The following is a 45570-nucleotide window of genomic DNA, read 5'->3' as shown; positions in this document are numbered from 1 at the left end:
GGTGCGGTGCGCGCGGAGCGCCGCCGCCCGCCGCGCCGGCCGCGCTGCCCGGCAGGCCGTAAGCTCGGCGGTGGCCCGCTTCCCGGCGAGCGCAGCTGCCGGGCGCGGCTGCCCGGCACGGCCGGCGCAGCGGGCCGCCCGGAGAACGGCAGCACCACACCGGCAGCACGCCCGGGAGCACAGCACCGCCAGCACCGAGGAGCACGTCCCATGACCGCCACGTCCGGCGTCCGCCTGGCCGACCACACCACTCTCGGACTCGGCGGACCGGCCGCGCGCTACGTCGCGGCCGAGACCACCGAGGAGTTCGTGGCCGCCGTCGCAGCGGCCGACCAGCGCGGCGAACCGGTGCTCGTGCTCGGCGGCGGCAGCAATCTCGTAGTCGCCGACACCGGCTTCGACGGCACTGCGGTGCACGTTGCCACGTCCGGTTTCGCGACCGCACCCGGGCCGCGGCCCGGGACCGCCGCGGTGCGCGCCGAGGCCGGCATGGAGTGGGACCTGTTTGTCGAGCGCTGCGTCACCGAGGGGCTGAGCGGCGTCGAGTGCCTCTCCGGCATCCCCGGCCGCGTCGGCGCCACACCGATCCAGAACGTCGGCGCCTACGGCCAGGAGGTCGCGCAGACCATCGCGTCGGTCACCGCTTACGACCGCGCCGAGGGCCGCACCCGCACGCTGGCCGCCGAGGAGTGCGCGTTCTCCTACCGGGACAGCCTCTTCAAGCGCACCCCCGGCCGGCATGCGGTCCTCGCGGTCGACTTCGTCCTGGAGTGCGCCGCGGAGAGCGCTCCGGTGCGCTACGCCGAACTGGCCCGCTCACTCGGGGTCGAGCAGGGCGACCGGGTGCCCGCCGTCCGCGCCCGCCAGGCAGTGCTGGACCTGCGGCGCGGCAAGGGCATGGTGGTCGACGCCGACGACCCGGACTCGCGCAGCGCCGGCTCGTTCTTCACCAATCCGATCCTCTCCGAGGCCGACTTCGCCGACCTGCGCAAGCGGGCCGCGGAACGGCTCGGCCCGGACGCCGAGCCGCCTGCGTTCCCGGCCGGCCCCGGCCTGGTGAAGACGTCGGCCGCCTGGCTGATCGACCGGGCCGGGTTCGCCAAGGGCTACCGGGGCGCCGCCGGCGGGCCGGCCCGCATCTCCACCAAGCACACGCTCGCGCTGACCAACCCGGGCGGCGCGACGACCGAGGACCTGCTCGCCCTGGCCCGCGAAGTGCGGGACGGCGTCGCGGCGGCCTTCGGCGTGGTCCTCGTCAACGAGCCGGTCATGGTCGGGACCCGCCTGTAGGGCGTCGTGGCCGCACCACTGCCGTGCTGCGTCTCGCCCTGCACGCCCCTCGCGGTGTTCTCCTCCGTCGGAGGGCCGGGTCGGAGAAGCGGGCCCGCCCCGACCCCCTCGGCCTCGCGGCGAGTGCCCCGGCACACTTCTCGCGGGAGCGCCCGCACCGCGCACGCCCCAGCGCGGGTCGCGTCCCCCGGCCCGCCTGTTCCGCCCCCCCCCGCGGCCCCAGCGGCGTCCCGGAGCGCCGCTGCGCGCCCGGCCCGCCGCGCGCCGGCGCGCCATTCTCCGAAAAAGTGAGTTCGGTGGGGCGAACACTTTGGTTCGGCAATTCGCGGCGATCGGCGAAGCCTTTATCAAGAATTGCATGAGGAATTTCGCTGGTGCTAGCGTCCTCGGTGTCGAAGGGGAGTAGTCCCCGATTCCGCGATCGACAGACTGGCGGCGCTCCGACGGTGCTGCCCGGTCGCGGAGGCCCGCAGGCCGGTGCCCCGTGCGCCGGCGGCCCGGGCGGACGAGACCTTCGGCCCGGCCGGGCGGCCTGCCGGTCGCCGCAGCGCAGTGCAGCAGTGCACCGCAGTGCGGCGGCGCGCAGCCGCAGCGCTGCCGGGCCGAGGTGCCGCTTCCGGGCGCCCGGCCCGGTCTACGCGCCGGACGGAAGGCACCGCGCCCCCCGGCGCCGCCGAACGAATGGGCCGAAACGCATGGAATTCCTGATCGCACTCGCCGCGGGCACCGGAGTGGTGTTCCTCGCGGAAATGGGCGACAAGACGCAATTGGTCGCCATGTCCCTGGCGACCCGCTACCGGGTCCGCACCGTCCTGCTCGGCATCGTCCTGGCCACCGTCGTGGTGCACGGGCTGAGCGTCCTGATCGCCGAAGTCCTCGGCTTCGCGATCCCCACCGACTGGGTCACCCTCATCGCCGGCATCGCCTTCCTCGGCTTCGGCGCCTGGACCCTCCGCGGCGATGAGCTCACCGAGACCGACGAGAAGCGCGCCTCCTCTCGCACGATCCGCTCCGGCCTGCTCACCGTGGCCACCGTCTTCTTCATCGCCGAGCTCGGCGACAAGACGATGCTCGCGACCATCACCGTCGGCACCCAGTACCACTGGCTGCCGATCTGGATCGGCTCCACGGTCGGCATGGTGGCGGCCGATGCCCTCGCCATCGCGGTGGGTGCGCTGCTCGGCAAGCGGCTCCCCGAACGGGCGGTGCAGATCGGAGCGGCCGTGCTCTTCTTCCTGGTCGGCGCTGTGATGACGGTGCAGGGCATCCTCATGCTGACCGGCTAGGGCGTGCTCTGGAGAGCGGAGCGCCGCGCCCGCACCGGGTGCGGCGCTCCGCTGCACTCGGGATGCCGCCCGACCGCTCTCACGGTGCGGCGGCGAGCCACTCGTCGACGCCGGCGAGCATGTCCTTGCGCAGCCACTCCGGAGCCCCCGACCCGCGGATCGACATCCGCGCCAGCTCGGCCAGCTCCGGGTCGGAGAACCCGAACACCTCGCGCGCGATCCGGTACTGCTCGGCCAGCCGCGGGCCGAACAGCAGCGGGTCGTCGGCGCCGAGCGCGATCGGTGCCCCGCCGTCGAACAAGCGCCGGAGCGGAACCCGCTCCAGCTCGGCCGCGACCCCGAGGCTCACGTTCGAGGTGGGGCACACCTCCAGCGTCACGCCCTGCGTGGCGATCCGCTCCACCAGGTAGGGGTCGTCCACCGCCCGCACACCGTGCCCGACCCGGTCCGCACCGAGTTCGTCCAGGCACTCCCGGACGCTGCGCGCGCCGCCCAGTTCGCCGCCGTGCGGTGCCGAGATCAGCCCGGCCCGGCGGGCGATCCGGAACGCGCCCTCGAAGTCCAGCGCCCGGCCGCGCCGCTCGTCGTTGTTGAGGCCGAACGCCACCACCCCGCGGTCGGCGTACTGCTTGGCCAGGCGTGCGAGCGCCTTCGCGTCGAGCGGGTGCCGGGTGCGGTTGGCCGCCACCATGACGCCGACGTGCACCCCGGTCGCGGCCTCCGCGGCGCGCGCCGCATCGAGGGTGAGCTCCAGGGTGGCGGTGAGCCCGTCGAACTTGGACGCGTATCCACTCGGGTCGACCTGGATCTCCAGCCAGCGCGACCCGGCTGCCCGGTCGTCCTCGGCCGCCTCCCGCAGCAGCCGGTACAGGTCCTCGGGACGGGTGAGCACCGAGCGGGCGATGTCGTAGAGCCGCTGGAACCGGAACCAGCCGCGCTCGTCGGCCGCGCTCAGCTGCGGCGGCCACTCCGCGGCCAGTGACGCCGGTAGCTGCACCCCGCGCTGCTCGGCCAGTTCCACCAGGGTGGTGTGCCGCATGGCCCCGGTGAAGTGCAGGTGCAGGTGGGCCTTGGGAAGCGTGGAGATCGGGCGTTCCATGACCCAATGGTGCCGTATGGCGGCGCAGTGTGGGCCGGCTCCCTGAGGGTCCGCACCCGCAGAGTAGAAACACGGGGGCCCGGTCCGCTGCGCGGACCGGGCTGGTGCCTCCGGGCGGGGTGACGACCCCCCCGCGCCCCCCGAAACCCGCGCTCGCCTGCCGTTGCGTTTGGCCTGACAGTGAAACGAGGGCCCGGTCCGCCGCGGACCGGGCCCTCGTTAAACGCCAGCTCTACGAGCTGAGAAGCTTCTGGATGCGGCCGACGCCTTCGGCGAGGTCGGCGTCGCCCAGTGCGTAGGAGAGGCGCAGGTAGCCCGGGGTGCCGAACGCCTCGCCCGGAACCACGGCCACCTCGGCCTGGTCGAGGATGACCTCGGCCAGCTCAGCGGAGGTCTGCGGGGTGCGGCCGCCGATCTCGCGGCCGAGTACGCCCTTGACCGACGGGTAGGCGTAGAACGCCCCCTGCGGCTCGGGGCAGACGAAGCCGGGGATCTCGTTGAGCATCCCGACGATGGTGCGGCGGCGCCGGTCGAAGGCGGTGCGCATCTCGGCGACGGCCTCTAGGCCGCCGGAGACCGCGGCGAGCGCGGCGGCCTGGGACACGTTGGCGACGTTGGAGGTGGCGTGCGACTGCAGGTTGCCGGCCGCCTTCACGACGTCGGCCGGGCCGGCGATCCACCCCACGCGCCAGCCGGTCATCGCGTAGGTCTTGGCGACGCCGTTGACGACGACGGTCCGGTCGGCGAGCTCGGGCACCTGCACCGGCAGGGAGCTGAACTCCGCGTCGCCGTAGACCAGGTGCTCGTAGATCTCGTCGGTGAGCACCCACAGGCCGCTGGCGGCGGCCCACTGGCCGATCGCGCGCACCTGGTCCGGGGTGTAGACCGCGCCCGTGGGGTTGGAGGGCGACACGAAGAGCAGGACCTTGGTCTTGTCCGTGCGCGCCTCCTCCAGCTGCGCCACGGTCGCCAGGTACCCGGTGGTCTCATCGGTCACCACATAGCGCGGCACGCCGCCGGCCAGCTTGATCGACTCCGGGTAGGTCGTCCAGTAGGGGGCGATCACGATGACCTCGTCGCCCGGGTCCAGGAGCGTGGCGAACGCCTCGTAGATCGCCTGCTTGCCGCCGTTGGTGACGAGGATCTGCTTCGGCTCCACGGCGTAGCCGGAGTCGCGCAGCGTCTTGGCGGCCAGCGCCTCCTTCAGCTCGGGCAGGCCGCCGGCGGGGGTGTAGCGGTGGAAGCGCGGCTCCCGGCACGCCTTGACCGCGGCCTCGACGATGTAGTCGGGTGTGGGGAAGTCCGGCTCGCCGGCGCCGAAGCCGATGACGGGGCGGCCCTCGGCCTTCATCGCCTTCGCCTTGGCGTCGACGGCCAGGGTCGCCGACTCGGAGATGCCGCCGATGCGTGCGGAGATACGGGGTCGGTCACTCATGCCCCCATCGTTTCACGAGGTGCGCCGGACCGCCCGGTGAGATATCGGGTTGGCCCGAGTACGCGGGAGGCCCTACACTCGTCAGAGCCCGTCCGGGGCGCATGCGGAGCGAACGGCCCGCAGAGCAGCTAGGGTGGGACTACGCGGAAACGCGAAGGGCAGTGGCGCAATTGGCAGCGCACCGGTCTCCAAAACCGGCGGTTGTGGGTTCGAGTCCCTCCTGCCCTGCAGATTCAGGCTCATCAGGCGTGCTGGCCGGATGGTCGGCGCGCGGCAAGGCCGTTCGCCCCGACTGTTAAGGACCTCCGGTGACGCAGACTGACGCCGACGCGAAGCCCGACAAGGAGCCGACGCGTCGTACCGGTCCGGTGACCTTCACCAAGCAGGTCGTCGGTGAGCTCCGCAAGGTCCGCTGGCCTACCCGCCGCGAGCTGATCACCTACACGATCGTCGTCATGATCTTCGTGACCATCATGGTCGCCTACACCTGGCTGCTCGACCTCGGCTTCGGCGAGGCCGTCACCTGGCTCTACGGCACCGTCGGCGGGGCCGACGCCGGCGCTGGCGCCGGTGCGCCCCCCGGCACCGGGGCGCCCTTCTAGCGCCGCCCCGGGAGCAACGGCAGAGGGCCGCGGCTTCCGCCGGACCGCCTCCGCAGGACAGGTCCTGGCCTCCCCACCGCGTTCCGGGCGATCGCGTGCCGCGGCCGCACCGGCGGGCAACCGCAGGTTGCGCAGGCCGCGGAGGCAGGTAAGAGCGGCTTGCGGGGGGCGCGGGGGCGGCCACCCCACCCGGAGGCTCGCTGCGCAATGGTCCCATCGTGCCCGCTGAGAACGTAAGCTGGCACGACCGGCGCGGTGCCCTCGTCCGGTCCTGCCCATCGCGGCGCGGAGCCGAGGCCGCCGGGCGGAGAAGCCGGAGTCAACGACGAGAGAAAGAGCTGCCGTGTCCGAGTCCCCACTGTCCTCTGACGGCCTTCCCGACACCACCCCGGGGCAGGCGTCGGAGGAAGAGGCCGGCCGGAGCGCCGAGGCGGAGCAGGCTCCCGGCGCGGCCGGCGGCGCCGAGTCCGGCGCGACCGACGCGACCGCCCCGGAAGGGGAGGGCGCTGACACCGCCGCCGAGACCGCCGAGAGCACCGGAGCCGCGGACGACGCCGACGGCGATGCCGAGACCGACGCCGACGGCGGCGCCGAGCCTGCGGAGGCCGCCGAGCCGGCGCTGCCCGCGCTCGACCCGGTCGAGGAGTTCAAGATCGAGCTCCGCCTACTGCCCGGCGACTGGTACGTCGTGCACACCTACGCCGGCTACGAGAACCGGGTCAAGGCCAACGTCGAGAGCCGTACCCAGTCGCTCAACATGGAGGACTACATCTTCCAGGTCGAGGTGCCCACCCAGGAGGTCACCGAGGTCAAGGGCGGCAAGCGGCAGCTGGTCACCGAGAAGGTGCTGCCCAGCTATGTCCTGGTGCGCATGGAGCTGACCGACGAGTCCTGGTCGGCGATCCGGAACACCCCGGGCGTCACCGGCTTTGTCGGCCTGTCCAACAAGCCCGCGCCGCTCAGCATCCAGGAGGTCGCCGACCTGCTGGCGCCCGCGCCGGAGAAGGAGCCGGAGCAGGCCGCCAAGGGCGGCGAGAAGGCCGAGGTCCGCAGTGACGTGGCCTACGAGGTCGGCGAGTCCGTCACCGTGATGGAGGGCCCGTTCGCGACCCTGCCCGCCACGGTCAGCGAGATCAACGCCGACACCCAGAAGCTCAAGGTGCTCGTCTCCATCTTCGGCCGCGAGACCCCGGTCGAGCTGGGGTTCAATCAGGTCTCCAAGATCTGAGCGGCTTCCCCGGCTGATCCCGCCGTCCGGGCCGGGCAGCCCGGACGAGCACGTAGACTTGGTGGGTCCGCCCTCGGGCGGGCCCACCGTGTGCGTACCGCGGCACCGCCGCGGGAGCGCACCGCCCCGGCCTCCGCTTCCGCCTTGCGCCGCCGTGCCCGCGTGCGGCGCTGACCGGGAGCGCAGCGGCCGCCGCCGCCCGCGGGGCGACGCCCGCACGGCGCGGCCGCAGGGCCACCGACCAACGCAGATCAGGCAAAGGACCCGATATGCCTCCGAAGAAGAAGATCGCGGCGCTCGTCAAGGTGCAGCTGCCCGCCGGCCAGGCCACCCCGGCCCCGCCCGTCGGTACGGCGCTCGGCCCGCACGGCGTCAACATCATGGACTTCTGCAAGCAGTACAACGCTGCTACCGAAGCCCAGCGCGGCAACGTCATCCCCGTAGAGATCACCATCTACGAGGACCGCTCCTTCACCTTCGTCACGAAGACCCCGCCGGCGCCGAAGCTGATCCTCAAGGCCGCCGGTGTGGAGAAGGGTGCGGCCGACCCGGGCCGCTCCACCGCCGCGTCCATCTCCAGCGACCAGGTTCGCGAGATCGCGCAGACCAAGCTGCCGGACCTCAACACCGCCGACCTCGACGAGGCCGCCAAGATCGTGGCCGGCACCGCCCGCTCGATGGGCATCGAGGTCAAGTAGCGCGCCGCACCGGCCGGACCGCTCCGGCCGCGCGCACCGCGCCCCCCCCCGACGCAGCAGACGAAGACCACCGTGGCAGGGCCCTGCGCCGGCCCGATCACCACAGATCCCGCAAGGAGATCCCGTGAAGCGCAGCAAGAACCACCGCCAGGCGAGCCAGATCGTCGACCGCGACCAGCAGTACTCGCTCGACGAGGCGGTCCAGCTGGCGAAGCAGACGTCCAAGTCGAAGTTCGACGCCACCGTGGAGGTCGCCCTCCGCCTCGGCGTCGACCCCCGCAAGGCGGACCAGATGGTCCGCGGCACCGTCAACCTTCCGCACGGCACCGGCAAGACCGCACGGGTCCTGGTCTTCGCCACCGGTGAGAAGGCAGAGGCCGCGATCGCGGCCGGCGCCGACGTCGTCGGCGACGACGAGCTCGTCGAGCGGGTCCAGAAGGGCTTCCTCGACTTCGACGCCGTCGTGGCCACCCCCGACCTCATGGGCAAGGTCGGCCGGCTCGGCCGGGTGCTCGGCCCGCGCGGCCTCATGCCGAACCCGAAGACCGGCACGGTGACCCCGGACGTGGCCAAGGCGGTCACCGACATCAAGGGCGGCAAGATCGAGTTCCGCGTCGACCGGCACTCGAACCTGCACTTCATCATCGGCAAGACCTCCTTCACCGACGCCCAGCTCGCGGAGAACTACGCCGCCGCGCTGGACGAGGTGCAGCGCCTCAAGCCGTCCGCCGCCAAGGGCCGCTACATCAAGAAGGCCACCATGACCACCACGATGGGCCCCGGCATCCCGGTGGACCCGAGCAGCACCCGCGCCGGCGCCGCTGCCTGACGCCTGCGCCGATCCCTGCGCTTCCCGCGCTGCGAGGGCGCCCCGGACCGCACCGCGGTCCGGGGCGCCGCTGCTTTCCCGGCGCGGGTGTGCGGGGTCACGGCCGCGGGCGCGGAAACCGGTCCGGGCGCCCGCGGGGATGCACTAGCATGGTCACTGCCGAAGACCGCCGGTCGCCGCCTTCTCGGGCGGCTCAAGGTCCCATCTGGAATGGGCGGCCTGCGCAGGTGTGATGTGAGCTCTCCTTTGCGGCGCGTTCAGCGCGTCCGATCGCCGAGCCCCGCGCGCCCTGCGCCGGGGCTTTTTGCATGCTCCGCCGCCTCCCCTGCGGGCCCCTGGGATGCACCGGCGTTCACTGTTGGAAGGAGTCCCATGGCGAGGCCGGACAAGGCAGCCGCGGTCGCCGAGCTCAAGGATGAATTCGAGAGCTCGACCGGCGCCGTGCTGACCGAATACCGGGGGCTCAGTGTTGCTCAGCTCAAGGAGCTGCGCGGCAACCTCGGTCAGAACGCGCGTTTCCGCGTTGTGAAGAACACGCTCGGCAAGATCGCGGCCAAGGAGGCCGACCTCGACGAGAAGGTCATCGACCTTTTCGAGGGCCCCTCCGCCATCGCCTTCGTCCGCGGGGACGTTGTCGAGGCCGCGAAGGGCCTGCGTGACTTCGCGAAGGCGAACTCGCCCCTGGTGATCAAGGGCGGGGTCATCGACGGCAAGGCGATGAGCCCCGAAGAGATCACCAAGCTGGCCGACCTCGAGTCCCGCGAGGTTCTCCTCGCAAAGATGGCCGGCGCCCTCAAGGCCAAGCAGGGCCAGGCCGCCGCCACGTTCCAGGCGCTTCCCGTCAAGCTCGCGCGGCTCGCTCAGGCGCTGCACGAGAAGAAGTCGGACGACGCCTAAGAGTCCAGGACCGCACCGGGTGCCGAAGGCGCCGGTGCCACGGTCCGGCACTCCGCCGCCCGGCGGGTGCCCCGCGGACCGTGCTGCTGAAGAAAGAGAGATCGCATCATGGCGAAGCTCAGCAACGAAGACCTGCTCGGCGCCTTCGAGGAGATGACCCTTCTCGAGCTCTCCGAGTTCGTCAAGCTGTTCGAGGACAAGTTCGACGTCGAGGCTGCCGCTCCGGCCGCCGTCGTCGCCGCTGCCCCGGGTGGCGGCGGTGCCGCCGAGGAGGCGGAGGAGCAGAGCGAGTTCGACGTCGTCCTCGAGTCGGCCGGCGACAAGAAGATCCAGGTCATCAAGGAGGTCCGCGGCCTGACCTCGCTCGGCCTCAAGGAGGCCAAGGACCTGGTCGACAACGCCCCCAAGCCGCTGCTCGAGGGCGTCAACAAGGAGACCGCGGACAAGGCCAAGGAGGCCCTCGAGGGCGCCGGCGCCACGATCTCCCTCAAGTAGGACGCGTCTGCGGCGGTCCGGGCCTCTCCGGCACCGCCCGCGCCGCGCTGCGGCCGCCCCGGAGCACCGGGGCGGCCGCCGCCGCTTTCCGGACCGCTTCCGCTGGAGCGCGCCCCGGGGCCCGCAGGGCGCCCGGGAGCGCCGTCCCGCGGGCGCGGCCCCGCCGACCCCCCGCTGTCCATCCTTCCGCGCGCCGCCCGCGGCGGTTTCCGGCCTGGTCGGGCGCAAGCGGAGTAAAAGAGCCTTCCCCGGTGTCAGGCTGCTCACACCCGCCCGGGCCTGTGGGACCTCTCACGGGGCCCGCATCCCCCGTCCCGGCCGCTCCGGGCTTGACGGATCCGCCTGTGGGAGCGATGCTGCGGGGTGTCGTGCTGAACTCCGGGGGATGCGGTTGGACAGCGGTGTAGTATTCGGCTACACTGCCCTTTTGCGCTGCCCTTTGACGATCCCTGCTTCGGTGTCCGTGCATTCCGTGTCCCGACCCTCTGCGGTCGCGGCCCTGCCCAGCACGAACCCCACCACAGGCGAAGCCTCCGCGTCCCGGAGGCTCGCCGCCGGTCATCTCGGGTCGTCCGGCGTGCGCGCGCATCAACCGCCACAAGCCTTCGGAAGGACCCCTGTTGGCAGCCTCGCGCAACGCCTCCGCTAACGCCCTTGGTCCGAACCGCGTTTCTTTCGCTCGCATTCAGGAACCGCTGGAAGTCCCTGATCTTCTCGCACTGCAGACCGAGTCCTTCGACTGGCTGCTCGGCAACGAGAAGTGGCGGTCCCGCCTCGACGCCGCCGTCGAGGCCGGACGCAAGGACGTCACGGAGCAGTCCGGCCTCGAGGAGATCTTCGAAGAGATCAGTCCGATCGAGGACTTCTCGGGCACCATGTCCCTGTCGTTCCGCGATCACCGGTTCGAGCCGCCCAAGTACTCCGAAGAGGAGTGCAAGGACAAGGACATGACGTACTCCGCGCCGATGTTCGTCACCGCGGAGTTCATCAACAACGACACCGGCGAGATCAAGAGCCAGACCGTCTTCATGGGCGACTTCCCGCTCATGACGGTCAAGGGCACCTTCATCATCAACGGGACCGAGCGCGTCGTCGTGTCGCAGCTCGTCCGCTCGCCGGGCGTCTACTTCGACCGCCAGGTCGACAAGTCCTCCGACAAGGACCTCTACGGCTGCAAGGTCATTCCGTCCCGCGGCGCCTGGCTCGAGTTCGAGGTGGACAAGCGCGACTTCGTCGGCGTCCGCATCGACCGCAAGCGCAAGCAGGGCGTGACCGTCCTCCTCAAGGCGCTGGGCTGGACCACCGACCAGATCCTGGAGCGGTTCGGCCAGTACGAGTCGATCCGCAACACCCTCGAGAAGGACCCGACGTCGGGCACCGACGACGCCCTCCTCGACATCTACCGGAAGCTCCGCCCGGGCGAGCCGCCCACGAAGGAGTCCGCGCAGGCGCTGCTGGAGAACCTCTACTTCAACCCGAAGCGCTACGACCTCGCCAAGGTCGGCCGGTACAAGATCAACAAGAAGCTCGGCCTGGAGACCGCCTTCAGCCAGGGCACCCTCACCGAAGAGGACATCGTCGCCACCATCGACTACCTGGTCCGGCTGCACGCCGGCGAGGAGTCGATGGAGACCGCCATCGGCGAGCGGCCGGTGGAGACCGACGACATCGACCACTTCGGCAACCGCCGCCTGCGCACGGTCGGCGAGCTGATCCAGAACCAGGTCCGCCTGGGCCTGGCCCGGATGGAGCGCGTCGTCCGCGAGCGGATGACGACGCAGGACGTCGAGGCGATCACGCCGCAGACGCTGATCAACATCCGGCCGGTCGTCGCCTCCATCAAGGAGTTCTTCGGCACGTCCCAGCTGTCCCAGTTCATGGACCAGACCAACCCGCTGGCCGGGCTGACGCACAAGCGCCGCCTGTCCGCGCTGGGTCCGGGCGGCCTCTCCCGTGAGCGCGCCGGCTTCGAGGTCCGCGACGTCCACCCGTCGCACTACGGCCGCATGTGCCCGATCGAGACGCCGGAAGGCCCCAACATCGGCCTGATCGGCTCGCTCGCCGGGTACGGCCGGGTGAACTCGTTCGGCTTCGTGGAGACGCCCTACCGCAAGGTCGTCGACGGCGCTGTCACCGACAAGGTCGAGTACCTGACCGCCGACGAAGAGGACCGCTTCGTCATCGCGCAGGCCAACACTCCGGTCGAGGCCGACGGCCAGTTCTCCGAGGACCGGGTGCTCGTCCGCACCAAGGGCGGCGAGTTCGAGGCCGTGCTGGCCGACTCCGTGGACTACATGGACGTCTCGCCGCGGCAGATGGTCTCCGTCGCGACCGCGATGATCCCGTTCCTGGAGCACGACGACGCCAACCGCGCGCTGATGGGCTCCAACATGCAGCGCCAGGCGGTGCCGCTGCTGCGCGCCGAGTCGCCGATCGTCGGAACCGGCATGGAGTACCGCGCCGCCACCGACGCGGGCGACGTCGTGCTGGCCGACGCGGCCGGCGTGGTCGAGGACGTGACCGCCGACTACATCACGGTCATGGCCGACGACGGCAGCCGCAAGACCTACCGGCTCGGCAAGTTCCGCCGCAGCAACCAGGGCACCTGCTTCAACCAGCGCCCGGTGGTCGACGAGGGTGCGCGCGTCGAGGCCGGCACCGTGCTGGCCGACGGCCCCTCGACCGACCGGGGCGAGATGTCGCTGGGCAAGAACCTGCTCGTGGCGTACATGTCCTGGGAGGGCCACAACTACGAGGACGCCATCGTGCTGTCCCAGCGGCTCGTCCAGGACGACGTCCTCTCCTCGATCCACATCGAGGAGCACGAGGTCGACGCGCGCGACACCAAGCTGGGCCCGGAGGAGATCACCCGCGAGATCCCCAACGTCAGCGAGGAGGTCCTCGCCGACCTGGACGACCGCGGCATCATCCGGATCGGCGCCGAGGTGATCGACGGCGACATCCTGGTCGGCAAGGTCACCCCCAAGGGCGAGACCGAGCTGACCCCGGAGGAGCGCCTGCTCCGCGCCATCTTCGGTGAGAAGGCCCGCGAGGTCCGCGACACCTCGCTGAAGGTGCCGCACGGCGAGTCCGGCAAGGTCATCGGCGTGCGCGTGTTCAGCCGCGACGAGGGCGACGAGCTGCCGCCCGGCGTCAACGAGCTGGTCCGCGTCTACGTCGCGCAGAAGCGCAAGATCACCGACGGCGACAAGCTCGCCGGCCGCCACGGCAACAAGGGCGTCATCTCCAAGATCCTCCCGCAGGAGGACATGCCGTTCATGGAGGACGGCACGCCGGTCGACATCGTGCTGAACCCGCTGGGCGTGCCCGGCCGCATGAACGTCGGCCAGATCATGGAGATCCACCTGGGCTGGCTGGCCGCCAACGGCTGGCAGGTCGGGGACGGCCCGGAGCCGTGGAAGGAGCGGCTGCGCGCGATCGGCGCCGGCGAGGTGGACGGCGGCTCGAAGGTCGCCACCCCGGTCTTCGACGGTCTGCGCGAGGACGAGATCAACGGCCTCCTCGGTGCGGTCCGCCCGAACGAGGACGGCCAGGTCCTGGTCAACGACGACGGCAAGGCCAAGCTCTACGACGGCCGCACCGGCGAGCCGTTCGACGAGCCGATCGCGGTGGGCTACACCTACTTCCTCAAGCTGCACCACCTGGTGGACGACAAGATCCACGCGCGCTCCACCGGCCCGTACTCGATGATCACCCAGCAGCCGCTGGGCGGTAAGGCGCAGTTCGGCGGCCAGCGGTTCGGCGAGATGGAGGTCTGGGCCCTGGAGGCGTACGGCGCCGCCTACGCGCTGCAGGAACTGCTCACCATCAAGTCCGACGACGTCCTGGGCCGCGTGAAGGTGTACGAGGCCATCGTCAAGGGCGAGAACATCCCGGAGCCCGGCATCCCCGAGTCCTTCAAGGTGCTCATCAAGGAGATGCAGTCGCTCTGTCTGAACGTGGAGGTGCTGTCCAGTGACGGTATGTCCATCGAGATGCGGGACACCGACGAGGACGTCTTCCGTGCTGCGGAGGAACTGGGAATCGACCTGGGACGGCGCGAGCCGAGCAGCGTCGAAGAGGTCTGACTTCCGCAAGCTTCGAGAGCAGGGGACGAATTAAGTGCTCGACGTCAATTTCTTCGACGAGCTGCGCATCGGCCTGGCCACGGCCGACGACATCCGCCAGTGGTCGCACGGCGAGGTCAAGAAGCCGGAGACCATCAACTACCGCACCCTCAAGCCGGAGAAGGACGGCCTCTTCTGCGAGAAGATCTTCGGTCCGACCCGGGACTGGGAGTGCTACTGCGGTAAGTACAAGCGCGTCCGCTTCAAGGGCATCATCTGCGAGCGCTGCGGCGTCGAGGTGACCCGCGCCAAGGTGCGCCGCGAGCGGATGGGCCACATCGAGCTGGCCGCGCCGGTCACCCACATCTGGTACTTCAAGGGCGTTCCCAGCCGCCTGGGCTACCTGCTCGACCTGGCGCCCAAGGACCTCGAGAAGATCATCTACTTCGCCGCCTACATGGTGACGTGGGTGGACACCGAGGCCCGCGAGCGCGACCTGGCCTCGCTGGAGGCGCACGTCTCCGTCGAGCGCCAGCACCTCGAGCAGCGCCGCGACTCCTCGGTGGAGGAGCGGCACAAGAAGCTCGAGGCCGACCTGGCCGAGCTGGAGGAGCAGGGCGCCAAGGGCGACGCGCGGCGCAAGGTCCGCGAGTCGGCCGAGCGCGAGATGCGCCAGATCCGGGACCGCGTGCAGCGCGAGATCGACCGCCTCGAAGAGGTCTGGAACCGGTTCAAGAACCTCAAGGTCCAGGACCTCGAGGGCGACGAGATGCTCTACCGCGAGATGCGGGACCGCTTCGGGAAGTACTTCCGCGGCGGCATGGGCGCGCAGGCCATCCAGGAGCGCCTGGCCAACTTCGACCTCGACGCCGAGGCCGAGCGGCTGCGCGAGACCATCCGCAGCGGCAAGGGCCAGAAGAAGGCCCGCGCCCTGAAGCGGCTCAAGGTCGTGTCCGCGTTCCTGAACACCCGGAACAGCCCGATGGGCATGGTGCTGGACTGCGTCCCGGTCATCCCGCCGGACCTGCGTCCGATGGTGCAGCTGGACGGCGGCCGCTTCGCGACCTCCGACCTGAACGACCTGTACCGCCGCGTCATCAACCGGAACAACCGGCTCAAGCGCCTGCTCGACCTGGGTGCGCCGGAGATCATCGTCAACAACGAGAAGCGGATGCTGCAGGAGGCCGTCGACGCGCTGTTCGACAACGGCCGCCGCGGCCGGCCGGTCACCGGCCCGGGCAACCGCCCGCTCAAGTCGCTCTCCGACATGCTCAAGGGCAAGCAGGGCCGGTTCCGGCAGAACCTGCTGGGCAAGCGCGTCGACTACTCCGGCCGCTCGGTCATCGTCGTCGGCCCGACGCTCAAGCTGCACCAGTGCGGCCTGCCCAAGCAGATGGCGCTGGAGCTGTTCAAGCCGTTCGTGATGAAGCGCCTGGTCGACCTGAACCACGCGCAGAACATCAAGAGCGCCAAGCGCATGGTCGAGCGGTCCCGCCCGGTCGTGTGGGACGTCCTCGAAGAGGTCATCACCGAGCACCCGGTCCTGCTGAACCGCGCCCCGACGCTGCACCGCCTGGGCATCCAGGCGTTCGAGCCGCAGCTGGTCGAGGGCAAGGCGATCCAGATCCACCCGCTGGTGTGCACCGCCTTCAACGCCGACTTCGACGGCGACCAGATGGCCGTCCACCTGCCGCTGTCCGCTGAGGCCCAGGCCGAGGCGCGGCTGCTGATGCTGGCGACCAACAACATCCTCAAGCCGTCCGACGGCAAGCCGGTCACCATGCCCACCCAGGACATGATCATCGGCCTGTACTACCTGACCACCCACAAGCCGGGTGCCCAGGGCGAGGGCCACGCCTACCGGGACGTCGCCGAGGCCATCATGGCCTACGACTCCGGTGAGCTGGACCTGCAGGCGACCATCCGGCTGCGGGTGGCGGGGGACACCGTGCCGCCGCGCGACTGGGAAGAGCCCGAGGGCCACGTCGAGAACGAGCCGTTCGTCCTGGAGACGACCCTGGGCCGGTACCTCTTCAACGAGACCACCCCGATGGACTACCCGTTCGTCAACTACCAGGTGGGCAAGAAGCAGGTCTCGGCGCTGGTCAACGAGCTCGCGGAGAACTACCCGAAGGTGCAGGTCGCCACCACGCTGGACGCCCTCAAGGACGCCGGCTACAAGTGGGCGACCCGGTCCGGGCTGACCATCGGCATCGCCGACGTGCTCACCCCGCCGCGCAAGGGCGAGATCCTGGAGTCCTACGAGAAGCAGGCCGACAAGATCCAGCGGGAGTACGACCGCGGTCTGATCACCGACGACGAGCGCCGGCAGGAGCTCACGGAGATCTGGACCAAGGCGACCAACGACGTCGCCAAGGAGATGGAGGACAACTTCCCCGCCGACAACCCGGTGTGGATGATGGTCCAGTCGGGTGCCCGAGGCAACCCGATGCAGGTCCGCCAGATCGCCGGTATCCGCGGCCTGGTCTCCAACACCAAGGGCGAGACGATCCCGCGGCCGATCAAGGCGTCCTACCGCGAGGGCCTGTCGGTGCTGGAGTACTTCATCTCCACCCACGGCCAGCGGAAGGGTCTCGCCGACACGGCGCTGCGGACCGCCGACTCCGGGTACCTCACCCGGCGCCTGGTGGACGTCGCCCAGGACGTCATCGTCCGGGAGATCGACTGCGCCACCGACCGGTCGCTGTGGCACGAGATCGGTGAGAAGAACGCCGCAGGCAAGGTCGTGCGCAAGCACAACGTCGAGAACACCGGCTTCGGCCGCACCATCGCCGAGGACGTCGTCGTCGGCGGCGAGGTGGTCATGCCGGCCGGATCGGACACCTCCGAGGGCGTCATCGACCAGCTGGTCGAGGCCGGTGTGGAGCGCGTCCGCGTCCGGTCCTCGCTCACCTGCGAGGCCAAGATCGGCGTGTGCAGCACCTGCTACGGCCGCTCGATGGCCACCGGCAAGCCGGTGGACGTCGGTGAGGCGATCGGCATCATCGCGGCGCAGTCCATCGGTGAGCCCGGCACCCAGCTGACCATGCGGACCTTCCACATGGGCGGCTCGGCCGGCCAGGACATCACCCACGGCCTGCCGCGTGTCACCGAGCTCTTCGAGGCCCGCATCCCCAAGGGTGTGGCCCCGATCTCCGAGCTTGACGGCCGCATCCGCATCGAGGAGACCGAGAAGAGCCGGAAGATCATCCTGATCCCGGACGACGGCTCCGATGAGATCGCCTACCCGGTGCCGATGCGCGCCCAGCTCCTCGTCGAGGAGGGCTCGCACGTCACCGTCGGCCAGCAGCTGATCGGCGGTGCGATCAACCCGCACGAGGTGCTCCGCATCCAGGGTCCGCGCGCCGTCCAGCAGCACCTGGTCAACGAGGTGCAGGAGGTCTACAAGTCGCAGGGTGTCTCGATCCACGACAAGCACATCGAGATCATCGTGCGGCAGATGCTCAAGCGGGTGAACATCCTGGAGTCGGGCGACACCGCCCTGCTGCCGGGCGAGATGGTGGAGCGGCCGAAGTTCGAGTCGAACAACCGCGAGGTGGTGGCCGAAGGCGGCCAGCCCGCGGCCGGCCGTCCAGTGCTCCTCGGCATCACGAAGGCGTCGCTGGCCACCGAGTCGTGGCTGTCGGCGGCCTCCTTCCAGGAGACCACCCGGGTGCTCACCGAGAACGCGATCCACGGCAAGAGCGACCCGCTCCTCGGCCTCAAGGAGAACGTCATCATCGGTAAGCTCATCCCGGCCGGTACCGGAATGCCGCAGTACCGCAACGTCCGGGTGGAGCCGACGGAGGAGGCGAAGGCCTCCATGTACTCCGTCTCGGGCTACGAAGAGCCGAGCGAGTACACCTTCGGCCAGGGCACCGGCGAGGCGGTTCCGCTGGAGGAGTACGACTTCGGGCCTTACAACCGGTAGCGATACCGGTTGGCGATCCGGTGACGGCGGCGGTCCGCTCCGCAGGGGGCGGGCTGCCGCCGTTCGCTTTGGCGCCGCCGCTGCGGCGGGGCGCCGGCGAGGCGGGCGCGCCGCAGCAGGCGCGTCCGGGACAGGGTCCGGACGGCAGAGAACAAGCGCTCAGGCGCGGTCTGGAGATCGAGAGCAGTGACGGAAAACGGGGGAGAGCGGCACCGAGCGGACGGGGAGGGTCCGGAGCCGGCGGCCGACGCCGACTCATGGTTCCGTCCTAGCGGTGACCGCTTCCGCACGCAGTCCGAATACGACGACCCCTTCGGCGCTCCGCCCGGCGGCGCACCCGGGCCGGGCGGCCCGGAGGCTCCGCACGGCGCGCCGCCCGGCGGCGCGCCCCGCTACCCCGACACCGGGGGCTACCCGGGGATGGGGGCCGCGCGCCCGGGCATGGCTGAGCCGTACCCGTCGGCGCTGGGCGATGCGCCCGCACCGGTCGGCCGCCCCTACGCGCCGCCGGCCGCATCCGAGCCGGGCCACGGCAGCGTTCCGGGCGGAGCGGGGGCACCCGGTGCTCCCGGCAGCTTCGGCGGCGATCCGTTCGCCGGCCCCGCCGGCGCACCGCCGCCCGGGCGGCCGCCGTTCGATCCGCAGCAGCCCGCACCGCCGCCCGGACCGCCGCAGCCCGACCCCTACGGCGGCGACCCGCTCGGCTCCGGCCACTACGAGTCGGGGCGGTTCGGCTCCGGACCGGCCGAGCCCGGTCCGGAGTACGGCAGCGAATACACCCCGGACTTCGGCTCGGGCCCCGCCGGCCCCGGGCAGCAGCCGCTCGGCGGTACGCCCTACGGGTCCGCTGCGGCTTCCGGCCCGCAGGGTCCGGCCGGGGGCGAGTACCCGCCCGGCGGGTACGGTGCCGGCCCCGGCCGCCCGGAGGAGCCCGGTCGGTACGGCTCCGACTCCTACGGCGGCGACCGATACGGTTCCGACGCCCACGGCGGCGACCGGTACGCTTCCGGGTCCTACGGCGACGACCCGCTCGCCGATCCGCTGGGCGGGCCGCGCTACGGCGCCGGCGGCGCGCAGTCCCCGGCCGCCCCGCCGACCGGTGGCCAGCGTCCCTATTCCGGCGGGTCCGACGATCCGCTCGGCGCCGGCGGCGGTACGCCGTACTCCCCCCGCCCCGAGGCGGGCGGCTCCGCCGCCCCGGCCGGGAGCGCATCGGACTACGGAACCCCCGCTGCCCCGCCCGCCCCGCCGGCTTCGGAGAGCGGCGCGGGGGAGAGCATCGGCACCGGTAGCGGCAACACCTGGGCGTTCAGCCGGGACGACTACAACCTCCCGGAGAGCGTGCGGGAGGCCGGCATCCGCGCTGAAGAGCGGCGCCGCTCCGAGCGTGCCGCCGAAACGCCGCCCGCCTGGGCCGACCCGCTCGGCGATCGCGCTCCGGGGGCCGGCCCCGGCTCCGGCGGCGGTGCGGACCAGGGCGGCTCCGCCGAGCCGCCGCCGTACGGCGGCGACCCGCTCTCCGGGCCGCGCCCGGCACCGTTCGGCCAGTCCGGCGATCCGCTGTCCGACCCGCTGTCCGGGCCCCGTCCGGACCCCTCCTACGACCCGCTGTCGGGTCCGCGCCCCGACGCGTCGGCCGATCCGCTCGGTGCGCCGTCCGGAGCGCAGCGTCCGGCACCGTACACGCCGGCCAGCGACCCGCTCGGCGATCCGCTCGCGGACCCGCTCAGCGGGCCGCGCCCCGGTGCGGCGCAGGGCCCGGACTCCGGGCCGCCGCCCTGGCCCGGCCAGGGCGAGGCAGCCGGCCCGGCCGAGTCCGGTGCGCCCGGCGATCCGCTGGGCGCCCTCGGCTCGATCGCCGCGCAGCAGGCCGGCGCGCGCGATGCCGGTCCGGATGCCGGTTCCGCCGACGGGCCGTCTGCCGGCGAGGGCCCGCAGCGCCCCGGCGCGTGGGGTCCGGACGAAGCGCGCGGACCGTCGTTCGAAGGCACGCAGGCCATGCCGGCCTACCGCGGCGGGGCGGACGGCGGTGCGCCGCGCGGCGACCGAACCGGCGCGGGGACCCAGGCCATGCCGGCTCTGGGCGACGTACCGATCGGCGGGCAGCTGCCGCAGGACGCCGCCGACGGGCCCGGGGACGCCTTCGACGGCGCCCGCGGCGCGGACCCCTACGGTGCGACCGGGGACGACCGCTACGGCGCCGGCCCCGGCGGCCGGTCCGCGGGCGGCTACGGCGGCGACCGCTACGGCGACGACGCCTACGGCGACGATGCCTACGGCCCGGACGCCGACGGCCCCTATGGCGACGAGGGGTACGGCGACGACCGCGGCCGGAACGGGCGGTCCCGCCGCTCCCGGCGCGACCCGGTGGAGGACTTCCCCGGGTTCGACAGCCGCGCGCCCGGCGAAGTCGACGACGCCTACCCCGGCTACGACACGGTCGACGAGGAGTGGGGCGAGACCGACGCCGGCGCGACCCGCGCGCTCTGGTTCGGCATCATCGGCCTGGTGCCGGTGATCGGCCTGATCACGTCGATCCTCGCGCTGGTCACGGCCCCCGGCGCGATCCGCCGGATCCAGGCCGCCGAGGGCGAGCTCGAAGGCGAGGGCCTGGCCCGCACCGGCATGATCCTCGGCTATGTCGGTATCGGCCTGTTCGTCTGCGAGGCGCTGGTCATGCTCATCCTGTAGGCGCTCGCCACTGGAGCGCCGCGCGTGCACCGCCCCGCCGCTGTCCGACCGGACGGCGGCGGGGCAGTCTGCGTCAGGGGAGAGGGAAGGTACCGGCGCCGCCGGATGCGGCGGCGGGGGAGTGCGGGCGGCGCGGGCGGGCAGCGCCGGACCGCAGGCGGGTGCAGTGCAGCCGCCGTGCCGCCCGCGTGCAGGGTGACCTCCGACGCTTTTCGGCCCATTTGCTGCACCCGGTCCCGTGGCCACCCGGCGTGTCGCGCACATCCGGGGCCGTGTGCGGCATAATCGCGCGCGACCACCGCCAGAAGGCCGTACACTGGTATGCGGCCTACGGGAGTACACGGTTCACGCCGAGGTGCCGAGGGCGACGGCCCCGTTTTGACCGGGTAACCGCGCTTCGGTACCCTTGAATTTCGTGCCCGTGAGCCAGCGGGTCACACGCGCGCGCCCAGTTATCGCCGCCGGTTCACCGGAGCGGTCGCGGCGCAGCGTACTGTGCATCCTCCCCTCCTGACGAACGGCCGTGAGGCCGAGCGCATCTGGACGTCCGCCATTCTCGGAATGGAGCGCGACACGCCCGGATGCGTGGGCCGGGGGGACGGGAAACACCACCAGGTCGATAGCGACAACGGCTAAAGAACCGGCGTAGGTCACGAGGAAGACGGAGACGCGGTGCCCACCATCCAGCAGCTGGTCCGCAAGGGCCGACAGGACAAGGTCGCAAAGAACAAGACCCCGGCGCTGAAGGGGAGTCCGCAGCGTCGTGGTGTGTGCACGCGTGTCTACACCACTACGCCGAAGAAGCCGAACTCCGCCCTGCGCAAGGTCGCCCGCGTGAAGCTGAGCAGCGGGATCGAGGTCACGGCCTACATTCCCGGCATCGGCCACAACCTGCAGGAGCACTCCATCGTGCTCGTGCGCGGCGGCCGCGTGAAGGACCTCCCCGGTGTCCGGTACCGGATCGTCCGGGGCTCCCTCGACACCCAGGGCGTCCGCAACCGCAAGCAGGCCCGCAGCCGCTACGGCGCCAAGAAGGAGAAGTAAGCATGCCGCGCAAGGGTCCGGCGCCGAAGCGCCAGCTCATCACTGACCCGGTCTACGGATCGCCGCTCGTCACCGCGCTCATCAACAAGGTGCTGCTGGACGGCAAGCGCTCGATCGCGCAGGGCATCGTCTACGGAGCGCTCGAAGGCGCCCGCGAGAAGACCGGTCAGGACCCTCTGGTCGTGCTGAAGCGCGCACTGGACAACGTGAAGCCGTCCCTGGAGGTCCGCAGCCGCCGCGTCGGTGGCGCGACCTACCAGGTCCCGGTCGAGGTTCGCGCCTCCCGGAGCACCACGCTCGCCCTGCGCTGGCTGGTCAGCTACTCGCGCCAGCGCCGCGAGAAGACCATGACCGAGCGGCTGCTCAACGAGCTGGTGGACGCGAGCAACGGGCTCGGTGCCAGTGTCAAGCGCCGCGAGGACACGCACAAGATGGCGGAGTCCAACAAGGCTTTCGCTCACTACCGCTGGTAACCCCCGCGGGCGAATCGATACCTGATACCGAGAGAAGACGAGCCACATGGCCACCACTGCTCTTGACCTTGCCAAGGTCCGCAATATCGGGATCATGGCTCACATCGACGCGGGCAAGACCACGACGACTGAGCGGATCCTCTTCTACACGGGTGTCAACTACAAGCTCGGCGAGACGCACGACGGCGCCTCGACGATGGACTGGATGAAGGAAGAGCAGGAGCGGGGGATCACGATCACCTCTGCTGCTATTACCGCCCAGTGGGACGACACCACCATCAACATCATCGACACGCCCGGCCACGTGGACTTCACCATCGAGGTCGAGCGGTCGCTGCGCGTCCTTGACGGCGCGGTCGCGGTCTTCGACGCCAAGGAAGGCGTCGAGCCGCAGTCGGAGCAGGTGTGGCGTCAGGCCGACCGGTACAACGTGCCGCGGATCTGCTTCATCAACAAGATGGACAAGATCGGCGCCGAGTTCCAGCGCTGTGTCGACATGTTCCGGGAGCGACTGGGCGCGAACCCGCTCGCCATCCAGCTGCCGATCGGCGCCGAGTCCGACTTCAAGGGCGTCATCGACCTGGTCCGGATGCAGGCCTACATCTGGACCCCGGAAGCCAAGCTCGGCGAGTCCTACGAGACCGCTGAGATCCCGGAGACGCACGCCGACGCGGCCCGCGAGGCGCGCGAGAAGATGATCGAGGCGCTGGCCGAGGCCGACGACGAGATCATGGAGCTCTACCTGGAGGGCAACGAGCCCACCGTGGAGCAGCTCGTGCCCGCGATCCGCCGCGCGTGCATCGCCGGTACCGCGGTTCCGGTCGTCGGCGGCACCGCCTTCAAGAACAAGGGCGTGCAGCCGCTGCTGGACGCGGTCGTCGCCTACCTCCCCTCGCCGCTGGACGTCGACGCGATCGAGGGCCACGACCCCAAGGACGAGAGCGAGGAGACCAAGCTGGAGCGCAAGCCCAGCACGGAGGAGCCGCTCTCGGCCCTGGTCTTCAAGATCGCCAGCGACCCGCACCTGGGCAAGCTGTCCTACGTCCGCATCTACTCGGGCGTGATGAAGGCCGGCTCGCAGATCCTGAACAGCGTGAAGGGCCGCAAGGAGCGCATCGGCAAGATCTACCGGATGCACTCCAACAAGCGCGAGGAGATCGACAGCGTCGGCGCCGGCGACATCGTCGCCGTGATGGGCCTCAAGGACACCAGCACGGGCGAGACGCTGTGCGAGCCCTCGTCGCCGATCGTGCTCGAGTCCATGACCTTCCCGGCTCCGGTCATCGAGGTCGCCATCGAGCCGAAGACCAAGAGCGACCAGGAGAAGCTCTCCATCGCGATCCAGCGGCTCGCCGACGAGGACCCCTCCTTCCAGGTGTCCTCCTCCGAGGAGACCGGTCAGACGGTCATCTCGGGTATGGGCGAGCTGCACCTTGAGGTGCTCGTCAACCGCATGCGGGACGAGTTCAAGGTCGAGGCGAACATCGGCAAGCCGCAGGTGGCCTACCGCGAGACCATTCGCAAGAAGGTCGAGAAGGTCGAGTACACCCACAAGAAGCAGACGGGTGGCTCCGGCCAGTTCGGCCGCGTCATCATCGACCTGGAGCCGCTCGCGGCCGACGACGATGGCGACAGTGCCGGTTACGAGTTCGTCAACAGCATCACGGGCGGCCGCATCCCCCGGGAGTACATCCCCTCGGTGGACGCCGGCTGCCAGGAGGCCGCTGAGTTCGGCGTCCTCGCCGGGTACCCGATCGTCGGGGTCAAGGTGACCCTGCAGGACGGCGCCTACCACGACGTGGACTCCTCCGAGCTCGCCTTCAAGGTCGCCGGTTCCATGGCCTTCAAGGATGCCGCTCGCAAGGCGAAGCCGGTCATCCTCGAGCCGGTCATGGCGGTCGAGGTCACGACGCCCGAGGAGTACATGGGCGACGTGATCGGTGACCTGAACAGCCGCCGGGGCCAGGTCCAGTCGATGGACGAGCGCGCCGGTGTGCGGGTCGTCAAGGCCCAGGTGCCCCTGTCGGAGATGTTCGGCTACGTGGGGGACCTGCGGAGCCGCACGCAGGGCCGGGCCAACTACACCATGGTCTTCGACTCCTACGCGGAGGTTCCCTCCAGCGTCCAGGAGGAGATCGTGGCGAAGGTCCGCGGCGAGTGACCACCGCGAACGCGTGACCAGTCAGCGAGAAACTCTGTACGTCTAGGAGAATTCCAGTGGCCAAGGCCAAGTTCGAGCGGACCAAGCCGCACGTCAACATCGGCACCGTCGGGCACATCGACCACGGTAAGACCACCCTTACCGCCGCGATCACCAAGGTGCTGCACGACGCGTACCCGGAGCTGAACCCGTTCACCCCGTTCGAGGACATCGACAACGCTCCTGAGGAGCGCCAGCGCGGCATCACCATCTCCGTCGCGCACGTCGAGTACCAGACCGAGGCGCGTCACTACGCCCACGTCGACTGCCCCGGCCACGCCGACTACGTGAAGAACATGATCACGGGTGCGGCGCAGATGGACGGCGCCATCCTCGTGGTCGCCGCCACCGACGGCCCGATGCCGCAGACCAAGGAGCACGTGCTCCTGGCCCGCCAGGTCGGCGTGCCCTACCTCGTGGTGGCCCTGAACAAGGCCGACATGGTGGACGACGACGAGATCTTCGAGCTCGTCGAGCTTGAGGTGCGCGAGCTCCTCAACGAGTACGAGTTCCCGGGCGACGAGGTTCCGGTCGTCAAGGTCTCCGCGCTCAAGGCCCTCGAGGGCGACGAGAAGTGGGCCAACGCCATTCTCGAGCTCATGACCGCGGTCGACGAGAAGATCCCGAACCCGGAGCGCGACACCGACAAGCCGTTCCTGATGCCGATCGAGGACGTCTTCTCGATCACCGGCCGCGGCACCGTCGTGACCGGCCGCATCGAGCAGGGTGTCGTCAACGTCAACGAGACCGTTGACATCGTCGGCATCAAGGAAGAGAAGCAGACCACGACGGTCACCGGCGTGGAGATGTTCCGCAAGCTGCTCGACCAGGGCGTCGCCGGCGACAACGTCGGCCTGCTCCTCCGCGGCACCAAGCGCGAGGACGTGGAGCGCGGCCAGGTCGTCATCAAGCCGGGCACCACCACCCCGCACACCGAGTTCGAGGGCCAGGTCGTCATCCTGTCCAAGGACGAGGGCGGCCGCCACACGCCGTTCTTCAACAACTACCGGCCCCAGTTCTACTTCCGGACCACCGACGTCACCGGCGTCGTGACCCTTCCGGAGGGCACTGAGATGGTCATGCCGGGCGACAACACCGCCATGTCCGTCCAGCTGATCCAGCCGGTCGCCATGGACGAGGGCCTCAAGTTCGCCATCCGCGAGGGTGGCCGGACCGTCGGCGCCGGTCGCGTCACCAAGATCATCAAGTAGCACGACCGCTGGGGGCGGCCGGCCGACCGCCAGGCCGGTCCGGCCGCCCCACCATGAACGACGTCATCGGGCTCTGTAGCGGTGATGCACCTCAGGGGAAAGCCCTGCAGCGGTTTCTCAGGTGAATAGAGCCAGTACGCAGGGACCCCCTGGAGGGGCAGGGACCGGGAACGGTTCCCCGCCTACGGACACTGAAGCGAAGGACGAAAAGGCCACCATGGCGGGACAGAAGATCCGCATTCGGCTCAAGGCCTATGACCACGAGGTCATCGACAGCTCGGCTCGCAAGATCGTCGAGACCGTGACGCGGACCGGCGCGCAGGTCGCTGGCCCGGTGCCGTTGCCGACGGAAAAGAACGTGTACTGCGTCATCCGCTCTCCGCACAAGTACAAGGACTCGCGGGAGCACTTCGAGATGCGGACGCACAAGCGGCTGATCGACATCATCGACCCGACGCCGAAGACCGTCGACTCGCTCATGCGGCTCGACCTCCCGGCCGGCGTCGACATCGAGATCAAGCTTTAAGGGACGCACAGACATGGCCACCAAGCAGATCAAGGGAGTCCTGGGCGAGAAGCTCGGCATGACCCAGGTCTTCGACGACGCGGGCCGCATCGTGCCCGTCACCGTCCTGAAGGCCGGCCCGTGCGTCGTGACGCGCGTCCGGACTCCGGAGACCGACGGCTACTCCGCCGTGCAGCTCGGCTACGGGCAGATCAACCCGCGCAAGGTCAACAAGCCGCTCGGCGACTACCTGCGCAAGCACGAGCTGACGCCGCGCCGCCACTACGTCGAGGTCCGCACCGCCGACTCCGGCGAGTACGAGCTCGGCCAGGAGCTGGCTGCCGACACCTTCGAGCAGGGTCAGCAGGTCGACGTGACCGGCAAGACCAAGGGCAAGGGCTTCGCGGGCGTCATGAAGCGCCACGGCTTCGCCGGCATGAAGGCATCGCACGGTGCGCACAAGGTGCACCGCAAGCCCGGTTCCATCGGCGGTTGCGCCACGCCCGGCCGCGTGTTCAAGGGCATGCGCATGGCGGGCCGCATGGGCAACGTCCGCAAGACCGTGCAGAACCTGACGGTCCACGCCGTGGACGCCGACAAGGGCCTCATCCTGGTCAAGGGTGCGGTGCCCGGCCCCAACGGCGGACTGGTGCTCGTTCGCACCGCCGTGAAGGGGGAGAACTGACAATGGCTTCCATCGAGGTGAAGAGCCCCGAGGGTGCCGCCGGCCGGAGCGTTGAGCTCCCGGAGGCGATCTTCGACCAGAAGGTGAACATCGCTCTGATGCACCAGGTCGTGAACGCCCAGGAGGCCGCCGGGCGCCAGGGCACGCACGCCACCAAGACCCGCGGCATGGTCCGCGGCGGTGGCAAGAAGCCGTACCGCCAGAAGGGGACCGGCCGCGCCCGCCAGGGCTCGATCCGCGCCCCGCAGTACGCCGGCGGCGGCACCGTGCACGGCCCCCAGCCGCGCGACTACGCCCAGCGCACCCCGAAGAAGATGAAGGCCGCCGCGCTCCGCGGCGCCCTGTCCGACCGGGCGCGCCACGGCCGGGTGCACGTCATCAGCGAGTTCATCGCCGAGGGCGTCGAGGCCAAGCGCACCCAGACCGCCCTCAAGGCCCTGCGGCAGGTCACCGACTCCGACAAGGTGCTCGTCGTCCTGGACCGCGCGGACGAGACGAACCGCCTCGCGCTGCGCAACCTGCCCGAGGTGCACATCCTCGACGCGGACCAGGTCAACACCTACGACGTGCTCTACGCCGACGACGTGGTCTTCACCGAGCGCGGTTACGACGAGTTCGTTGCGCACGCCTCCGGCACCGCCGCGGGCGCGCAGTCCGAGGAGGACGACCAGTGAGGATCCCCGACCCTCGGGACATCATCGTGGAGCCGGTGATCTCCGAGAAGAGCTACGGGCTGCAGGACCAGAACCAGTACACGTTCATCGTCCGCCCGGACGCCAACAAGACGCAGATCAAGATCGCGGTCGAGAAGATCTTCGAGGTGAAGGTCACGTCCGTGAACACGATCAACCGTCAGGGCAAGCGGAAGCGGACCCGGTTCGGTTACGGGAAGCGCCCCGACACCAAGCGGGCCATCGTCACGGTGGCCCAGGGCGACCGGATCGACATCTTCGGAGTCTGATCCCCGCGGCGTTTTACCGCTTCGACCAGCAATACACGTAAGGAATGCGCGAAGAAGATGGGCATTCGTAAGTACAAGCCGACGACGCCGGGCCGTCGCGGCTCCAGCGTCAGCGACTTCGCTGAAATCACACGCTCGGAGCCCGAGAAGTCCCTGGTGCGTCCGCTGCACTCCAAGGGCGGGCGGAACGGCCACGGCCGGATCACCACCCGCCACCAGGGCGGCGGACACAAGCGCGCCTACCGGATCATCGACTTCCGGCGGCACGACAAGGACGGTGTGCCGGCCAAGGTCGCGCACATCGAGTACGACCCCAACCGCACCGCCCGTATTGCGCTGCTGCACTACGTGGACGGCGAGAAGCGCTACATCCTGGCGCCCGCCGGCCTCAAGCAGGGCGACCGGGTGGAGAACGGCCCCGGGGCCGACATCAAGCCGGGCAACTGCCTCCCGCTGCGCAACATCCCCACGGGTACGTTCGTGCACGCGGTCGAGCTGAAGCCGGGCGGCGGCGCCAAGCTGGGCCGCTCCGCCGGGACGCAGATCCAGCTGCTGGCCAAGGAGGGCGCGTACGCGACGCTGCGCATGCCCTCCGGCGAGATGCGGATGGTCGAGGTCACCTGCCGCGCCACGGTCGGACAGGTCGGCAACGCCGAGCAGTCCAACATCAACTGGGGCAAGGCCGGCCGCTCGCGGTGGAAGGGCAAGCGCCCCACCGTCCGCGGTGTGGTCATGAACCCGGTCGACCACCCGCACGGCGGTGGTGAGGGGAAGACCTCCGGCGGACGCCACCCGGTCAACCCCGCGGGTAAGAAGGAAGGCCGTACCCGCAGCAAGAACAAGGCCAGCGACAAGTACATCGTGCGGCGTCGGCGCAGCGGCAAGAAGAAGCGGTAAGGAGCACGTCTGATGCCACGTAGCCTGAAGAAGGGCCCCTTCGTGGACCACCACCTCATCAAGAAGGTGGAGGACCAGAACGAGAAGGGCACCAAGAACGTCATCAAGACGTGGTCGCGCCGCTCGATGGTCGTCCCCGAGATGATCGGGCACACCATCGCCGTCCACGACGGCCGCAAGCACGTCCCGGTCTTCGTCTCTGAAGCCATGGTCGGCCACAAGCTGGGCGAGTTCGCTCCCACGCGCACTTTCCGCAGCCACGTCAAGGAAGACCGCCGTAGCCGCCGTTAGCGGTTGCACATCCGTAGAAGCACGATCCCCACGGTGCGTGGGGTGGAGATTTCCGTGAGCGAGGGAAAAGCGATGGGAACGAGGGCACAGGCGCGGTTCGTCCGCGTCACGCCCCGCAAGGCCCGCCGGGTGGTGGACCTGATTCGCGGGTTGCCCGCTGACGAGGCTCAGGCGGTCCTCCGGTTTGCGCCGCAGTCGGCGTCCGAGCAGGTGGGGAAGGTGCTCGCGAGCGCCATCGCCAACGCAGAGCACAACGACAAGCTCGACCGCGAGACGCTGGTCGTCGGCGGAGCGTGGGTGGACGAGGGTCCGACCCTGAAGCGGATCCGTCCGCGCGGCTTCGGCCGGGCCTTCCGCGTCACCAAGCGCACGAGCCACATCACCGTGGTCGTCGAGCCCAGTGAGACGAAGGAAAGGACCCGATAGTGGGGCAGAAGATCAACCCGCACGGGTTCCGGCTCGGGGTGACCACGGACTACAAGAGCCGCTGGTACGCCGACAAGCAGTACAAGGACTACGTCAAGGAAGACGTGGCCATTCGCCGCATGCTGAACCGCGGCATGGAGCGGGCCGGAATCGCGAAGGTCGAGATCGAGCGCACCCGTGAGCGCGTCCGTGTGGACATCCACACCGCGCGCCCGGGCATCGTGATCGGCCGCCGGGGCTCGGAGGCCGACCGCATCCGCGGCGACCTGGAGAAGCTCACCAAGAAGCAGGTCCAGCTGAACATCCTCGAGGTGAAGAACCCCGAGACCGATGCGCAGCTGGTCGCCCAGGGCGTTGCCGAGCAGCTCGCCAGCCGCGTCGCGTTCCGCCGTGCCATGCGCAAGGCGATCCAGTCCGCGATGAAGAGCGGCGCCAAGGGCATCCGCATCCAGTGCGGCGGCCGCCTGGGCGGCGCCGAGATGAGCCGGTCGGAGTTCTACCGCGAGGGCCGTGTGCCGCTGCACACGCTCCGCGCCGACATCGACTACGGCTTCTTCGAGGCCCGCACCACCTTCGGCCGTATCGGCGTCAAGGTGTGGATCTACAAGGGCGACGCTCCCGCCACCCGCGCCGAGCGCGAGGCCAAGCAGGCCGCGCAGCGCGCTCCGGGCGGCGGCCAGCAGCGCCGTGAGCGTCCGCAGCGCCGCCGCCGCGGCGGCCAGGGCACCGGCCAGGGGGCTCCCGCGGCCGAGGCCAAGTCCGGTGCGCCCGCTGACGCGGCGCAGGGCGCAGAGAAGTCCGGGAACGAGGGGAGCTGACCGATGCTCATTCCCCGGAAGGTCAAGTACCGCAAGCAGCACCACCCGGACCTGCGTGGACGCGCCAAGGGTGGCACGACGGTCAACTTCGGTGAGTACGGCATCCAGGCCCTGGACGCCGCCTACGTCACCAACCGGCAGATCGAGGCCGCTCGTATCGCCATGACCCGTCACATCAAGCGCGGCGGAAAGGTGTGGATCAACATCTTCCCGGACCGCCCGCTGACCAAGAAGCCGGCCGAGACCCGCATGGGTTCCGGTAAGGGCTCCCCCGAGTGGTGGGTGGCCCCGGTCAAGCCCGGACGCGTCATGTTCGAGCTGGCCGGCGTGCCGGAGCCGGTGGCCAAGGAGGCCCTGCGTCGGGCGATGCACAAGCTCCCGATGCGGTGCAAGTTCGTGAAGCGGGAGGTCTGGGAGTAATGGCGAAGACCACGACCGCCCAGGAGCTGCGCGACCAGTCCGCCGAGGATCTGGCCGGCAAGCTCAAGGAGGCGAAGGAAGAGCTGTTCAACCTGCGCTTCCAGGCTGCCACCGGGCAGCTCGACAACCACGGTCGACTGCGGATCGTCAAGCGCGAGATCGCCCGGATCTACACGGTCCTGCGGGAGCACGAGCTGGGCATTGTGCCGCTGGCCGGCGAGTCGGCTGAGAAGACGAAGGAAGCAGCCGAATGAGCGAGACCAACGAGCAGGACGCTCGTAACTACCGCAAGGTGCGCGAGGGCCTCGTGGTCAGCGACAAGATGTCGAAGACCGTGGTCGTCGAGGTGGAAGACCGCGTCAAGCACGCGCTGTACGGCAAGGTCATCCGCCGCACCACCAAGTACAAGGCTCACGACGAGGCAGAGACCTGCGGCGTCGGCGACCGGGTCCGCATGATGGAGACCCGCCCGCTGTCGGCCACCAAGCGCTGGCGCGTCGTTGAGATCCTGGAGAAGGCTAAGTAGACCCCTGTGCAGGCGGCCGGTTCGTGGAGATCGGCCGCCTAAGGGGTGAGACCACCTAGCAGCGCGGACAGTGCGTCCGCGCGCATATATCAGGAGCAGACGTGATTCAGCAGGAGTCGCGACTCAAGGTCGCCGACAACACGGGGGCCAAGGAGATCTTGACCATCCGTGTCCTCGGCGGCTCGGGTCGGCGCTACGCGGGCATCGGCGACACGATCGTGGCGACGGTGAAGGACGCCCTTCCCGGCGCCGGCGTGAAGAAGGGCGATGTCGTCAAGGCCGTGATCGTGCGTACCTCCAAGGAGCGCCGCCGGCCCGACGGCTCCTACATCCGCTTCGATGAGAACGCCGCCGTCCTCATCAAGGACGGTGGGGACCCGCGGGGCACCCGCATCTTCGGCCCGGTCGGCCGTGAGCTGCGAGACAACAAGTTCATGCGCATCATCTCGCTGGCCCCGGAGGTGCTCTAGGCGATGAAGATCAAGAAGGACGACGAGGTTATCGTCATCGCCGGCAAGGACAAGGGCGCCACCGGGAAGGTCATCAAGGCCATCCCGAAGGAGCAGCGCGTCATCGTCGAGGGCGTCAACCTCATCAAGAAGCACAAGAAGGCGAACCCGGCGGGCGGCCAGCAGGGCGAGGTCGTCACCAAGGAGGCGCCGATCCACGTGAGCAACGTGGCGCTCGCCGAGGGCGGCAAGCCCGCCCGTGCGGGCCACCGCTTCGAGGACGACGGCACCAAGGTTCGGATCTCCCGCCGTACCGGTAAGGACATCTGATGACGGTCACCAACGACATCGAGGCCCCCGCGCTGCCGCGTCTCAAGCAGCAGTACCGGGAAGAGATCGTTCCGGCGCTGCGCGACGAGTTCAGCATCGGCAACATCATGCAGGTGCCCGGGCTGACCAAGATCGTGGTCAACATGGGCGTCGGCGAGGCCGCTCGGGACGCGAAGCTCATTCAGGGCGCGCTCGCCGACCTGTCCGCGATCACCGGCCAGAAGCCGAAGATCAACCGGGCCAAGAACTCCATCGCGCAGTTCAAGCTCCGCGAGGGCCAGCCGATCGGCGTCAGCGTCACGCTGCGCGGCGACCGGATGTGGGAGTTCCTCGACCGGCTGCTCTCCCTGGCGCTGCCCCGCATCCGCGACTTCCGGGGCCTGTCCCCGAAGCAGTTCGACGGCCGCGGGAACTACACGTTTGGACTGACCGAGCAGGTCATGTTCCACGAGGTCGACCCCGACAAGGTGGACCGGCAGCGTGGGATGGACATCACGGTCGTCACGACCGCGAACAGCGACGACGAGGGGCGCGCCCTGCTCAAGCGGCTCGGCTTCCCCTTCAAGGAAGCCTGAGGGGACGGAAATGGCCAAGAAGGCACTGATCGCCAAGGCGAACCGGAAGCCGAAGTTCGCGGTGCGCGGGTATACTCGTTGCTCGCGCTGCGGGCGTCCCCGCGCCGTGTTCCGGAAGTTCGGCCTCTGCCGGATCTGCTTCCGCGAGATGGCGCACAAGGGCGAGCTCCCCGGCATCGCCAAGTCGAGCTGGTAGAGACCAGCGGGTCGGCGCTGCAGCCCCCGGGCTGCGGCCGACCGGGCCGACGACGCTGCGGCCGCCCCGGTTCGGGGCGCCGCCGCTGACAGTACGGCCGACCTCGGCAGGGACTCCCCGTTCCTCCGAGGCGGTCCGTGCCGCGCGCGAGGGGCCGGCCGCCGAACGGCGGTCCGGCCCCGCGGCGCGGACGCGGTCCGCTTCGGCGGGCGGCACGGCTCGGGCTCCTGCTGCAGCACCCGCACGGGAAGCGCTGCAGCACGCGGGCCCCGGCTCCCGCCGCGCGGTGCACGTGCCGGTACGCCGGTACAGCGCAATCCGACATCACGAACAGGGCACGGTACCGGACGATCCGGAGCGGTGCCCACGACCACGCCGAAGGTCCCCAGGAACTCCGCGCCCTGCGCGGGGAGCGAGCGGAACGGGATCCGCACGTCCTCGGGGAAACCGCGGTGAGGAAGGGCCGAACGGCCATGACGATGACCGACCCGATCGCAGACATGCTTACGCGTCTGCGGAACGCGAATTCGGCATACCACGACACCGTGTCGCTGCCGTTTTCCAAGATCAAGGCGCACATCGCCGAGATCCTCCAGCAGGAGGGCTACGTCCAGGGGTGGACCACTGAGGACGCCCCCGTGGGCAAGAACCTGGTCGTGGAGCTGAAGTACGGCCCCACCCGGGAGCGCTCCATCGCCGGCGTCCGCCGAGTCTCCAAGCCGGGCCTGCGGGTCTACGCGAAGAAGGAGAACCTGCCGAGCGTCCTGGGCGGCCTCGGCGTGGCGATCATTTCGACGTCCGGTGGCCTGATGACGGACAAGCAGGCCAAGAAGAACGGCGTGGGCGGCGAAGTCCTCGCCTACGTCTGGTAGAGGGAGAGATCTCAGCATGTCGCGAATCGGTCGACTGCCGGTCTCGGTCCCCAAGGGCGTCGAAGTCACGATTGACGGGCAAGACGTCACTGTCAAGGGGCCGAAGGGCACACTGCACCACACCGTGACCGAGCCGATCACCGCCGAGGTGGCCGAGGACGGTCGCATCGTTCTGGCGCGTCCGGACGACAAGCCGGAGAACCGGTCGCTGCACGGCCTCAACCGTGCGCTCATCGCGAACCTGGTTACCGGCGTTGCCGACGGCTTCAGCAAGACGCTGGAGATCCACGGCGTCGGTTACCGCGTCCAGGCGCGGGGCTCCAACCTGGAGTTCTCCCTGGGCTACAGCCACCCCGTCGTCATCGAGGCGCCGGAGGGCATCACCTTCCGCGTCGAGAAGCCGACCGTGCTGCACGTCGAGGGCATCGACAAGCAGCTCGTCGGCCAGGTGGCCGCGAACATCCGCGGTCTGCGCAAGCCCGACCCGTACAAGAAGAAGGGCGTGCGGTACAAGGGCGAGCAGATCCGCTCCAAGGCGGGGAAGGCTGGTAAGTAGTCATGAGGAACTCGACCACGCCCCGCAAGGGCTCCGCGCGCGCGGCCTCCCGCTCGCGCCGGCACCTGCGGGTCCGCAAGAAGGTCAGCGGGACCCCGGCGCGTCCGCGCCTGGTCGTGACCCGCTCCTCCAAGCACATGTTCGCCCAGATCGTGGACGACTCGCAGGGCCACACGCTGGCCTCCGCGTCCACCCTGGACGCTTCTCTCCGCACCGCGGAGGGCACCAAGTCCGAGAAGTCGCAGCAGGTCGGCGCGCTCATCGCGCAGCGTGCCAAGGACGCCGGCGTCTCCGCCGTCGTCTTCGACCGCGGCGGCAACCGGTACCACGGCCGCGTCGCCGCCCTCGCCGAGGGTGCGCGCTCCGGCGGGCTGGAGTTCTAAGGTGAACCACTCCGGCCGCAGCAACAACTCCGACGGGAAGAGGAACCACTGATGGCTGCAGCTCCGCGGCGCGGCGCCGGTGGCGAGCGGCGTGACCGCCGTGACGATCGCCGCGGCGGCGCCGCAGACAAGGGTGTCTCCTACATCGAGAAGGTCGTGACCATCAACCGGGTCGCCAAGGTCGTCAAGGGCGGCCGGCGGTTCAGCTTCACCGCGCTGGTCGTCGTCGGCGACGGCAACGGCATGGTGGGCGTGGGTTACGGCAAGGCCAAGGAAGTTCCGGCCGCGATCGCCAAGGGTGTCGAGGAGGCGAAGAAGAACTTCTTCCGCGTCCCGCGCATCCAGGGCACCATCACGCACCGCGTGCAGGGCGAAGACGCCGCCGGCGTCGTCCTCCTGCGTCCGGCCGCCCCGGGTACCGGTGTTATCGCCGGCGGTCCGGTGCGCGCCGTCCTCGAGTGCGCTGGTATCCACGACGTGCTCAGCAAGTCGCTCGGATCGTCCAATCCGCTCAACATCGTGCACGCCACCGTGGCGGCGCTGAAGGACCTGAACCGGCCTGAGGAGATCGCGGCCCGCCGCGGCCTCCCGGTCGAGGACGTCGCTCCGGCCCCCATGCTCAAGGCGCGCGCGGAAGCGAAGGCGGGGGCCTGACCATGGCGAAGCTCAAGATCACGCAGGTCCGCTCGAAGATCGGCGGCACTGCCAAGCAGCATGAGAACCTGCGCTCGCTGGGTCTGGGCAAGATCGGCCGCTCTGCTGTCCGCGAGGACAACAAGGCGGTCCGCGGCCAGATCACGATCGTGGCGCACCTCGTGAACGTCGAGGAGGTCGACGCATGAGCGAGAACAACGGGCCGATCAAGCTCCACGACCTGCGTCCCGCTCCGGGCTCCAACAAGTCGAAGATCCGCAAGGGTCGCGGCGAGGCGTCCAAGGGCAAGACCGCCGGTCGCGGCACCAAGGGCACGAAGGCCCGCTCCACGGTGCCGGTCGGCTTCGAGGGCGGCCAGATGCCGCTGATCCGCCGGGTGCCGAAGCTCAAGGGCTTCAGCAACGCGCGGTTCCGCAAGGAGTACCAGGTCGTGAACCTGGACCGCCTGGCGGAGCTGTTCCCGGAGGGTGGCGAGGTCACCGTCGAGGCGCTCGTCGCCAAGGGCGCGGTCCGCAAGAACCAGCCGGTCAAGGTGCTCGGCGACGGTGAGATCTCCGTGAAGGTGCAGGTGACGGTAGACAAGTTCTCCGGCGCCGCCAAGGAGAAGATCACCGCGGCCGGCGGCACCGCCACCGAGCTGTAGGGCAGCACCTGCGTCGCCGGGATTACCCGCGATACGCACATCGCCTGCGCGATGACGGGGCGCTCGTCGGTTTCACCCACTAGGTTGGGTACCGACGGGCGCCCCTCCGCGCTCCGCGGCCACCGCCCGCCCCGGCCCTGGCCGCCTCCTCGATCCCGCCCGATCGGTGATTGGCTGTTACAGTGCCTTACTGCCTGACCGTGCCCGAAAGCTCCAGGGTGCATGACACCAGGGTTCCGGGGCCGCTCCCGGTGCCGACGACCTACGACGATTCAGGATCGGCCGCGATGTCTCGAATCGGTTCCGCCGCCGAAGCCTCGCAGGAGGAGACGTGCTAGGTGCGTTCGTCCGTGCGTTCCGCACGCCCGACCTGCGTAACAAGCTGCTGTTCACGCTGTTCATCCTGACGATCTTCCGGCTGGGTTCGGTGATCCCCGCGCCGGGGATCAACTCGGCGGCGATCAGAGACCAGCTCGAGGCCGTGCAGGCCGCGGACCAGTCCGGGATCTACTCGCTGATCAACCTGTTCAGCGGCGGTGCGCTGCTCCAGCTGGCGGTGTTCGCCCTGGGCATCATGCCGTACATCACCGCGAGCATCATCATCAACCTGCTGACGGTGGTGATCCCGCGGCTGGAGGCCCTCAAGAAGGAGGGCCAGTCCGGGCAGGCCAGGATCACGCAGTACACGCGGTACCTGACGATCGCGCTCGCCGTCCTGCAGGCGACGAGCTTCATCGCCATGGCGCGCAGCGGACAGCTGTTCCAGCAGCAGATCCCGGTCAACACCTACATGCCGAACCAGGACCTGATCACCCTGATCACGATGGTCTTCACCATGACCGCGGGCACCGCGGTGATCATGTGGTTCGGCGAGCTCATCACCGAGCGCGGCGTCGGCAACGGCATGTCCCTGCTCATCTTCACCCAGGTCGTCTCCGCCTTCCCGGCGTCGATCGGCACCCTGTGGCAGGAGCAGGACACCTGGGTCTTCGCGATCATCTGCGTCGCGGGCGTCGTCCTGATCACCGGCGTCGTCTTCATCGAGCAGGCCCAGCGCCGCATCCCGGTGCACTACGCCAAGCGCATGGTCGGCCGGCGGATGTACGGCGGCAGCTCCACCTACATCCCGCTCAAGGTGAACCAGGCCGGCATCATCCCGGTCATCTTCGCGTCGTCGCTGCTCTACCTGCCGCAGCTGGCCGTCGGCCTGTTCGGGCAGGGCGCCAGCAACCCGTTTGTGAACTTTCTCAACGAGTACTTCGTGAGCGGCACGCATCCGGTCTACATGGCCACTTTCTTCGTGCTGATCGTCGGGTTCGCGTTCTTCTACGTGGCCATCACGTTCAACCCCGCCGAAGTCGCCGACAACATGAAGAAGTACGGTGGGTTCATCCCGGGTATCCGGCCCGGACGTCCGACCGCCGAGTACCTGGACTTCGTCCTGACCCGGCTGACGACGCCCGGCTCGCTGTACCTGGGGTTCATTGCCCTGCTGCCGATGGTGGCTCTGGGCGCGTCCGGCGCGTCCCAGAACTTCCCGTTCGGCGGTACGAGCATCCTCATCATGGTCGGTGTCGGGCTGGACACGGTGAAACAGATCGAGTCTCACCTCCAGCAGCGGAACTACGAAGGTTTTCTGCGATAGTGCGTGCCGTACTTGTGGGTCCCCCGGGTGCCGGAAAAGGCACCCAGGCCCAGATCCTGGCGACGGAGTTGTCCATCCCGAAGGTGTCCACCGGTGACATCTTCCGGGCCAATGTGAGCGGCGGTACCGAGCTCGGCCAGCGCGCCAAGAGCTACATGGACCGCGGCGACCTCGTTCCCGACGAGGTCACCAACGAGATGGTGCGCGACCGCCTCGCCGAGGAGGACGCCCGCGACGGCTTCCTGCTCGACGGGTTCCCGCGCAACGTCGCCCAGGCGGAGACCCTGGACGGCATGCTGGGCGGGCTCGGCGCCAAGCTCGACGCCGTCCTCGAACTCAAGGCCGACGAGGAAGAGGTCGTCAAGCGCCTCTCCGGTCGCCGCTCCTGCCGTTCGTGCGGGCGCGTCTACCACGTCGACTACGACCCGCCCGGCGGCGAGGGCGTCTGCGACGCGTGCGGCGGCGAGCTGTACCAGCGCGACGACGACCGGGAAGAGGTCATCCGGCACCGGCTGCAGGTCTACCGCGAGCAGACCGAGCCGCTGGTGGAGTTCTACTCCGCCCAGGGCATCCTCGTCACGATCGACGCCACCGGCGCCGTGCAGGACGTCACCGGCCGGGCCCTGGACGCCCTCCGGGCCGGCTCCTGATGTTCCGCCGCTCCGCCTCGAACATCCAGCTGAAGACGGCAGAGCAGATCGCCCTCATGCGCCGGGCCGGCCTCGTGGTCGGCCGGGCGCTGGAGGCGGTCCGCGACGCGGTGCAGCCCGGGGTGAGCACCCTGGACCTGGACGCCGTCGCTGAACGCACGATCCGCGACGCCGGCGCCGTCCCCTCGTTCAAGGGGTACGGCGCCGGCGGCGGAGTGCCCGCCTTCCCCGGTTCGATCTGCGCCTCGGTCAACGAGCAGGTCGTGCACGGGATCCCGCGCGCCGACACGGTGCTCGCCGAGGGCGACGTCATCTCCGTCGACTGCGGCGCCATCCTGGACGGCTGGCACGGCGACTCCGCGATCACCGTCGCGGTGGGCGAGCCGTCGGACGGCGACCGGGCCATGATGGACGCCTGCCGCGCGGCGATGTGGGCCGGCATCGCCCAGCTCCGCCCGGACAAGCGGCTCGGCGACATCGGCAACGCGATCGACACCGCGCTGCGCGCCGGCGGCTACGGCAACGTGCAGGAGTACGGCGGCCACGGCATCGGCACGGAGATGCACATGGAGCCGCACGTCCTCAACCACGGGCGGCCCGGCAAGGGGCTGCGCCTGTCCGAGGGCATGGTCCTGGCCATCGAGCCGATGGCCAACCGCGGCACCCAGCGCGTCTCGGTGCTGGCCGACGACTGGACGGTGGTCACCGACGACGGTGCCCGCTCCGCCCACTTCGAGCACACCGTCGCGGTGACCGCGGAGGGGCCGCGGGTGCTCACCGCCCGCGCCGACGACCGCCCCGAGATCGAGCGCCTCGGCCTCGTCGACCCGGACGGCTGAGCCGGGCGCTGCCGCCGAGGCGGCGAAGCGCAGGCACCGGCACTCTCCAGGCCGGGCCCCCACCGCGGGGCCCGGCCTCCGCCGTATCCGCACGGACGCAGTGCCGCCGGCCGCTGCAGGGCACCGGGGGCGCGCCGCACCGCAGACGCGCCCGTCCGGGGCCGGAAGGCGCCGCCTCGCTGCTGCCGGGCGGCGCCGGAGCCGCGGATAGGATTGCAGCGGGCCCCGGGCGGGGCCGCGGACCGAGACGAGCGGCAGGGGTGGTGGCGGTGGCCGGCGAGCCGGACGGGCCTGTGGGCGCCGGCGGCGTGCGGGTCGGCGATGCTGACCGCGACCGCGCCGCGAAGCTCCTGCAGAACCACTTCGCGCAGGGCCGGCTGGACGGCGACGAGTTCGGCCAGCGCCTCGAGTCGGTCTATACCGCCCGCACCGCCGGCGACCTCCAGGCGCTGACCGCCGATCTCCCGGAGCGCGACCTGGCCGACCTGGCGCCGCCGCGGCCGGTCCCGGCCCGCGCCCCGTCCGCCGGAGCGCGGCCGCAGGGCCGCAGCGTGCTGAAGGACCCGGCGCTGGTGATCCCGTGGTCGCTGTGGGCCGGAGTCAACGCGCTCTGCTTCGTGATCTGGCTGATCCTCTTCCTGACCGGCGACGGCACCGGCTACCCCTGGTTCCTCTGGGTCGCGGTGCCGTGGGGCTTCGTCATGGTGTTCATCACCGTCGCCCTGGTCGCGGTGCAGCGCGGCGGCGACGAACCGCCGGCCGAGTAGCGCGGCCGCCGGCCGCCGGCGGGCTGTGCCGCGGCCGGTCGCCAGCGCGGCAGTCGGGACCGGGCAGAGCTCCCCGGAGCGCCCCGCGGGGCGGCTGCGGTGCGCACGGCAGAGGCACCCGGCCGGACAGGATAGACTGGTGACGCCCACACTCGGGTCGTTGGGTCAGGCTGCCATCGGTCGCATCCTCTGGAATCAATGCGTATGCTGTCGCAGTTGACCTGATTGTCAATGTTCGATTCGGCGGTGTGTTCGGGCGGTCGGCTTCCGGCGGCCCGCAGACGCATGCTCTCCCCGTCTTCCGGCGGGGTGCGATTCCTGAAGCGTGGAGGATATGGCTAAGAAAGACGGCGCCATCGAGATCGAGGGCTCCGTTATCGAGTCCCTACCCAACGCGATGTTCCGAGTGGAGCTCGAAAACGGGCACAAGGTTCTTGCCCACATCAGCGGCAAGATGCGGATGCACTACATCCGTATCCTCCCCGACGACCGCGTTGTCGTGGAGCTGAGCCCGTACGACCTCACGCGCGGGCGCATCGTTTACCGCTACAAGTAGCAGCCCGCGGCTCCAGCGGAGCCCGGGCACGAGTCCGGAGCCACCATGAAGGTCAAGCCGAGCGTCAAGAAGATCTGCGCGAAGTGCCGGGTGATCCGCCGTCACGGCCGGATCATGGTCATCTGCTCGGACCCGCGCCACAAGCAGCGCCAGGGCTGACACGCCCTCGGCGCCGCACGGCGTCCCGGCGGCATACGCCGCAGCAGCATCGCGAGACCGCACCGCCCCAGTGCCCCCGCGGGGCACCTTCCGGTCCCCGAGGGGAACGCCGGGGCCGCGCATCTCGCCGTACCGCATCTCCATTGAGAGAACCTGTTCCGGTTCCCGTGTTCCATCCCGCAGCGCAGTGCGAAGCAGGGCTTCGCCGGCCGCGGTGCGGACGCGGGGACAACCCCCGGTCGGAGGCCGGGGCCTCGTCGGCTGGGCGACGAGAGGGCAATGGAACGGGTCAGACCTCCGCACAGTGAAGGAGACCGCCCGATGGCACGCCTTTCCGGCGTCGACCTCCCGCGCGAGAAGCGCGTGGAGATCGCTCTCACCTACGTCTACGGGATCGGCCGCACCCGCGCCGCCGAGACCCTCTCCAACGCCGGGGTCAGCCCCGACACGCGCGTGCACGCGCTGACCGAGGAGGAACTCGGCCGCCTGCGCGACTGGATCGACGCCAACTACCAGGTCGAGGGCGACCTGCGGCGCGAGGTCCAGGGCGACATCCGCCGCAAGATGGAGATCGGGTCCTACCAGGGCATCCGGCACCGCCGCGGCCTGCCGGTGCACGGCCAGCGGACGCAGACCAACGCCCGCACCCGCAAGGGCAAGAAGAAGACCGTGGCCGGCAAGAAGAAGGTCGGCAAGAAGTAGTCCGTCCGGAACCGCACGGGACCGCAACGGATCGATGATCTTGGGAGAGAACTGGTATGCCGCCTAAGGGCCGTCAGGGCGCCGCGCGCAAGGTGCGTCGCAAGGAAAAGAAGAACATCGTCCACGGGCATGCTCACATCAAGAGCACGTTCAACAACACCATCGTGAGCATCACCGACCCGACGGGTGCGGTGATCTCGTGGGCGAGCTCCGGGCAGGTCGGCTTCAAGGGGTCGCGCAAGTCCACCCCGTTCGCCGCGCAGATGGCGGCCGAGGCCGCCGCCCGCCGCGCGCAGGAGCACGGCGTCCGCAAGGTCGACGTCTTCGTGAAGGGCCCCGGCTCCGGCCGGGAGACCGCGATCCGCTCGCTGCAGGCCACCGGCCTGGAGGTGGGCTCCATTCAGGACGTCACCCCCGTTCCGCACAACGGGTGCCGTCCGCCGAAGCGCCGCCGCGTCTGACTCGGGCGCCGGTGCGCAGTTGATCGGGACCCGCAGCCGCGGGTCCCGCCAGTGGCCGTCATATAGCGGGCGGCCGTGGGAAAGGAAAACCGTCACATGCTGATCGCTCAGCGTCCGACGCTCTCCGAGGAGAGCCTGTCGGAACTCCGGTCGAAGTTCGTCATCGAGCCGCTGGAGCCGGGATTCGGCTACACCATCGGCAACTCGCTGCGGCGGACCCTGCTGTCCTCCATCCCCGGTGCGGCCGTCACCAGCATCCGCATCGAGGGCGTCGAGCACGAGTTCACCACCGTGGCCGGCGTGAAGGAAGACGTCACCGAGATCATCCTGAACCTCAAGGGCCTCGTCGTCTCCTCCGAGCACGACGAGCCGGTTCTGATGTACCTGCGCAAGCAGGGACCGGGCGTTGTGACCGCTGCGGACATCGCGCCGCCGGCGGGGGTCGAGGTGCACAACCCCGACCTGCACATCGCCACGCTGAACAGCAAGGGCAAGCTCGAGATGGAGCTCACGGTCGAGCGCGGCCGCGGCTACGTCTCGGCGGTCCAGAACAAGCAGCCGGGCCAGGAGATCGGCCGTATCCCGATCGACTCGATCTACTCGCCGGTCCTGCGGGTCACCTACAAGGTCGAGGCCACCCGTGTCGAGCAGCGCACGGACTTCGACCGGCTGATCCTGGACATCGAGACCAAGCCGTGCATCCGGCCGCGCGACGCCGTCGCGAGCGCCGGCAAGACGCTGGTCGAGCTGTTCGGGCTGGCGCGGGAGCTCAACGTCGACGCCGAGGGCATCGACATGGGCCCGTCCCCCACGGACGCCGCGCTCGCCGCCGACCTGGCGCTGCCGATCGAGGACCTGAACCTGACGGTGCGCTCCTACAACTGCCTCAAGCGCGAGGGAATCCACTCCGTGGGCGAGCTGGTCGCCCGCTCGGAGCAGGACCTGCTCGATATAAGGAACTTCGGCGCGAAGTCCATCGAGGAGGTCAAGCAGAAGCTCATCGACATGGGCCTCTCGCTGAAGGACTCCCCGCCCGGATTCGACCCGAGCAGCGCGGCCGACTCCTACGGTTCCGACGACGACGACCAGTCCTACGTCGAGACCGAGCAGTACTAAGCCTTCCGCTTCATTAGGAGAACCACACCATGCCCACGCCGACGAAGGGGGCCCGCCTGGGCTCCGGGCCGGCTCATGAGCGGCTCATGCTGGCGAACTTGGCGACGTCGCTGTTCCAGCACGGCCGGATCACGACCACGGAGGCCAAGGCCAAGCGCCTGCGCCCCTACGCCGAGAAGCTGATCACCCTTGGCAAGCGCGGCGACCTGCACGCGCGCCGCCAGGTGCTGCGCACGATCACCAACAAGGGTGTCGTGCACGAGCTGTTCACCGTGATCGGCCCGCGGTTCGAGAACCGCGAGGGCGGCTACACCCGCATCACCAAGATCGGTCCGCGCAAGGGCGACAACGCGCCCATGGCCGTGATCGAGCTGGTCGAGGCGCTGAACCGCCCCGCCGCCAAGAAGGCTGCCCCGGCTGAGGAGCCCAAGCCGGCCGAGGCTGCCGCCGAGGAGGCTCCCGCCGAGGAGACCGCCGCGGCCGCTGCCGACGACGCCGCCGAGGCTGCGTCCGACGACAAGGGCGAGGACAAGGACAAGTAGGTCCTTTTCCTGCGCCGCACGGTGCCCGGTCCCCGCCCGTCGGGGACCGGGCACACGTGTTTGTGCGGCGGGTGCGGGTGTCCGCCTGCCCCGCGCGAACCTCAACACCGATGACGTCGGGTGCTGGAAGGCATCCGTGCAGGGGAGTGGGAATGGACGTCGGCGAAGCGCCGGGTACGGAGGCGGCAGACACCGTGCGCATCCGGTTCGACATCGCCTACGACGGCAGCGGCTTCTCCGGGTGGGCGGTCCAACCCGGGCTGCGCACCGTGCAGGGCGTGCTGCAGGAGGCGGCCGCACGGGTTCTGCGGGTGCCGGAGGTGGCGCTGACCGTGGCGGGCCGGACCGACTCCGGTGTGCACGCCCGCGGGCAGGTCGCCCACGCCGACGTCGACCGGGGGAAGTGGGAGTCGGAAGGCGGGCGCGTGCTGCGCCGGCTGTCCGGAGTCCTGCCCCCCGATGTGCGGGTGCGGGCGGCCGCTCCCGCGCCGGACGGTTTCGACGCTCGCTTCTCGCCGCTGTACCGCCGGTACGTGTACCGGGTGGACGACAGCCCGACCGGGGTCGACCCGCTGCGCCGCGCCGACGTGCTCTGGCACCGGCGTCCGCTCGACCCGGACCGGATGAACCGCGCGGCCGACCTGCTGACCGGTGAGCACGACTTCGCCGCCTTCTGCAAGAAGCGGGAGGGCGCCACGACAATCCGCGAGCTGCAGCGGCTCAGCTGGGAGCGCGGCGCCGACGGCGTGCTCGCCGCCACCGTTCGGGCGGACGCGTTCTGCCACAACATGGTGCGCGCCCTGATCGGCGCGATGCTCGCGGTCGGCGACGGCCGCCGCCCCGCGGAGTGGCCCGGCGCCGTCCTGGAGGCCGGTGTCCGCGACTCGTCCGTACACGTCGTCGCGGCGCACGGCCTCACCCTCGAAGAGATCGCCTACCCGCCCGACGCCGACCTCGCCCTCCGCGCCCGCCTGACGCGCCGCGTGCGCACGCTCTGACGCCGAGGGCCGGCCGCGGCTGCTTTTCCGGCCGCGACCGCTGGTCGGGGCCGGCCCGCGAGCGCGGGATCCGGGGGCGGGGCGGTCTGCCCGGTCCCTGGGGTCGGCTCGCGGGCGTGCGTGAAGCCGCCTCGCCGCGGCGCTCCAGCTCCGCGCAGTACCGAAACGGCGCGTGCCGGCATCCCGCGGGGATGCCGGCACGCGCCGTCGGCGGTGGCGAGGGTCAGCCGCCCTCTTCAGCGACGAGGGAGGCCAGGACGGTGTCGACGAACCCGTCGCCGGCCTTCTCCAGCGCCGCGTCGTCTTCGGCCGGCGGGGCGCCATCGGCGTTGGCGGCGAGCGAGAACACCAGGTAGGGCCCCCACTGGCCGCCGCCTGCGCGGCCGGCCGCGGCCTCCATGTTCTCGGCACCGCTGCCGTCGGAGCCCTTGAGGCCCGCGAACCAGTCGCCCTGGTTGAGGTCCTGTGCCTCGATCGCGGCGCCCGCCTCGTCGGCGGAGCCCATCGCCGCGATGCCGGCGGTGACGGCGAGGCCGCCCTCGGGGTCGGTGTAGGTCGCCCGGATCACCTGCTCGCAGCCGTTGTCGGCGAGCACCGAGCCGTAGTCGTTGCGGCCCACCGTGGAGCAGTCGTCGGTCGCGTCGACCAGCGCCAGCTCGTACTCCGTGCCGTTGACGTCGAGCGTCTCCGGGAAGAGCGTTCCGGACTCCAGGGTGGACGGGGATCCCGGCGGGTCCGCCGCAGCGGCGGTCTCCGCGTCGGTGCCGCCGGCACCGCGCGCGAGGAAGAACGCGCCGGTGGCGCCGGCCACGAGCACGACCGCGAATCCGCCGACGATCAGCGCGGTCCGCCCGCCGCTGGCGCTGCGTCGGCGGCCGTGCCGGTGCGGCGGCTCGTCGTCGAAGTCCGACATCGCCGACAGGTCGATCTCGGCGGTGTGCGACGGCGCGCCGCTGCTCGCCGAGCTGTCCCGGTACAGGCTGCCGAAGGCGTCGTCGACGGCCCCCAGGTTCTGGGTGGAGTTCTCACCGGCATCGCCGCCGACCGCGGCGATGTTCTGCGTGGCGCCGTCCTCGGGGGCGTCCCGGACGACCGCGATGTTCTGGGTCTTGGCGTCGGAGTCCTCAGGGAACTCGGGCAGCTCCTCCGCCGGAACGGCGTCGGACTTGGCGCGCTCCTGGCGGCCGAGGATGCGGCCCATCAGCGGCGTCTTCGGCTTCGCCTCGGCCTCGGCGGGCCCGCCCGGCGCCGGGCCGAACGGGGGTGCCGGCGGCTGCCCGGGCATGCCCGGCTGCGGAGCGCCGTGCGGCGGCAGCGGAGGGCCGGGCGGCCGGCCGGGACCCGGCATCCCCGGGGGCCGCGCCCCCGGAGGGAAAGGTCCCGGCGGGGCGCCGGGGGGTCCGGGCGGACGGGCGCCGGGGGGCGCCGCGTTCGGCGGGACGGGACCGGGCGGCCGCCCCGGCGCTCCCGGC

50 protein-coding genes and 1 tRNA gene are annotated in these 45570 nt (G+C 70.4%); 48 read left to right on the top strand and 3 right to left on the bottom strand.

The features are described from left to right. The first annotated feature begins 210 nt into the window (after window positions 1–210). Window positions 211–1290, top strand: coding sequence for a UDP-N-acetylmuramate dehydrogenase (locus ACYVGT_RS24090; RefSeq protein ID WP_460862633.1), 1080 nt, complete (start codon window positions 211–213; stop codon window positions 1288–1290). A gap of 695 nt (window positions 1291–1985) precedes the next feature. Next, complete coding sequence (locus ACYVGT_RS24085; RefSeq protein WP_460862630.1) at window positions 1986–2576, top strand: TMEM165/GDT1 family protein; 591 nt, start codon at window positions 1986–1988, stop codon at window positions 2574–2576. A gap of 79 nt (window positions 2577–2655) precedes the next feature. Here the strand turns inward: ACYVGT_RS24085 and ACYVGT_RS24080 are convergent, their stop codons facing one another. Further along, window positions 2656–3675 (bottom strand): adenosine deaminase, encoded by a 1020-nt coding sequence (locus ACYVGT_RS24080; RefSeq protein ID WP_460862628.1) that lies wholly within the window; start codon window positions 3673–3675, stop codon window positions 2656–2658. Window positions 3676–3907: 232 nt separating this feature from the next. Further along, the gene (locus ACYVGT_RS24075) at window positions 3908–5110 is read right to left on the bottom strand and encodes a pyridoxal phosphate-dependent aminotransferase (protein WP_460862626.1); all 1203 of its coding nucleotides are present in this window, start codon (window positions 5108–5110) and stop codon (window positions 3908–3910) included. A 155-nt stretch (window positions 5111–5265) separates the two neighbouring features. Between ACYVGT_RS24075 and ACYVGT_RS24070 the strand changes: the two genes are divergently transcribed. The 46 genes from ACYVGT_RS24070 (at window position 5266) to truA (ending at window position 44098) form a co-directional block, all read left to right on the top strand. Next, window positions 5266–5338 (top strand) — tRNA-Trp (locus ACYVGT_RS24070). 80 nt (window positions 5339–5418) lie between these two features. Then, complete coding sequence (gene secE / locus ACYVGT_RS24065) at window positions 5419–5712, top strand: preprotein translocase subunit SecE (RefSeq protein ID WP_460862624.1); 294 nt, start codon at window positions 5419–5421, stop codon at window positions 5710–5712. Between the two features lie 343 nt (window positions 5713–6055). After that, entirely contained in the window at window positions 6056–6940 is an 885-nt protein-coding gene (gene nusG, locus ACYVGT_RS24060) for a transcription termination/antitermination protein NusG (protein ID WP_460862622.1), read from the top strand. A 269-nt stretch (window positions 6941–7209) separates the two neighbouring features. Then, entirely contained in the window at window positions 7210–7638 is a 429-nt protein-coding gene (rplK, locus tag ACYVGT_RS24055) for a 50S ribosomal protein L11 (protein ID WP_460862620.1), read from the top strand. Between the two features lie 124 nt (window positions 7639–7762). Further along, complete coding sequence (rplA, locus tag ACYVGT_RS24050; protein ID WP_460862617.1) at window positions 7763–8467, top strand: 50S ribosomal protein L1; 705 nt, start codon at window positions 7763–7765, stop codon at window positions 8465–8467. Window positions 8468–8839: 372 nt separating this feature from the next. Then, window positions 8840–9364, top strand: a complete 525-nt coding sequence (gene rplJ, locus ACYVGT_RS24045) for a 50S ribosomal protein L10 (protein WP_460862615.1) — start codon at window positions 8840–8842, stop codon at window positions 9362–9364. Window positions 9365–9472: 108 nt separating this feature from the next. Beyond that, window positions 9473–9859: a 50S ribosomal protein L7/L12 gene (gene rplL, locus ACYVGT_RS24040; protein ID WP_460862613.1), complete on the top strand. Its 387-nt coding sequence runs from the start codon at window positions 9473–9475 to the stop codon at window positions 9857–9859. Between the two features lie 620 nt (window positions 9860–10479). Beyond that, a complete protein-coding gene (rpoB, locus tag ACYVGT_RS24035) occupies window positions 10480–13947 on the top strand; it encodes a DNA-directed RNA polymerase subunit beta (RefSeq protein WP_460862609.1) in 3468 nt (1155 codons plus the stop codon). A 34-nt stretch (window positions 13948–13981) separates the two neighbouring features. Then, entirely contained in the window at window positions 13982–17857 is a 3876-nt protein-coding gene (locus ACYVGT_RS24030; RefSeq protein ID WP_460862606.1) for a DNA-directed RNA polymerase subunit beta', read from the top strand. Window positions 17858–18043: 186 nt separating this feature from the next. Continuing rightward, entirely contained in the window at window positions 18044–20548 is a 2505-nt protein-coding gene (locus ACYVGT_RS24025; protein ID WP_460862603.1) for a DUF4190 domain-containing protein, read from the top strand. A gap of 672 nt (window positions 20549–21220) precedes the next feature. After that, window positions 21221–21592 (top strand): 30S ribosomal protein S12, encoded by a 372-nt coding sequence (rpsL, locus tag ACYVGT_RS24020; RefSeq protein ID WP_017538026.1) that lies wholly within the window; start codon window positions 21221–21223, stop codon window positions 21590–21592. Window positions 21593–21594: 2 nt separating this feature from the next. Continuing rightward, window positions 21595–22065, top strand: a complete 471-nt coding sequence (gene rpsG / locus ACYVGT_RS24015) for a 30S ribosomal protein S7 (RefSeq protein ID WP_460862601.1) — start codon at window positions 21595–21597, stop codon at window positions 22063–22065. Between the two features lie 46 nt (window positions 22066–22111). Next, window positions 22112–24226, top strand: a complete 2115-nt coding sequence (gene fusA / locus ACYVGT_RS24010) for an elongation factor G (protein ID WP_460862598.1) — start codon at window positions 22112–22114, stop codon at window positions 24224–24226. A gap of 56 nt (window positions 24227–24282) precedes the next feature. Beyond that, window positions 24283–25476 (top strand): elongation factor Tu, encoded by a 1194-nt coding sequence (gene tuf / locus ACYVGT_RS24005; protein ID WP_460862596.1) that lies wholly within the window; start codon window positions 24283–24285, stop codon window positions 25474–25476. Window positions 25477–25693: 217 nt separating this feature from the next. Next, on the top strand, window positions 25694–26002 hold the full coding sequence (rpsJ, locus tag ACYVGT_RS24000) for a 30S ribosomal protein S10 (RefSeq protein WP_013156110.1): 309 nt from the start codon (window positions 25694–25696) through the stop codon (window positions 26000–26002). Between the two features lie 13 nt (window positions 26003–26015). Then, a complete protein-coding gene (gene rplC, locus ACYVGT_RS23995) occupies window positions 26016–26666 on the top strand; it encodes a 50S ribosomal protein L3 (protein ID WP_460862592.1) in 651 nt (216 codons plus the stop codon). A gap of 2 nt (window positions 26667–26668) precedes the next feature. Then, a complete protein-coding gene (rplD, locus tag ACYVGT_RS23990; protein ID WP_460862590.1) occupies window positions 26669–27340 on the top strand; it encodes a 50S ribosomal protein L4 in 672 nt (223 codons plus the stop codon). Continuing rightward, complete coding sequence (rplW, locus tag ACYVGT_RS23985; RefSeq protein ID WP_460862587.1) at window positions 27337–27627, top strand: 50S ribosomal protein L23; 291 nt, start codon at window positions 27337–27339, stop codon at window positions 27625–27627. The genes rplD and rplW overlap by 4 nt, the downstream gene beginning before the upstream one ends. A gap of 57 nt (window positions 27628–27684) precedes the next feature. Next, a complete protein-coding gene (rplB, locus tag ACYVGT_RS23980) occupies window positions 27685–28524 on the top strand; it encodes a 50S ribosomal protein L2 (RefSeq protein WP_460862585.1) in 840 nt (279 codons plus the stop codon). A 12-nt stretch (window positions 28525–28536) separates the two neighbouring features. Then, complete coding sequence (gene rpsS, locus ACYVGT_RS23975; protein WP_460862583.1) at window positions 28537–28815, top strand: 30S ribosomal protein S19; 279 nt, start codon at window positions 28537–28539, stop codon at window positions 28813–28815. 72 nt (window positions 28816–28887) lie between these two features. Next, the gene (gene rplV / locus ACYVGT_RS23970) at window positions 28888–29241 is read left to right on the top strand and encodes a 50S ribosomal protein L22 (RefSeq protein ID WP_460862580.1); all 354 of its coding nucleotides are present in this window, start codon (window positions 28888–28890) and stop codon (window positions 29239–29241) included. Next, complete coding sequence (gene rpsC, locus ACYVGT_RS23965) at window positions 29241–30059, top strand: 30S ribosomal protein S3 (RefSeq protein WP_460862578.1); 819 nt, start codon at window positions 29241–29243, stop codon at window positions 30057–30059. The genes rplV and rpsC overlap by 1 nt, the downstream gene beginning before the upstream one ends. Before the next feature lie 3 nt (window positions 30060–30062). Further along, window positions 30063–30479, top strand: coding sequence for a 50S ribosomal protein L16 (gene rplP, locus ACYVGT_RS23960; RefSeq protein ID WP_017593357.1), 417 nt, complete (start codon window positions 30063–30065; stop codon window positions 30477–30479). Further along, window positions 30479–30733, top strand: coding sequence for a 50S ribosomal protein L29 (rpmC, locus tag ACYVGT_RS23955; RefSeq protein ID WP_460862575.1), 255 nt, complete (start codon window positions 30479–30481; stop codon window positions 30731–30733). The genes rplP and rpmC overlap by 1 nt, the downstream gene beginning before the upstream one ends. Further along, window positions 30730–31005 carry a 30S ribosomal protein S17 gene (rpsQ, locus tag ACYVGT_RS23950; protein ID WP_460862574.1) on the top strand — a complete coding sequence of 92 codons (276 nt, stop codon included), beginning with the start codon at window positions 30730–30732 and terminating at the stop codon, window positions 31003–31005. The genes rpmC and rpsQ overlap by 4 nt, the downstream gene beginning before the upstream one ends. Before the next feature lie 101 nt (window positions 31006–31106). Further along, window positions 31107–31475: a 50S ribosomal protein L14 gene (gene rplN / locus ACYVGT_RS23945; RefSeq protein ID WP_460862572.1), complete on the top strand. Its 369-nt coding sequence runs from the start codon at window positions 31107–31109 to the stop codon at window positions 31473–31475. A gap of 3 nt (window positions 31476–31478) precedes the next feature. Further along, window positions 31479–31784, top strand: coding sequence for a 50S ribosomal protein L24 (gene rplX / locus ACYVGT_RS23940; protein WP_460862571.1), 306 nt, complete (start codon window positions 31479–31481; stop codon window positions 31782–31784). Beyond that, window positions 31784–32359 (top strand): 50S ribosomal protein L5, encoded by a 576-nt coding sequence (gene rplE, locus ACYVGT_RS23935; protein ID WP_460862569.1) that lies wholly within the window; start codon window positions 31784–31786, stop codon window positions 32357–32359. The genes rplX and rplE overlap by 1 nt, the downstream gene beginning before the upstream one ends. A gap of 10 nt (window positions 32360–32369) precedes the next feature. Then, window positions 32370–32555: a type Z 30S ribosomal protein S14 gene (locus ACYVGT_RS23930; protein WP_026120329.1), complete on the top strand. Its 186-nt coding sequence runs from the start codon at window positions 32370–32372 to the stop codon at window positions 32553–32555. A 473-nt stretch (window positions 32556–33028) separates the two neighbouring features. Further along, window positions 33029–33427 (top strand): 30S ribosomal protein S8, encoded by a 399-nt coding sequence (gene rpsH, locus ACYVGT_RS23925; RefSeq protein ID WP_460862566.1) that lies wholly within the window; start codon window positions 33029–33031, stop codon window positions 33425–33427. Between the two features lie 16 nt (window positions 33428–33443). After that, window positions 33444–33983 (top strand): 50S ribosomal protein L6, encoded by a 540-nt coding sequence (rplF, locus tag ACYVGT_RS23920; protein WP_460862565.1) that lies wholly within the window; start codon window positions 33444–33446, stop codon window positions 33981–33983. A 2-nt stretch (window positions 33984–33985) separates the two neighbouring features. Next, window positions 33986–34366, top strand: a complete 381-nt coding sequence (rplR, locus tag ACYVGT_RS23915; RefSeq protein ID WP_460862562.1) for a 50S ribosomal protein L18 — start codon at window positions 33986–33988, stop codon at window positions 34364–34366. Window positions 34367–34417: 51 nt separating this feature from the next. Beyond that, a complete protein-coding gene (gene rpsE / locus ACYVGT_RS23910; protein ID WP_460862559.1) occupies window positions 34418–35020 on the top strand; it encodes a 30S ribosomal protein S5 in 603 nt (200 codons plus the stop codon). Window positions 35021–35022: 2 nt separating this feature from the next. Next, on the top strand, window positions 35023–35208 hold the full coding sequence (gene rpmD, locus ACYVGT_RS23905; RefSeq protein ID WP_460862555.1) for a 50S ribosomal protein L30: 186 nt from the start codon (window positions 35023–35025) through the stop codon (window positions 35206–35208). Beyond that, window positions 35205–35663: a 50S ribosomal protein L15 gene (gene rplO, locus ACYVGT_RS23900; RefSeq protein WP_460862552.1), complete on the top strand. Its 459-nt coding sequence runs from the start codon at window positions 35205–35207 to the stop codon at window positions 35661–35663. Before rpmD ends, rplO begins: the two co-directional genes overlap by 4 nt. Before the next feature lie 331 nt (window positions 35664–35994). Further along, window positions 35995–37308, top strand: a complete 1314-nt coding sequence (gene secY / locus ACYVGT_RS23895) for a preprotein translocase subunit SecY (RefSeq protein WP_460862550.1) — start codon at window positions 35995–35997, stop codon at window positions 37306–37308. After that, on the top strand, window positions 37308–37958 hold the full coding sequence (locus tag ACYVGT_RS23890) for an adenylate kinase (protein ID WP_460862547.1): 651 nt from the start codon (window positions 37308–37310) through the stop codon (window positions 37956–37958). The genes secY and ACYVGT_RS23890 overlap by 1 nt, the downstream gene beginning before the upstream one ends. After that, window positions 37958–38797, top strand: a complete 840-nt coding sequence (gene map / locus ACYVGT_RS23885; RefSeq protein ID WP_460862545.1) for a type I methionyl aminopeptidase — start codon at window positions 37958–37960, stop codon at window positions 38795–38797. The genes ACYVGT_RS23890 and map overlap by 1 nt, the downstream gene beginning before the upstream one ends. Window positions 38798–39066: 269 nt before the next feature. After that, window positions 39067–39564 (top strand): DUF1707 domain-containing protein, encoded by a 498-nt coding sequence (locus tag ACYVGT_RS23880; protein ID WP_460862543.1) that lies wholly within the window; start codon window positions 39067–39069, stop codon window positions 39562–39564. 334 nt (window positions 39565–39898) lie between these two features. Further along, window positions 39899–40120, top strand: coding sequence for a translation initiation factor IF-1 (gene infA / locus ACYVGT_RS23875; protein ID WP_460862541.1), 222 nt, complete (start codon window positions 39899–39901; stop codon window positions 40118–40120). A 45-nt stretch (window positions 40121–40165) separates the two neighbouring features. Next, window positions 40166–40279: a 50S ribosomal protein L36 gene (gene rpmJ, locus ACYVGT_RS23870; RefSeq protein ID WP_017537997.1), complete on the top strand. Its 114-nt coding sequence runs from the start codon at window positions 40166–40168 to the stop codon at window positions 40277–40279. 321 nt (window positions 40280–40600) lie between these two features. Then, complete coding sequence (rpsM, locus tag ACYVGT_RS23865; RefSeq protein WP_460862538.1) at window positions 40601–40981, top strand: 30S ribosomal protein S13; 381 nt, start codon at window positions 40601–40603, stop codon at window positions 40979–40981. Window positions 40982–41037: 56 nt separating this feature from the next. Further along, entirely contained in the window at window positions 41038–41442 is a 405-nt protein-coding gene (gene rpsK, locus ACYVGT_RS23860) for a 30S ribosomal protein S11 (protein ID WP_179645417.1), read from the top strand. Between the two features lie 96 nt (window positions 41443–41538). Next, the gene (locus tag ACYVGT_RS23855) at window positions 41539–42558 is read left to right on the top strand and encodes a DNA-directed RNA polymerase subunit alpha (RefSeq protein WP_460862533.1); all 1020 of its coding nucleotides are present in this window, start codon (window positions 41539–41541) and stop codon (window positions 42556–42558) included. A gap of 29 nt (window positions 42559–42587) precedes the next feature. Then, window positions 42588–43100 carry a 50S ribosomal protein L17 gene (rplQ, locus tag ACYVGT_RS23850; protein WP_460862530.1) on the top strand — a complete coding sequence of 171 codons (513 nt, stop codon included), beginning with the start codon at window positions 42588–42590 and terminating at the stop codon, window positions 43098–43100. Between the two features lie 152 nt (window positions 43101–43252). After that, window positions 43253–44098 (top strand): tRNA pseudouridine(38-40) synthase TruA, encoded by an 846-nt coding sequence (gene truA / locus ACYVGT_RS23845; RefSeq protein ID WP_460862527.1) that lies wholly within the window; start codon window positions 43253–43255, stop codon window positions 44096–44098. Window positions 44099–44321: 223 nt separating this feature from the next. On the opposite strand, the gene ACYVGT_RS23840 is transcribed toward truA, so the two are convergent. After that, window positions 44322–45383 (bottom strand): hypothetical protein, encoded by a 1062-nt coding sequence (locus ACYVGT_RS23840; protein WP_460862524.1) that lies wholly within the window; start codon window positions 45381–45383, stop codon window positions 44322–44324. Window positions 45384–45570: the final 187 nt, after the last annotated feature.

It is taken from the genome of Nocardiopsis coralliicola (assembly GCF_054779695.1).
Note: the sequence above shows the minus strand (reverse complement) of the source record. Positions and strands in the feature narration are given on the sequence as shown.

What these genes read in the sequence shown, in the direction of transcription:
- ACYVGT_RS24090 (WP_460862633.1), top strand. Translation starts at nt 211, where the DNA reads ATGACCGCCACGTCCGGCGTCCGCCTGGCCGACCACACCACTCTCGGA.
- ACYVGT_RS24085 (WP_460862630.1), top strand. Translation starts at nt 1,986, where the DNA reads ATGGAATTCCTGATCGCACTCGCCGCGGGCACCGGAGTGGTGTTCCTC.
- ACYVGT_RS24080 (WP_460862628.1), bottom strand. Translation starts at nt 3,675, where the DNA reads ATGGAACGCCCGATCTCCACGCTTCCCAAGGCCCACCTGCACCTGCAC.
- ACYVGT_RS24075 (WP_460862626.1), bottom strand. Translation starts at nt 5,110, where the DNA reads ATGAGTGACCGACCCCGTATCTCCGCACGCATCGGCGGCATCTCCGAG.
- rplK (WP_460862620.1), top strand. Translation starts at nt 7,210, where the DNA reads ATGCCTCCGAAGAAGAAGATCGCGGCGCTCGTCAAGGTGCAGCTGCCC.
- rplJ (WP_460862615.1), top strand. Translation starts at nt 8,840, where the DNA reads ATGGCGAGGCCGGACAAGGCAGCCGCGGTCGCCGAGCTCAAGGATGAA.
- rplL (WP_460862613.1), top strand. Translation starts at nt 9,473, where the DNA reads ATGGCGAAGCTCAGCAACGAAGACCTGCTCGGCGCCTTCGAGGAGATG.
- rpsG (WP_460862601.1), top strand. Translation starts at nt 21,595, where the DNA reads ATGCCGCGCAAGGGTCCGGCGCCGAAGCGCCAGCTCATCACTGACCCG.
- fusA (WP_460862598.1), top strand. Translation starts at nt 22,112, where the DNA reads ATGGCCACCACTGCTCTTGACCTTGCCAAGGTCCGCAATATCGGGATC.
- rpsJ (WP_013156110.1), top strand. Translation starts at nt 25,694, where the DNA reads ATGGCGGGACAGAAGATCCGCATTCGGCTCAAGGCCTATGACCACGAG.
- rplC (WP_460862592.1), top strand. Translation starts at nt 26,016, where the DNA reads ATGGCCACCAAGCAGATCAAGGGAGTCCTGGGCGAGAAGCTCGGCATG.
- rplD (WP_460862590.1), top strand. Translation starts at nt 26,669, where the DNA reads ATGGCTTCCATCGAGGTGAAGAGCCCCGAGGGTGCCGCCGGCCGGAGC.
- rplB (WP_460862585.1), top strand. Translation starts at nt 27,685, where the DNA reads ATGGGCATTCGTAAGTACAAGCCGACGACGCCGGGCCGTCGCGGCTCC.
- rpsS (WP_460862583.1), top strand. Translation starts at nt 28,537, where the DNA reads ATGCCACGTAGCCTGAAGAAGGGCCCCTTCGTGGACCACCACCTCATC.
- rplV (WP_460862580.1), top strand. Translation starts at nt 28,888, where the DNA reads ATGGGAACGAGGGCACAGGCGCGGTTCGTCCGCGTCACGCCCCGCAAG.
- rplP (WP_017593357.1), top strand. Translation starts at nt 30,063, where the DNA reads ATGCTCATTCCCCGGAAGGTCAAGTACCGCAAGCAGCACCACCCGGAC.
- rpmC (WP_460862575.1), top strand. Translation starts at nt 30,479, where the DNA reads ATGGCGAAGACCACGACCGCCCAGGAGCTGCGCGACCAGTCCGCCGAG.
- rpsQ (WP_460862574.1), top strand. Translation starts at nt 30,730, where the DNA reads ATGAGCGAGACCAACGAGCAGGACGCTCGTAACTACCGCAAGGTGCGC.
- rplX (WP_460862571.1), top strand. Translation starts at nt 31,479, where the DNA reads ATGAAGATCAAGAAGGACGACGAGGTTATCGTCATCGCCGGCAAGGAC.
- rplE (WP_460862569.1), top strand. Translation starts at nt 31,784, where the DNA reads ATGACGGTCACCAACGACATCGAGGCCCCCGCGCTGCCGCGTCTCAAG.
- ACYVGT_RS23930 (WP_026120329.1), top strand. Translation starts at nt 32,370, where the DNA reads ATGGCCAAGAAGGCACTGATCGCCAAGGCGAACCGGAAGCCGAAGTTC.
- rpsH (WP_460862566.1), top strand. Translation starts at nt 33,029, where the DNA reads ATGACGATGACCGACCCGATCGCAGACATGCTTACGCGTCTGCGGAAC.
- rplF (WP_460862565.1), top strand. Translation starts at nt 33,444, where the DNA reads ATGTCGCGAATCGGTCGACTGCCGGTCTCGGTCCCCAAGGGCGTCGAA.
- rplR (WP_460862562.1), top strand. Translation starts at nt 33,986, where the DNA reads ATGAGGAACTCGACCACGCCCCGCAAGGGCTCCGCGCGCGCGGCCTCC.
- rpsE (WP_460862559.1), top strand. Translation starts at nt 34,418, where the DNA reads ATGGCTGCAGCTCCGCGGCGCGGCGCCGGTGGCGAGCGGCGTGACCGC.
- rpmD (WP_460862555.1), top strand. Translation starts at nt 35,023, where the DNA reads ATGGCGAAGCTCAAGATCACGCAGGTCCGCTCGAAGATCGGCGGCACT.
- rplO (WP_460862552.1), top strand. Translation starts at nt 35,205, where the DNA reads ATGAGCGAGAACAACGGGCCGATCAAGCTCCACGACCTGCGTCCCGCT.
- map (WP_460862545.1), top strand. Translation starts at nt 37,958, where the DNA reads ATGTTCCGCCGCTCCGCCTCGAACATCCAGCTGAAGACGGCAGAGCAG.
- infA (WP_460862541.1), top strand. Translation starts at nt 39,899, where the DNA reads ATGGCTAAGAAAGACGGCGCCATCGAGATCGAGGGCTCCGTTATCGAG.
- rpmJ (WP_017537997.1), top strand. Translation starts at nt 40,166, where the DNA reads ATGAAGGTCAAGCCGAGCGTCAAGAAGATCTGCGCGAAGTGCCGGGTG.
- rpsM (WP_460862538.1), top strand. Translation starts at nt 40,601, where the DNA reads ATGGCACGCCTTTCCGGCGTCGACCTCCCGCGCGAGAAGCGCGTGGAG.
- rpsK (WP_179645417.1), top strand. Translation starts at nt 41,038, where the DNA reads ATGCCGCCTAAGGGCCGTCAGGGCGCCGCGCGCAAGGTGCGTCGCAAG.
- ACYVGT_RS23855 (WP_460862533.1), top strand. Translation starts at nt 41,539, where the DNA reads ATGCTGATCGCTCAGCGTCCGACGCTCTCCGAGGAGAGCCTGTCGGAA.
- rplQ (WP_460862530.1), top strand. Translation starts at nt 42,588, where the DNA reads ATGCCCACGCCGACGAAGGGGGCCCGCCTGGGCTCCGGGCCGGCTCAT.
- truA (WP_460862527.1), top strand. Translation starts at nt 43,253, where the DNA reads ATGGACGTCGGCGAAGCGCCGGGTACGGAGGCGGCAGACACCGTGCGC.
- ACYVGT_RS23840 (WP_460862524.1), bottom strand. Translation starts at nt 45,383, where the DNA reads ATGCCCGGGCAGCCGCCGGCACCCCCGTTCGGCCCGGCGCCGGGCGGG.